Consider the following 57,671-nt stretch of genomic DNA (forward strand, 5'->3'; position numbering starts at 1 on the left):
GCGACGTCGTCAGCTGCGGCTCCCCGAGGTAATTCGTGAACGGCGGCAGCATCCCGCCCTCGTCCTCCACGATCGCGCGGTGCACGGCGGTCGTGCGGTTGCCGGTGTGGAAGCCGGCGGCGTACACCGAGGTCCCGTCCGGGCTGACCGCGAGCGCCCTCGGCGTGTCGGTGAAGAAGGAGAGGATCGTGAGGGGCGTGCCTCCGAGCGATGATTGGCTCGCGACGGCGCTCGCGTTGAACACCCACACGTCGGCGCGGCCGACCCCGGGCGTCGTCAGCTGCGGATCGAACGGCGCGTTCTGGCCGCGGTGAGCGGCGGTGATGAACGCGCGCGACCGCCCGGGACCGCCGAAGACGATGTCCCGCGGCTCGTCCCCGACGAGGAGCGTGCGCACGACCCGCGGCCGCAAGGGGAACGAGACGTCGACGACGCTGACGCTATCGGAGAGGTGATTGACGACCCATACCTCGCCGTCGTTGCGCGCGGCGACGGCGACGGGCTCCAGGCCGACGGTCACGGATGAAATGTGTGTCAGACCACCCGACGAGACGTAGAAGATCTCCAGACGGTTGTCCGGTGTATTGGCCGCGAAGAGCAGGTTTCGGCTTGGTGAGAGCGCGAGCGGTCGGACCTGACCGCTCTCGAAGAGGGTGTACGACGGAGCCGCCTCCGCGCTTGCTCCGACAGCGAGGCAAACGAGCGTGGCGGCGGTGAAGAGCAGGCGATTCTGGGAGCGCAGTGCACGATGTGGGCGCATACCGACCTCCTTGCCAGGGGGCTTTGGCAATAGGACTCCTCAGTGTAGAAGTGCACGGTTATCCTTGAGGAATCAAGAACTTCCTGATGCCGTTGGTGTGCTCCCTGTTGGGCAGCCAACAAGGGTGATGTCGTGATGCGGCCGTGTCGCTTTTGTCACGTATCTCGCCGAGATTTCGCCGCGATCTCGTCGTGTGTCTCGCCGCGTGTATGCGCGAATTGCCTACACGGTGGCCGCGTCAACGACTGTGGTGTGCGCCAGCGGAGGCGCTGGCGCGCCGCGAGAGCCGCTCGCTGCCAGGGCCGATAGAGACCGATAGGGAGAAGGAGAGCGGCGCCGCGCACGCCGCGCGCGTGGCGAGGAGGACGTCTCGCGTGGATCGAAGGGCCGTTGGATTCTTGTTGCTGGCAGGCGTCCCGGTGTTCATCGCCGCCGCGCGGAGCGCCTGGACCGCCGGCGTGGCTCGAGACTAGGATCGTTCCCCGTACACATCGAGCCTCGGGAGATCGCCATGTGCCGGAACATCAGGACGCTGTTCAACTTCGAGCCGCCTGCGACGGAGGAGGAGATCCGGGCGGCGTCGCTGCAGTTCGTGCGGAAGCTGAGCGGCTTCAACCGGCCGTCGCAGGCCAACGAAGCGGCGTTCGCGCAGGCCGTGGAGGACGTCGCGGCCGCGGCGCGCGTGCTGATGGCGTCGCTGTCCACGACCGCCGCGCCGCGGGACCGCGAGATCGAGGCGACCAAGGCGCGCGAGCGCTCGCGGCTGCGCTTCAGCCGCGGCTGAGGCGAGGGGCCGCCGCGCCGAGCTCGGGTGGCCCTCCGGCTATCGTGTCGTGCCGCGCGCCTTGCGCGCCGTGCTGCCGCGCCCCTTGGCCTCGCGGCGAGGGCCCGGCGCGGACGGCTCTCCTTGCCGTGATGGCGCCGCCTGCAGTGACTGCGGTGATTGCCCCGCCCTCGCCTCCCGGGCGCGCCGCTCCGGCAAGCACACAACGCGCGCGGCGATGGCCATGCCCTCGAGGAAGGCCTCGCGCGTCGCGGCGCCGTGCTTCAGGCCGCGCGCCGAGGAGACCAGGGTGTCCGCGAGCTGGCGCCCGGTGACCCCCGCGGGCTCGTAGGCGGCCGCGAGCCCGGAGGCGCGCAAGGCCTCGGCCACGGCCTCGACGAACCGCGCCTCGTGCTCGGCGACGAGGGGGCCGACGAGCTCGTTCGCGGCGGTCGAGAGATCCGCCGCGTCGGCCCCGAGCGCGCCGACGAACCGGCCGATCCACGCGTCGAACGCGGCCACGAGCCGCTCCTCCAGGGGGCGCTCCGCGTCGGCGAGCGCGGCCGCGGCCGCGGCGAGCGCGGTGTCGAGGAAGTGCCCCACGGACGCGCGGAAGAGCTCCTCCTTCGTGGCGAAGTGGAGGTAGAGGCCCTGCCGCGAGACGCCCGCCGCGCGCGCGACCTCGTCCATCGACGTCTTCCGGAAGCCGAAGCGCAGGAACACCACGAACGCCGCGTCCATCAGCTTGCGGCGGCGCAGATCCTCGGCGGGTCTGTCGGTGGAGCTCGGGCCGCCCTCGTTCACGATGGTCAATATTGACAATAATAGACCAAATTGTCAACAGGAACCTTGACGGTGCGCAGGTGGGCTGTCAGGTACGTCGGGTGCGCCAGCCCGCCTCCCCGGCCGATCCCGCGCTCTCTCCCTTCCGGGCCCGCCGGGGGGTGAAGATCGGCGTGGTCGCCGCGGCCGCCGCGCTCCTCGTCGTCGCGCAGCGCATGGGGCTGTTCGAGATCTTCGGCGAGCCCGCGCGCATCAAGCAGGCGCTCCTCTCGCTCGGGCCGTGGGGGTATGTCGCGTTCGTCCTGGCCTACGCCGCGCTCCAGCCGTTCGGCGTGCCGGGCACGGTGTTCATCCTGGCGGCGCCGCTCATCTGGCCCTGGCCGGTGGCGTTCGCGCTCTCGATGGCGGGCACCATGGCGGCGAGCGTCGTGGGCTTCTCGTTCGCGCGCTTCGTCGCCCGCGACTGGGTCGCCGCGCGTGTGCCGGCGCGCTTCCGCGCCTACGACGAGGCCCTGAAGCGGCGTGCGTTCCTGACGGTGTTCGTGCTCCGCCTTGTCCTCTGGATGCCGCCCATGCTCCACGTCTTCTTCGGCGTCTCCGGGGTGCGCTTCTGGACGCATTTCTGGGGCTCGCTGGCCGGGTACGCCCTGCCGCTCCTGGCGACTGCCTATTTCGGTCAACGGGTCTTCGACGCCCTGCGCGACGCGCCCCCGTCGGCGTGGGCCGGAATGGGGGCCGTCGCGGTGGCCGTCATGGTCCTTTTATGGCTCGCCAGGCGCGGCTCCAGGCGCGGCGTCGTCCCCTCCTGATCGATGCCTCCTTTGTCGGCATCTTAGAGAAAAAAAAATTGAACAGGGAGGCGGGGAGGCGGGGAGACGGGGAGATTCATGGGATTTTTACTCCCCGTCTCCCCGCCTCCCTGTGAATCTTCCCGAAAAGTTCGACGGGATGCTTCAGCGTCCCCTCATGAAGATGCTGGCGCCTGCGATGGGCGGAACGTGCGCGCCGCTTGCTCGCCGACAGCACCGCAGGATAGCGTCGGGGAATGGCGCGAATCCACCTGATCATCGGGCCCGTGGGCGCAGGGAAATCGACGTTCGCACAGCGGCTCTGCCGGGACCACGCCGCCCTCCGGTTGAACCTGGATGAATGGATGGCGCGGCTGTTCCGCCCCGATCGGCCCGAGACGGGGATCATGGAATGGTATCATGAACGCACCGCGCGCTGCATCGAGCAGATCTGGAGCCTGACGAGGGGCTCGATCGACGTGGGCACGAACGTCGTGCTGGAGATCGGCCTGATCCGCCGGCGCGACCGCGAGCGGCTGTACAAGCGGGTGGACACCGCGGGGTACGAGCTCACCGTCTACGTGCTCGACGCGCCCCGCGAGCTGCGCCGCGAGCGGGTCGAGCAGCGCAACCGCGAGAAGGGCGAGACGTTCTCCATGGTGGTTCCACCGGACATGTTCGAGCTGGCGAGCGACATGTGGGAGCCGCCCGAGGAGCCCGAGCGCATGGGGCGCGACATGCGGTTCATCGACACCACGGGCGGCTGATCCGAGCACGGGAGTCCCGGCCGCCGCCGAGCCGCTCCGCCCCGTGTCCGGCCTGGACGGCGACAGCGCCGCGCGGAGCTGCCGGGTCGGGATCGATGACCCGGAATCGACGTAATTTCCTCGCGTCACCGCGCCGCGGGGCCGCTGCCCAGGCCCTCGCGCGTTGAAAGCCCGCCGCCGGAGGCTATGCACGAGGCATGCGTGAGCGTCGCCCCAGCCAGACGGCATCCATCGTCGCCCTCATCCGGGCGCTCGCGGACCAGGGCCTGACCGATGTCCCGGGCTTCGAGGATCCGGTCGTCCACCGGCTGCTGTCGCGCCGGTGGAGCGCCGCGCTGGCGCTGTTCGCGCGCCGGCTCCGGCGCCTGGACCCCACGAAGCGCGCGCGCGCCCTCGCCCGGCTCTCCGCGGTCCCGCTGCGCGTGATGGCCATCGACATCGAGCTCGAGCGCGCGGTGGCGCTCGGGTGCCGCCAGGTCGCGAGCCTGGGGGCGGGGCTCGACACGCGCGCTTTCCGGATGAAGGCGCTCTCGGCGACCCGGTTCTTCGAGATCGATCACCCGGCGACGCAGGCCTTCAAGCGGCGCAAGGCGGCGGGGCTGCCGCCGCTCGTGGAGCAGCTGACCTACGTGCCCGTCAACTTCGAGCGCGACGCGCTCGCCGCGTGCCTCTCGGCGGCCGGCCATCGATCCGACGAGCCGACCGCGTGGGTCTGGGAGGGGGTGGTGATGTACCTGTCGGACGAGGCGCTGCGGTCGACGCTGCGGGCGCTCGCCGACGCCTCGGCGCCAGGCAGCGTCCTCCTCGTGTACTACATGGAACCCCCCGAACCGCGCCGGGCGCAGCGCATCGTCCGCCTGCTCACGTGGCTCTGGAGCGAGCCGCTCATCGGCCTGCGCCGGCGCGAGGTGATGCTCGCGGAGGTCGAGCGGGCCGGGTTCCGGGCGCTGCGCGACACGGGCGCAGCGGACTGGGCACGGCAGCTCGGAGCCCCGTTCGCGCCGTCCAACCCGGCCACGAACACCCGGCTCCTCGTCGCCGAGCGGCCCGGCCCGGGCGCTGCCCCGCCGCCCGCTCGCCCGCCGGCCTGACCCGGCGGGCGCCGCGCCTCAGCTCCACGTCGCGGAGCGCCGCGGGTGGCGGGTCTCGATGGCCTCGGCGTGCCCCCGCAGCCCGCGCGCGGCAGGGAGGTTGCCGTGCTCCTCGAAGACGTCGGCAAGGGAGAGCCCGAGCACGACGATCTGCTGGGGCTTCTCCAGCGCGCCGACGGTCGGGGCCACGGAGCCGAGCAGCTCGAACGCCCGCCGCCACGCCATCGCCGCGGCGTCCGGCATGTCGGCGTTGAGCGCCGCGTGGCCGGAGCAGCGGTGCATGTCCGCCGCGAACTCGTGGCTCCCGCGGCGGTCCGCGAGCTCGCCCGCGCGCGCGTACGCCTCCGACGCGTCCAGGAAGCGGCGCTGCTTGCTGTGCAGGCTGCCGAGCGAGGCGTAGGCCTCGGGCACGATCGCGAACAGGCCGCGCCGCTCCGCCTCCTTCAGCGCGGCGACGAACACCCGATGCCCCTCCTCGACAACGCCCGCCGCGATCAGCGAGCGCGCGCGCTGCATGGCGATGTGGACGGCCTCCTCGCCCAGCCCCCGGCTCGCCAGCATCTCCTCGGCTCGTTGCTGGAGCTGCGCGGCCTCGGCGTGCCGCCCCGCGTGAAAACACGTGTCCGCCTCGTGCAGGAGGCGCCGCGCGGGGAGGAGCTCCGGGGCGCGGAGGGGCGACTCGGCGGCGATGCGCAGCTCCAGATCGGCGGGCAGGCGCCGCCCGCGCGCCGAGAGATCGGTGATCACGCGCTCGAGATCGGCGATGGCCGCGCCGTCGGCCTCCGGCCACACGACGCGGGACGCGCCCTCGCCGAGGCGCGCGAGCAGATCGCCGACGCTCGAGTGGACAGGGTCGACGAGGACCCAGCGCACGAGCGCGAGGTCGGGGCAATGCGCGAGCCAGAAGAGGTCGCGGGCATAGGCGCGCGGGTCGTCGATGTGCTGCGGCGCCAGCACGACGACCGCGGTCCCGTCCGGGGCGCTGGCGGCGACGTGCGCCGCGAGGGCGCTGGCGAAGGCGTCGAGCGGCTCGCGCAGCGGGCCGTCCTCGGGCGTCGCGAGCGCCGCCGGGGCGCCGAGCTCGCGCGACAGCGAGCGCTCTCGGGCCGCCCAGCCGCGGCTGGGCCCGTAGACCGGATCTGCGAGGACCCAGACGGGACGGGGCGCCGGGCCTGCTTCACCGAGCGCTCGCAGCAGCGCCAGCGTGTGGCCGTGGACGTGTGCCGGCACGATCACGTGCAGCAGGCGGGCTCGCTCGCCCGTGAAGATGGCGCTGAGCGCGCTGGCGAAGTCGTGGGTCATGTCGCGGTTCCGGGCGGATTCTTGCTCCGATCGCCGCGGAGGCCAAGCGGAGGCGCCCACGTTGCGGTGCGGGGCCTCCCCTGCCCCTGCGCCGAGAGCGCCCGCCTCCTCCTGGGCGGGCGGCCATTGCGCGTTGCAGGACGCCACGGTCGAGGCGATGTGTCTCAGGGGCGCTATCCCCGGATCCGAGGGTGTGGTGACGAGGAGCACGCGCGGGCGCTCGGCGCGGTTTGGCCCGGGCATTGCTGACATGGTCGAGCGCGGAGGAGAGGATACCGTGAAAACAGGGATTCGATCGCTGCTCCTGGGCAGCATGGTCATCGGTTGCGTCGGTGTGATCGGTTGCGGAGGCAGCAAGCCTCAGCCGGAGGGACCGGCCGAGAGGGCGGGCGAGGCCGCGGACGACGCCGCGCGCGACGTCAAGGACGAGGCGAAGGACGCCGCGGAGTCGACGGGCGACGCGGCCGAGAAGGCGGGTGACAAGATCGAAGAGAAGACCGACTAGCGGCCCCGAGCGATCTCGGGCCGTTTGCGTGGCGAGGGGCGAGCCCGTGCGCTCGCCCCTCGCTGCGCGTCGAACGTGAGCAAGGCTGGCCGGAGCGTCTCGCGCGCGAGATCGCCCCGGCCGGCGATGAAACCCGAACAACCCCGGCCGCGCCGAGGCGCGGCGCACCATGGAGGCAGGAAGATGAAGGCGACGTCATTGCTCGAGAAGCAGCATCGCAAGGTGGAGTCCCTCTTCAAGCAGCTCGAGAGCGGCAGGTCGGATCCGGCGCTCGTGCTCGCCGAGCTCGCCAACGAGCTCGCCGCGCACATGGCGATCGAGCAGGAGACGTTCTATCCCGCGGTGCAGCAGATCAAGGAGGACGTGATCCTCGAGAGCTACGAGGAGCACGCCATCGCCGAGCTCGCGCTGAAGCGGCTGCTCTCGACCTCCCCGGAGGATCTCTCGTTCAAGGCGCGCGTGACGACGCTGAAGGAGCTCATCCAGCACCACGTCGAGGAGGAGGAAAAGGAGCTCTTCCCGGCGGTCGAGAAGGCCGTGGACGAGAAGCGCCTCAGCGAGCTCGGCAGGTCGATGAAGGCGGAGTTCGAGCAGCGGCTGGCCGAGGGCTACGAGACGCTCCTGCCGGCGGGCTACAAGAAGACGTCCGCGGACCAGGCGAGCCACGCGATCCACGAGAGCCACGCGAACGGCGTGGCCCGGGCCTGACGAGGCCCGCTCGAGGAGAGAGGTCGAGCGGCGGTCCGGCGGTGAGACATGAAAGACGCGATCGGCTGGGTCAGCTCTGGCATCCTCGTGCTGACCATCGGCAATCAGGTCTACAAGCAGTGGAGGAGCAAGACGAGCCAGGGCATCTCGAGGTGGCTCTTCGTCGGCCAGCTGGCCGCGTCGATCGGGTTCGTCATCTACAGCTGGATGCTCGAGAGCTGGGTCTTCGTGGCGACGAACTCGCTCATGGTCGCGAACGCGCTCGCCGGCGCGACGATCGTCTATCTCCAGCGGAGGCGCCGCGCGCCTCGGTCGGCGGAAGACGAGGCCAGGCCCCGGCGAGCGTTCAAGTTTTCACGGGCCGCCGGCCCGCGGGGGCGACATCTGAAGGTCGGTCGCAGCTCGCTGGCATGCGGTGTCCTGTCTCGCACGAGTGGAATTCGAAGCAAACGAACACACATTCGTGCGACAAGCGCGCTTCTCTCCGCACAGACACGCGTGAAGCCCGCCAATCGAGCCTGAACCGCTCAAGCATGCAAAAGTGAAGCAGGATCGGTCGATGTTGAGCATGCGTCGAATGCCCCATAGACTCGACGGATGCTTAACCCTCGGACTCCTTCATGCGCCGTCGCGCTCGCCGCGACGTTCATCGGTGCTGTGCTGTCGGGCTGCGTCGGTGAGGTGGGCGATGGGTCGCTCGATGGCGAAGGCGGCGGGCCGTCGAGCGGCGCCGGCGTCGTGATCCACCCGGGAGACTCCGGCAGCGGACCGAGCACCAGCAGCGGCGGCTCGACCGCGGCGGGCACCGGCGGCTCGTCCAGCGCGGCGACCGGGGGCGCCGGCGGCTCGTCGGCCCAGGGAACCGGCGGCTCGGCCACGGCAGGCGCAGGCGGCTCGTCGGCCGAGGGCGCCGGCGGCGCCAGCAGCTCGGCTGCGCAGGGCGCAGGCGGCGCTGGTGGCTCGGCCACGGCGGGCGCCGGCGGCTCGTCGGCCGAGGGCGCCGGCGGCTCCTCCGCGCAGGGCGCTGGGGGCTCGGCCACGGCCTCGACGACGGCCGGCACCGGAGGCTCGAGCGGCGAGGGCTCCGGGAGCGGCGCCGGCGGCTCGGGCGGCGCCACGGGCGCGGCGCAGCTGTGCGTCGATACGATCAACGAGCACCGCGCCACGCTCGGCTTGCCGCCCCTCGCGCGCTGGGTCGAGGCGGAGTCGTGCTCCGATGGAGAGGCCGAGTCCGATGGGAACACCGGCGAGTTTCACGGCGCGTTCGGCGCTTGCGACGAGAACGCCCAGAACGAGTGCCCCGGGTGGGGAGGCCCGCCGGACTCGATGATCGTCCCGTGTTTGCAGCTCATGTGGGACGAGGGGCCGGGCGAGGATTTCGAGAAGCACGGCCACTACATCAACATGAGCAGCACCCGCTACACGAAGGTGGCTTGCGGGTTCCACACCTTCCCGGACGGCAGCGTCTGGGCGGTGCAGAACTTCCGGTGACGGGCGCGGAGACGCTCACGGGCCGCCTGATCCATCGGAAGCCGCGCTCGCGCGGGCCTCGGCGGATTCACCTTCTCCCAGGGCCGCGGCGCCCTCCTCGAGCTTGCCGGTGAGCCGCACGCGCGTCGCGCGGTGCACCCACACGTCGAACGCCTCGATCATGCGCCGCTCGATGGCTGGGCCCTCGAGCAGCCCGAGCGCGCGCGCGACGGCCTCCAGCGTCGACAGGGCGCCCTCGTGCGGCGCGCGGCGCAGGCCATAGCGGCTCGGCGCGCCCTCGGGCAGCGTGACCGGCTCGGCGCCGCGCGCGTCGGCGTCCCGGTGGACCACACGGCGCGCCTGGTTCCAGTTGCCGTCAGGAACGAGCAGCACCACCGGCTCGCCGCCCGCGTCGTCGGGCGTGAGGGCGCGCGCCTCGGGCGACGGGAAGAGCACGAGCCGGCGGCCCTCCGGCAGCGGCGGGCGCGGCCGCGGCTCGATCTCGCCGCGCACGCGCACCTCCGCGCCCTCGAGCAGGCGCGCGACGAGCCGGCCCGTGTTCGTGCTCCTCGTGCGCTCGATCCGGTGGGTGAGCAGCACGACGCGCGTGCGCACGGGGAGCCGGGGCAGCGCGCCGCAGAGGCACATCGCCTGCGGCAAGCCGCAGCCGCGGCAGCGCGGTGTCCCGCGCGCGCGGATGGGGGGCAGATCGGGCGGCTGCAGCGGGAGAAACGTCATCGCGTCCGGGCCGGGCGTTCTCCCACGCGCAGGCCGTCCCGGTCAAACGGCCCCACTGGACAGAGGAATTTCAGGGGAAATAGCCCCAAGGAACCTGCGCCGGTCCGAGGGGAGCCGTCGACCTGGAAGGGAGCCGGAAGACGCGCAGCACCTCCGAGACGAACGCCCGTGGATCCTGCGTGATGTAGAAGTGATCGCCAGCCATCTCGCGCAGCTCGACCCGCCCTTCCAGCCAGTACTTCCACGCCTCCACTTCGTCCTGACGGGCCTCATCGTCGGCGGATCCGTGGAGCAAGAGGGTCGGCGTCCGGAGACGCTTGGTACAGCGGTCCAGCGCAAGGCGGTAGCTCTCCGAGGCGAGGAAATCGCCGCGCAGCATCGGCAGGAATACCTCTCTGAGCTGCGCGTCGGTGCGGAATTCCGCTGGACACCCTCCCAGGCGGATCAGCTCCTCGACAAACCCTTCGTCATCGAGCGGGCTGAGCATGCGACGTGGGATCAGATGGGGAGCGTGGCAAGCGGACAGGACGATGCCGGCTGGCGCCCGGCCCCACTGCTCGAGCAAGCGGCACGCTTCGAACGCGATCTGCGCCCCCACGCTGTGGCCAATCAGCAGCCACTGGCCGCTGGGCGGCTCCGCGCACAGCTCGTGCGCCAGCTCAGACGCGGAGTGCTGAACGCTCTGCATCCCGGACTCGTGTAGACGATGGTCACGCCCCGGGTAGGTCACGAGGGACACCGAGACGTCCCCATGTGACATTGCCTTCCAGCTGCGGAAGGCGCTGTGGCTCCCACCACCGAAGGGACAGACGATCAGGCGCGGGCTGGACGGGGCGGGAGCGCTCAAGAGGCAGCGCAAACTTCGGGTAGAGCTGTTCATGGGTTCTCGGGTCGGTGTTGATGTCTCGAGGAACGATCGGCATCTGAACCGAGGCAAAGCCCTCGACTACCTGGGCATGGCTGGCGAGGCGCCACAGACCTGATTCGCCAAGGCCCGCTTGTTGACCTTGCCCACGCTCGTCTGCGGAAAGCTCTCCAGGACCATCAAACGATCGGGCAGCTTGAACGCAGCCACCCCCAGACGGCCGAGATAGGCGTTCACCTCGGCGAGCGTGGGCGCCGCACCGCGCGCGATGATGCAGGCACAGGTGCGCTCCCCCATGGTGGCGTCCGGGACGCCGACGATGGCGACGTCACGGATCGCCGGGTGAGCCATGAGGTAGTTCTCGAGCTCCTCGACCGGGACCTTCTCCCCTCCCCGGTTGATCACGTCCTTGCTCCGGCCTTCCACCACCAGGTGCCCGCCGGGGAGCCGCCGCACCAGATCTCCGCTCCGATAGAAGCCGTCGGCGGTGAACGCCCGGCGATTGTACTCCTCCGCGCGATAATACCCGCGGATTGTGTAGGGACCACGGACCTGCAGCTCACCGACCTCGCCGTCCGCCACCTCGACATCCGAGGCGTCGACGATCCTCACCTCGTCGTCCTCGGCCATCGGCCGGCCTTGCGTGTCGATCACGGCGGACTCGGGGTCGTCGAGCCGCGTGAAGTTGAGCAGCCCTTCCGCCATGCCGTAGACCTGCTGCAGCCCGCAGCCGAGGACGGGTCGGACGCGCGCCGCCGTCTCGGCCTTGAGGCGAGCGCCTCCCGCCTGGATCCACCGCAAGCTGCTCAGATCGGCCTGCACCCACTCCGCCGCCTCGAGCCACAGCAGGACGAGCGGCGGGATGAGGGCGGTCACGGTGATCTTCTCCTGCTCGATCAGCCGAAACGCGGCCTCGGGGCTCGGGTCCTTGCAGAACACCACGGTGCCGCCGGCGTAGAGGGCGCCGAGGGCGCCTGGACACCCCAGGGCGAAGTTGTGCGCGATGGGGAGGCTCACCAGGTACCGGGTGCTCGCGTCCATGCCTGTCACATCGGCGCTGAGGCGGATGTTGCAAACATAGTCGTCGTGGGTGCGCGGGATCAGCTTGGGAGCGCCGGTCGTGCCGCCCGACAGCAAGAGCAGGGCGACGTCGCGCGCGTCCGGCCCGGCCATGATCTCCGGCGGCGCGTCCACCTCGGCGAGCGGCACGAACTCCTCTGCGTCGCCCACCACGAGGACATGCCGGAGGCTCGCCACCCGCTTGCCTACCGAACGGGCGAGCGACCGGTAATCGAAGCCGACATGCATGTCGGCGATCACATAGGCGACCGACTGGGAGAGCTCTGCCAGATGCACGATCTCCGTCTCTCGATGTGCCGGCAGCGCCAGCACCGGGATGGCCCCGATCCGGAACAGCGCGAAGCACAGGGGCAGAAACTCGGCGATGTTGGGCAGCTGGACCAGGACGCGCTGCTCCTGCGCAATGCCGAGCCGGCGCAGCCCGGCGGCCATGCGATCCGCGCGCTCGTCGAGCTCCTGGTACGTCCAGCGACGCGCTCCGTCGACGACGGCCACGCGCGCCGGCGTCGCTCGGGCCCGCGTGCGCAGCATCTCTCCCAGGCGCTCGCCTCGCCAGTACCCCGCTTCGCGATAACGATCCACGAATTCAGCGGGCCAATCGACACATCCACTCAACATGGAAGCTCCCTCGCTTTCACCGACGTTCGTCGGCGCTCACTGTCCTGCGCTTCGATGCGCGCGGCCCGGGTCAGCGTTCGGGCGGGCGGGCATCACGGCCGCGCCGTGCAGGAGGGTCGGGTCGAGATCGGCGGTCAGGCCAGCGATCTCGATGGCGCGGACCCCCGTCACCTCGGCGGGCTCGAGCGCGAACGTCGGGTCGTCACCGACGATCCGGCGCACCGCCTCTCGATGCTCGGCGCGGACCCCCATGCGCACCCGGCTGAGCCTCTTGGCCCCGTTCGGATGGCGGTTCTCTCTCGGATGTTGAGGCGGATCGTAGGGGGTCACGATGAACGGGAGGCGATCGTTGGCCGGATAGGCAAACTTGAAGCGGATCTCCTGGCCATCGGGCTTCGTCCGTCGCCACCCGATGGCTCTGCCGACGGGGATCCCTGCCTCCCGCAGCGCGGCGAGCTCACGGTCGAGAGCGTGCGTGTCCACCACGACCGCCACGTCGCAGAAGCCCTCACCGTGCTCGGACCAGCGGATCATCCGCCGGCCCGAGCCGCGCCCGGCCATCAGCTCGATCGGCCACTTGAACCACCGCGCGCTGCGCGGCGTCGTGAGCAGCTCGACGATGGGGCCTTCCGTGAACCAGATGTGCGCGTGCTGGGCCTTTCGCTCGGGTGTCGCGTAGTCCACCTTGAACCCGAGCTCTCTGTAGTCGCGCACGGCTTGATGAATGTCGCGCACCCATACCAAGACGTGGCTGCAAGAAGTCGCCATGTTCATTTCTCCCGAGCGCCAGGCGCTCGATCAACGCGCGCCGCTCCCGGCCGCATCGAAGGTGGCAGCGCGCGCCGCCGCACGCAGCTCGTCGAGGGGGAGCGGCTCCGGGGTCTCCGGACGGATGAGCTCGGGCATCCCGATCCGCTCCGTCAGATCACGCCACGCGAGCGACACGCCCAGGGCCCACTGGCCGCTGCGGACACGGCGAGCCGGGTCGGCGATGTCGCCGCACAGGTCGTGCAAGGCGACCACGACAGCATCGGGCCACGTCCGCGCGAACACGTCGTGATAGCTGCGCGTGTGCTGGTCGCCCAGGATCGACGTGCTCTCCACGGCGAGGCGGTCGGTGCCGGGTCCGCTCATGATCAGGCGCCCGGTCGCGTCGCGCGGCGAGTGCAAGCGCGGATTCCAGAGGACGGGACCGTGGGTGTCGGCCAGGGTCAGCACGCCGGCGTCGCATCCGAGCGAGATCCGGTGCATGAGCAGGGAGTGATTGTCGGGATCCTCGGGGTGGACCTGGTTCTGCACGCGGAGCGTCACGGGCACGCCGCCGAGGGTCGCGCTCAGGCTCTGAAACGGCTGGCCCGCGGCCGGCGACGGCCGGTCGCCTCGCGGCGCGCATTCGGAGAACGACCACGGGCGCAGGTCGCCTGCGGCGCGGCCGATCACGTCGAGCAGCGGATAGGCGACCTGGCTGTTGCAAGCGGCGTCGATGAACTGGATGCGCTGGCGCTTCCTGATGTACTCGGCCGCGGCAAGGAACTGCCGGATCGGGCGCACGTTCGGGTACAGCGTGTTGACCGCGTACGCGGCGCCCCCCCGCTTCGCGGCCTTCAGGCACGCGGTGATCTCCGCGGCGTGCACGGGATGCTCCTGCAGCACGTGGATCCCGCGCTCGAGCAGCGTCCTGGCCAGATCGGAGCCTGGGCCGCCGGTCGCCCCCGAGCGCACCACCACGCAGGCGATGTCGATGTCGCCGGGGATGTCCTCCACCCTTGTGTAGAGCGGCGCTCCGTAGCGCTCGGCGCACTTCCTGGAGAACTCGCTGCCGCGCCCGAGCACGCCGGCCAGCGTGAACGAGCCCTGCGCCGACGCGACCGCATCGAGGTAGATGCGCCCGAAGGCGGTGCCGGCGACGACGACGCGCTTCTTCTTGCCGCCGCCGGCGCTCACCAGGTCACCTGCATCGTCAGCGGGCCGCGGAAGAACGTCGCGGTCTTCCACTGGACGTCGGCGTGGAGGCGCAGATCCGGCAAGCGGGTCACGAGCGCTCTCAGCGCTTCCTGGAGCTCGACCCGGGCCAGCGACGCGCCGATGCAATAATGCATCCCACAGCCGAACGCGAAATGCGCCCGCGCGTCCCGATCGAAGTCGAGCCGGTGTGGATCGGAGAACTTGCGGGGGTCGTGGTTGGCCGCGCCGACCGACGCAAACACGGGCTCACCCGCGCGCACCAGCGTGTCGCCCACCTGGACGTCCTCGGTGGCGTAGTGCGGAAACATCGCGGCGGACGCGATCGGCACGAAACGGAGCAGCTCCTCGACCGCCTGCGCCACGAGGCCAGGATCCGACTTGAGGCGCGCGAGCTGCTCCTGATGGGTCAGGAGCGTGTAGATGAAGTTCGGGATCTGCGAGGAGGTGGCCTCGTACCCCGCGATCAGGATGGCGATGCAGAGCTGGACCATCTCGCGCTCGTTCAGGCGGTCGTCCACGTCGTGGGCCTCGATGAGCGCGCTCATCAGGTCGTCGCCCGGCTCGGCCCGGCGCAGGCGGATCAGCCCCATGATGTACTGGGATAGTTCGCCGAGGTTCCGCTGCGTCTGCTCCGCGGTCTGCGTGTTGGTCGAGAGCAGAGAGTCGTTCCACTCCTTGAACCTGGACTGATCCGCCACCGGAACACCCAGGAGCTCGCAGATCACGGACATCGGGATCGGCAGCGCGTAGTCCCGCACGAGATCCGCAGGGGGGCCTTTGGCCACCATCCTGTCGATCAGCTCGTTGGCGAGGTCGCGGACGTGCGGGCGCAGCTGCTCCACGCGCCGGTTGGTGAACGCCTGGGTGACCAGGTTGCGGATGCGGGTCAGCTCGGGCGGGTCCATCATGACGATCCCGCCGGCGATGCGCGGGAGCGCCCTCGGGGCGTCCGCGCGCTTCGTGGCCTCCTCGCGGCTGAACCGCCGGTCGGACAGCACGAAGCGGACGTCCTCGTAGCGGGTCGCGAGCCACGCCGGCTCGCCATAAGGCAGTTTGACCTTGAGCAGCCCCGGCGTTTGCTGAGCGCGCGAGTACGCAGAGGCGAGCGCGATGCCGTCGAAGAGATTGAAGGGATACGGGATGGGGGGATTCGTCGCGGTGGTCATTGCGTTCGTCCTTGTGATGCCGCCGTGGAAAGCGGGCGGGAATCGAAGCGCCGGCGGCGCGCGGCCCAGTCGCGCAGCCGCTCGCGGTCGAGGGCGCCGCCTGCGGCGAGCGGCAGCTCGTCCACGATCTCGATGCTGGCGAAGGCTCCCAGGCGCTCGCCGAGATGCTCGGAGAGGCGCTCCGAGGTCAGCAGCGCCCGATCCATCTTGGTCCGGGCCGCGAACACACGATGGCCGAGCCGCTCCAGCGGGTGGCCGTCCCGGGGCAGCCCGAGGACGCGCTGGAGGCCAGCGCCGTCCAGCGCCGCGTTCCACTGAGGCAGCGAGAGGAACGTCGACTCCGTCTCGGCCCTGCCGTCGCTGGCGTCGTCCAGCATGAAGGCCTGGGAGGCCATGACCCAGAACTCTTCGACCGTGGGCTCGGTCAGGACGAGCCAGCCGCCGGGGCCGAGCAGCTCGTTGAGCCAGCGGAGGGAGGCATCCGTGTTCCGCGCGGCGTTGAGCACGCCCCCTCCGATGATCACGTCGAACGAGTTCGGGACGAAGCCCTGCTCTCTCGGCGCGACGTTGATGTCGTAGAGGCCGAAGCGCACGCACCGGTGCCCGGCGAGCCGCGGGGCCGCCTGATCGAGGAAGTACCTGGAGACGTCGGTGTAGAGGTAGTCGACCTCGGCGCCCGAGAGCTCCGGTAAGAGCGACTCGGAGGTCGCCCCCGTGCCGGCGCCGACCTCGAGCAGCCGGATCGGCCGCTGCCCGGGCCATTCCCTGGCAATCCTGCTCACGAGGAGACCGACGGCGCGGTGCTGGTACCGGGCGGCGATGCTCTCGCGATACAAGGCCCTGGCGAGGTCGGTGCGCCCCTCCGGGAACAACAGGTGGACGGCCCGCACCGCGCCGGAGATCAGGTCGGGCAATCGGTCGGAATTGCGGACCGCGTAGTCGATCGTGCCGGCCGCGCCGACCGTGGCCAGCCATTCTCCCTTCAGCTCGTCCCATGCGCGCGCCAGCGCGGCGTCCGAGAAGTCGCAGACCGGGCCCACGGCGCTCAGCAGATCTCCGTCCCGGCGCAGCAGCTTCTGCTCCGTGAGCACCCTGAGCCAGCGACGGATGAGGGGCCGATGCGCGGCGGCGACACGCGCCCGCGCGAGCACCTCGTCCACGGTGTGGGCGGCGGCCGTGTCGGTAAAAAGGCCGCTGCGGCCCAGCGCGTTGAGCATCGACAGCAGCGCTGTCTGTCCCAGCCGCTCCACGGCCGCGATCGCCCTGTTCAGGTCGGTCCCGGCGAGCTCGGCGTCCAGCGCGGCGGTCGCCTTGGCGATCAGGCGCTGTCCGCTCGCGTCCTCGTCGGCGTCGTCGCTGGCACGCTTCGCGGGGACGGCAAAGACGGCCCAGCCGTCGCCGTCGGAGGGGATCACCGCCGCCGCCGCCACGCCCGGATGGCTCATCACGAGCTCCGCGATGCGCGCCGCTTCTTGCTCGGCTCTGCGCAGCTCGCGCTCCACGGGCACGAGCCCGGCTTCACCGGCGATCCTGTCCACGAGCTCTGCGCCGAAGACGCGCCGCACGGCCGCGGACGACTCGGCGGACAGCGCTCCACCGGCGCCTGCGCCGGCGTCGACCACGATGCGCCGCAGCGCCCCGAGGTCGGCGAGCGCGGCCGCCGGGTGGGCCAGGAGGCTGCGCAGCAGCGTCGCTGACACGATCGCGCAGTCCGGGGCCGCTCGCTCGAGGAACGAAAGGGCCTTGGCCGGGCTCGCGGCGCTCGCGTCCACCGCATGATGGTGGACGGCGGCGCCGGCGCTCCAGCTCGCGAACACCGCATCCCCGCCGAACCCGGCCAGCGGCGAGAGCACCGCCGTGCGCGCAGGCGAAGGGCCGATTGCGTCGCGCAGGGCAGCCACCGATTCGCAGAACACCGCTCTCGACCACACGAAGGATCCGCGAACCACGGAGAACGGCGCGTCGTCCACCAGGCGGGGCTCGCAGGCGCTCGCCCCGTCGAGCGCGGACAGGTCAGCGTCCGTGATCCTCAGGACATCGCCGCCGCCGCTCGCTGGCGGCTCGGCGGAGAACCGCGCGCCGAGCAGCATGGCAGCCAGCCGGACCGACAGGGCCTGAGGCCTGTCTCCGGCGCTCCAGCTCAGCGTGCGGCCCGCGACGGCCCCGCGCTGGCGCAGCGCCGTGACAGCGCGGTACGTCGAGTCGAGCACCTCTGCTCCGGTCCACTCGCGCCCGCTCGACACCAGCGCCGCTCGGCTCGCGAGGCGCTCGAGCCCATCGATGATCTGTCTCACGGTCATGGCACCTCCTCGGGTGGTCGTCAGCAGGCGGTGGCGAAGAACAGGTGCTGGCCTGCCACGGCCAGGGGTGATTCGAGCGAAGGAAGGACGAACCGCGGCACGAAGGCAGCGGCCAGGAGCTCCTCATTCCAGCCGGGCGCGTCGACGAACACCTGATCGGTCCCCGCGCGCCGGTCCTCGCTGCCGAGCGGCGGCGAGCCGGCCGCAGGAGACAGCAGGAACTGCATCGCCGTCAGGATCGCGCAGTTCTCTCGTGTGGAGTCCGTGAAGATGAGCCACCCGCCGGGGGCGAGCGCGCGGCGGATGCGGCGCAGCGTCCGACCCGTATGCGCGGCGTTGTGGAGGACATTGCCCGCGAGCACGACGTCCGCCGCGTGCGGCTCCACCCCCTGCGCCGTGAAATCGACGTTGATGTCGAGCACGGCAGTGCGCATCCCGCGATGGCGGCCGAACCGCTCCTGCGCCGCGGCCGTGAACGCGCGCGCGACGTCGGTGAACAGGTAGTCGACCGGCGCGCCGTCGAGGGCCCGCAGCGCGGCTGTCGTGGTGAGCCCGGCGCCTCCGCCGAGCTCGAGCACGCGCAGCGGCCGGTGCCGCAGCTCCGCGCAGCGGCGAACGAGGTGAGCGCCGGCGGCGCTCAGGTAAGCGGTGAAGACGTTGTCCTGGTAGGCGGCGAGGGTGGAGAGGTCCTGCCGCTCGCGAAACAAGAGCTGCTGAATCGAGAGCTCGTCGCGCACGAGCGCGTGCAGGCGGAGCAGAGCGGCCTGGTGGACTTCCGCCATCGCGGGCGGGAAGCCGAGCGCGGCATACGCGTCGGGCAGGTCGGCGGCCGCGCCGGCGTCCCGCAGGGCCCGCCGCCACACGTACTTATCCGCCACGTTGCCGAGCACACCGCGGTCGCACAGCGCGGCGAGCCACCGCCGGACGAGCCATGCGTGCCGCGGCGCCGCGCCCAGCGCGCCGACGATCTCCTCCGCGGTGCGCGCGTCGCCTCCCGGATGCACGGCGCCGCTCGCGAGGAGCAGCTCCCCCAGGGCCCGCAGGCTGATCGCCTCGAGTCGCTGCATCGCCCCCGGCAGGTGCGCCAGGGCATCCCTCCCCGGCGCGGGTTCCAGCAGCCGAGTGAGCCTCAGGCCCGCCTCGTGTGTCTCGTCTCCCGTCGGCACGCGGGGCGCCTCACCGCCGGCGTCGTCGGCGGCGGCCTCCACGGCCGCCGCGGCCAGATCCGCTGCGGGGACGACCTCCGCGTCGGCGCGCGCCGTCGCCGAGCCGAGCGCGGCGAGGATGTCGTGCCGGAGGCGGCACAGCGTGAGCTGAACCTGAGCCTCGCTGACGGCTGCGCCTGGGCTCTCAACGGCGTTGGCGAACGCCGTCAGCTCGCCGCGGGTCGCGCGCAGCCAGCTCACGGTCTCGCGCTCGGCCGGCGCGTCCGTCCCGCCGAGCAGCACGGCAGACCCCGTGGCGTGTGCGGTCCAGAGGACGTCGCCGTGAACCCCGGTCAACTTCAGCTCGCCGGCGTCGCTGCCCAGGGCGAGCTCGACGACGCTCTGCGCTTCTAACGACACCTCGTTGCGCACGCGCAGGACGATGGGAACACCCGCGAGGCTGCCTCCGAGCACGACAAGCCCGCTCCCGAGCGGCGCCGGCTCACGGATCTGCCAGGGGCGCAGGGCGCCGAGCGCGTCTCCCAGGAGGCGGAGCAGCGCCTGGATCGACGCTCTCGTGCACGTCGCCGCGACGTACCTGACCGGCGTGCGCGCGCGCAACACCTGCGCTGCGCCGAGGAACCGCCGGGATGCCGGCGTGGCAGAGGCGACCGCTGCCACCCGGAAGGCGGCTCGGCCAAGGCGCGCTTGCCGCAGGCACGCGGCGAGCTCATCGTGCTCGAGCGGCGCCTCCGCCAGCACGGCGCTGCCGCGCCCCAGGAGGTCGACGGCGCGCTCGGTCACCGGCACGCCGTGCCCGGCCGCCGATACCCAGCAGCTCACGCCGGCGCCGAGGGGAGCCTGATCCGGCCGGATCCAGAGCGCTATCCTGGCCTGATCGGCGAACCTCCGGGCGCCCTCGCTGTCGTCGGCGAGCTGGCCGATGAGGCGAAAGCGCCCGTTCAACCGCTGGAGCGCGGCCAGGTGCAGAGGACCGAACCCGGCGCCGCACAGCACGAGAGGGATCCCGGCGGTCACAGGGAGCCCTCCTCGGTAGCGCCGAGCGCGTCGATCGACGTATCCAGCAGATCGAGCGCGGTCACCGCGCCGCTCTCGCGAAGGCGACCGACCGTCGACAGGGGTTCGAGCGCCGCCGCTGCGAAGTGGCGCCCGGCGGGCACCTGGCCCTGGTCCACCGCCAGCGTGGTGAGCGCGGCCAGGGTCCCTGTGAGCTCGGCGTTGCGCCGCCCGCGCATAACCAGCGTGCGCGTGACCGGAGCGCCGTCCCGCAAGCCGTCGAGCTGCGCGACGAGGAGGACGTGAGGCTCCCGTCCAGCGAGGTCGAGCAAGCTGGCCCGGCATAACGCCGCGACCGCCTCGCGGCGTTCGAGGGTGCGGGCGCGATCGAAGGCCGTGAGGATGTGCTGGCCGGTAATGACAGTGTACCAGTCTCCTCGAGCGAGCCGGAGCGACGCCGCGAGCCGCTCCCCTTCGGTGTTGAGGTAAGGCATCAGGGTCGCCGGACCGGGGAAGAACGGGACTTCCACGTTGCGCGTCCGGGTCAGCACCCCGGAGCGACGCCCCTTTCGCCATGCCGCGAGCGGCTCGCTCACCCCGTCCGTGGCCGCCTGGAGGTAGTCGTCCGCGGCGACCTCGGTGAAGCGGTCCAGCACGCCGAAATAGCTGCGCATGCCGTGAACCTGGCTGAAAGCCCGCTGCGCCGCCCATCGCGGCAAGAGCGCGGTGAGGCCAGGCTGCAGCCCCGCCGAGAGCACGGCCACGCGCCCGCGGGTGCGGTACGCCTCGTCGTCCAGGAGCGCGTACAGCGCATCGTCGCCGGCGGCGTCCACGTAGTCGGCGCCGGCTCCCACGGCTGCGCTCGCCGCGCGGTCCGCGATGGCGTGTGATGGACCTGCGCAGTTGAGCACGATCCGACACCCACCGACGAAGCGACGCAACGACGCGTCGTCCCGAACATCGACCGCCTGGTGCTCGACCGCTCCCGCGGACAGCTCCTTCGCGAAGCGGCGGGCCGCTTCGGGGTTTCGCCCGCCGATCCGCAGCGGCCCGAGGCCGAGCGACTGGAGCCGCCGGGCCGCTTGCGCGCCGACGTCGCCATAACCTCCCAAGATGCCGATCGTCATCCCGCAGCCTCCACCAGCCGCCATCCGTGGGCGCGGCGGCGCTCGTTCCAGAACGCCGTGTACCGCCCGTTGCGCGCCAGGAGCTCCTGATGCGTTCCCGCCTCGACGATGCGGCCGCCGTCGAGCACGAGGATCTGATCGGCGGACACGATGGTCGGCAGCCGGTGCGCGATGACCAGCAGGGTCGACCGGTGCATCAGTGTCCGCATCGCGCTCTGGATGTAGCGCTCGTTCTCCGGGTCGAGCGCCGCCGTCGCTTCGTCCAGCAGCACGATAGGAGCGTTCTTGAGCACGGCTCGGGCGACCGACACCCGCTGGCGCTCCCCGCCAGACAGCGACGCTCCGCCCTCGCCGACCCGGGTCTTCAGGCCCTGCGGGAGGCGCTCGATGATCTCTTCCACGCCCGCCAGGCGGGCGGCCTCGCGCACCTCGGCGTCCGTGGCGTCCAGCCGGCCCACCCGGATGTTCGCCTCCAGCGTGTCATCGAACAGATAGACGTCCTGCATGACGAGCGACAGCTGCGTCATCAGGTCTTCCGTGGAGAGCTCGCGGACATCCACGCCGCCCACCCGCACCGAGCCCGCGTCGACATCGAAGAAGCGCGCGATCAGCCGTGTTATCGTGGTCTTCCCGGAGCCGGATGCCCCGATGATCGCCGTCATCGTCCTCGGCGCTATCCGGAAAGACACATCACGGAGCACGGGAGCGCCCGGCTGATAGCCGAACAGGGCATCGGAGAACTCGATCTCCCCCGGCGTCGCAACGGGCCTGGAGCGCTCCGGCTCGGGCAGCGGCGCCTCATCGAAGATGGCGGACAGCCGCTCCAGATCGTTGCCTGCCATCCGCAAGAGCCCGCTACGCCCCGCGGCCTCGGCCAGCGGCCCCACGAACCTGGCGGCCAACGCCAGCAGCGCGACGAGCTCGATCGGATCGATCGACCGATCGAGCGCGCGCACCACGCCGACCGCGATCAGCGCGGCGAACGCGAGCTGCACCGACAGACCGCCCGCGAGCAACCTGGGGAAGGTCTGACGCAGCATCGACCCGCCCGCGGCGCGCTGCCCATCGATCGCCTCCTCCAGCGGCGCATACCCCCCCGTGGCCCGACCGAAGGCGCGCAGCACCTGCTGGTTGCGCGCGAACTCGACGACCCGGTTGCTGGCGAGCGCCCCCGCGGCGTCGACCTGCTCCTCGGTGCGGCCGATCCACGCCGACGACCAGCGGTGCGTCAGGTAGATCAGCGGCGTGCAGGCGATGGCCGTCAACCCGAGCTGCCAGTCGAAGAACAGCATGGCGACGGCGATCGTCGCGGGCGTCAGGATGCCGCTCACCACCGGGGTCAGGAGGTGGGCAAACACGTTGGTGACCATCATGGTGCCGCCCGTCGCGCTCCGTGAGAGACGGCCGACCTTCTCCGAGGAGAACCAGCCGATCGGCAGGCGGGCGACGTGGTTGCCGAGCCGGTCGTGCAGCGTGGTCAGGACGACAAGCGCGAGCGCGAAGCCCTTCATCGTCTGCTGGTAACGGGCGACGCACGTCACCGCGACGACCGCGGCCAGGAGGAGCAGCCAGCGCAGCGCCTCGCCCAGGTCCCCGCCGAGCAGCGCCTTGAGGACCGGGACGAGGAACGCCATCGCCACCCCCTGAACGACGGAGTAGACGATGAGCCAGCCGAAATAGACGTGCAGCGCCCTTGCGTGCTGCGGTCCCAGGATCTTGGTCAGTTGCCGGATCATGAGGCTTCACCCACCGCTGCAGTGGCAGCCGCCATGTCGCTCTCGGCGTAAGCACGCCACATCCTGGCGTAGAGCCCGTCCGCGGCGAGCAGCGCGGAATGCGTGCCGCGCTCGCGCACGCGGCCCTCGTCGAGCACGACGATCTGATCGACGCCGGTGATCGTCGCCAGCCGGTGGGCGATGACGATCACGGTGCGCCCGCGCGCGACCGCGGACAGCGCGTCCTGGATCTGCGCTTCTGACTCCGGATCCGCGTGCGCCGTCGCCTCGTCCAGGATCAGCACCGCGGTGTCCGCGAGCAGCGTGCGCGCGATGGACAGCCGCTGCGCTTCGCCGCCCGACAGGATGGCGTCCTCGCCGATCACGGACCGATATCCCCTGGGAAGCGCGACGAGCCGATCGTGGATCTGCGCGGCGCGCGCGGCCGCGACGACGTCTTCGTCGCTGGCCTCGGGCCGGCCGAGGCGCAGGTTGTCGGCGACCGTTCCATGGACCAGCTGGACGTCCTGCAGAACGAAGCCGACGTTCCGGTACAGCACGTCCGGCGCGATGTTGCGGATATCGACGCCGCCGAGCAGGACAGCGCCGCCGGTCACGTCATAAAACCTGGGCACCAGCTTTGCCAGCGTGGACTTCCCCGCGCCCGAGGTCCCGACCAGCGCGGTCACCGTGCCAGGCGTGCAAGCGAAGCTCACGTCGGAGAGCACGCTCCTCGAGCCATCGTAGCTGAACGAGACGTGATCGAACTGCACCCCCGCCCCGCGCGGCGCCTCTGGCGTCGTCGTGATGGGCAATGACGGCTCGTCGAGCAGCGAGGCGACGCGCTCCGCCGCCGCCACGGCCTTGCGCTGGGCCGTGAGCCCCTGGTTCAGCGTGAGCACCGTCTGCGGGATGACCACGGCGACCAGGGTCTCGGCGAGCAGGTCGATGGGGCTCACCCAGCCCTCTCGGATGAACCAGGCGCCGACCGTCAGGCTCACCAGCATGATCACGGGCACCGAGAGGGCCATCGAGGTCAGCGCCTCGAGCCGGAGCAGCGGCCGCACCCAGCCGGCGTACCGGTCGCTGAAATCGCTGACGGCGCGCTGGTAGCTCTGGTGAGCGCGGCCCGTCTGGCCGAACGCCTTCACGACCGCGATGCCGTGTACGAACTCGACGATCGCGGCGCTCACCCTGGCGAAGCTCGCGTCGAGCTGCATCATCTTCTCGGCGAAGCCCCGCATCATCCATGCGTAAGCGACGATGTAGATGGGCAGGGTGGCGATCGCGAGCAGCGCCAGCCGAAAGTCCAGCCAGAACAGGTACAGGAGGCCGCCGAGCGGAAGGACGATCGCCGAGACGAGCTCGACATCGTGGTGCGCGACGAGGTGGTGCAGGTCCTCCAGGTCGTCCTGGACCGCTTTGCGGACCACCCCTGACGTCTTGTCGGAATACCACCCCAGCGGCACCTCGCCCAGCTTGCGCACCAGCGCGCGCCGCAGGATGGCCTGAAGCCGGTGGTCGGCCAGGTGAGTCACCCACAGCGCCGTTCCGGTGCATGTCCACCCGACGCCGAGGCCGACCACGATGATCAGCGCGACCCCGGCCACCTTCGCGCTGTCGATCGGGCCGGACGCGACGAGGATCCGCGCGAGCTCGGCGATACCGATGAACGGGACGAGCGTCGTCAGCGCCCCGACGCCGCCAAGGAAGATCCCGAGGCGCGTCAGCCCTGCTATCGGGCGGCGCAGCTCGCGGAGCGCCGCGTCCTTCTGCTGATTCTCTCGATTCTCTCTCATGTGTGGCGCAACGATACCGCGAGGTGCTCGGCCACGACATTCACATGCGGCGGCTCGATGACGCTGAAATGGTTGCCGGGCACGTCGATCAGCTTGAACTCGCCGAGGCAGACGCCTTCCCAGAACGGCGCCGTCAGGTGCCCGACGCCCGCGGTGATGCCGAAGGATTGCTCCTCGTCGCACCGCAAGAACGTCATATCGCCGACGTACGGCTCGGGATCGAACCGCGCGGCGCGCATGCTATGCCTGCAGGTCCGGAACAGCGCCGGGATGAGCTCGGGCCCGACGGGCACCCCGGCCTGGGCAGCCGCCACCTTCGCATAGCTGGCCAGGCGCTCGTCCTGACTGCGCGCGGACTGCCTGCGCACCGCAGCGGCGACCGATTCCAGCCCGGGGTCCCCGCCGAGCCTGGCCATTGCGCCGGCCGGAATCTTGCGGTCGTAGTCGACCATCAGCTTCTCGATGGCCCGGTACACGTCGGCGCTGTCGACGTCGTCGCCGAAGACGGCCTTCACCGGATCCAGGTTCAAATTCGGCGCGAAGATCGCCTCGAACGCGAGCTCTTCGTCGGTCTCGATGAACATCGGGATGCTGTCGACGAGCGCCAGGTCCACCGACATCCCGCGCTCGAGCAGCCGCCGGGCCACCTCGGTGGCGAGCAGCCCGCCGAGGCAGTAGCCGATGAGCTGAAACCGCGTGAAGCCTTCATCGATGAGCCGCTGCGCGTAATCGTCGGACACGCGCGCGACGAGCTCCTTCGGGGGGATCGCGAGGTACAGCTCGGGGTCGGCGACAGCGAAGCCCAGGACGGGCCCCAGGTTCTGGGCGGCGAGCGCCCGCCCCAGGTGCTGGAAGTAATCCATGGTGCCCAGCGCCGCGTGGAACATCACACGCGCCGGCCCGTCCCCGCCGCCGAACGAGAGGATCAACGAGTTGCTGCCCTCCCGGCGCTGCGCGACCTGCGCGGTCTTGCCGCCGCCGGAGGACGCCTCCGCGCCCGGCCCAGCGCCGCTCGGCGCGTGCGCGGCGCCGTCTTGCCTGCGCAGCGCGCGCGCGAGCGCGTCGACCGTCGGCTCATTGAGCATCTGCCGCAGGAGCGTGTCGTAGGCGAACGGCGCGGCTTCCGGCACCTCCTCGCGCAGTCGCCCTGCCACTCTGGCGAGGATCAGCGAGTCGGCGCCGCGGTCGTAGAAGTTCTCGCCCTTTCCGATCCGCGCGATGCCGAGCGCGCTCGCCCAGAGCGCACACAGCCGGCTCTCCAGCTCGTCCAGCGTGGCATCGGCCTCCTTCCCGGCGCCGTCGATGAACGCCGCGGGCCGCAGGGCGGCGAGCGCCTTGCGGTTGACCTTGCCGTTCGCCGTGAGCGGCAGCCGGTCGATGACCTGCAGATGAGCAGGCACCATGTGCGCCGGCAGCCGCTGCCCGAGGAAGCTCGTGAGCTCGTCGGTCCCGACCCGGGCCCGGTCGGTCTTGAAGCGCGCAGCGAACATGTGCATGCCATACGCCGCCATCGGATGGTCGTCGTCCGGCAGGCGGAGCACCAGCTCGCCGCCGCTCTTCGCTATCAGGCCTTGCCACTGCTCGGTGGACAGGAACTTGGTGGTGCCGCGTTCCCTGTCTGCGCCCGAGGGGTCCATCATGAAGCCCTGGGTGAGCAGGACGTGCGGGTGATCGGCGGTAGGCTCGGTGAACACGAGCCACCCCGATGGCCCGAGCAGCTCCACCGCGGCCGCCACCGCGGCTTCGACGTTGCGGGTGCTGTTCAGCATTCCGGCGCACAGCACGACGTCCGCGGAGTTCGGCAGCAAGCCCTGGGCGCGGTAGTCCTCGTTCAGGTCGAGCTGCCCGAATCGGACCCAGGGGCGCTCCCGGAACCGCTCGCGCGCGTCGGCCAGGAAGAAGGCTGTCAGGTCCGTGAACAGGTAGTCGACGTCATGGCCGTCGAGCATCGGGAGGACCACGCCGGTGGTGGCCCCCGTGCCGGCGCCGATCTCGAGCACCCGCAGGGGGGCGCCGTCCGTATGCGCGGCGGCGATCCGGTACAGGAGCGCCGCGACCGCGTGGTTGTTGTAACGCGCGATCGCGTCGTCGCGGTACACCGCGAGCGCCACGTCGTGCTTCCCTTGCGGGAACAGCAGCTCGAACGGGTTCTGCTGGTTCTCGAGCAAGGCGTGCAGCCGCTCCACGTGCGCCTTGTGGTACTCAACGAACTCGGGCGTACACAGCCCGGACGACGACGAAAGCTCCTCGAACCGCCGCCAGGCGTCGTGGACCGTTGTCGCGTCGGCGGCCCTGCGCTGCGCGTAACGGCGGCTCTCCTCGTGGTACGTGAGCCATCCCGCCTCGGTCAGGAGCCCCAGCCAGCGGCGAACGAGCCAGTGATGGCGGTCGTGGACGCGCGCCTCGCGCAGGATCTCCTCGGCCGAGTGCGTGTCGCGCGGACCGGCGAAGAGCCCGCGCTCGGAAAACGCGTTCATCATGGACGCGAACGAGGCGTCGCGCAGCGCTCGGGTCGCCTCGCTCACCTGGGCCGCGGTCACGCCGCTGACCTCCTTGTCGGCGAACTGCCGCGCCGCGGACACGAGGCGAGCCTGCGACGTGGCCAGATCCTCGTCCGCAGGCGCGCTGCGCCGCGCGAGCTCGACGAAGCCGAGCAGCGTGCGATCCGTGGGGTCCTTGCCGGCCACCACGGCCGCGGCGGCGCCGACCGCCGGATGCGCGAGCAGCGCGGCCTCGATCTCGCCGAGCTCGATCCGGTGCCCGCGGATCTTGACCTGGCTGTCCTCGCGTCCGAGGAACTCGATGGATCCGCCGGGGAGATAGCGCCCGAGATCTCCGGTCCTGTAGAGGCGCTGTCCATCGACGGGATGGTTGAAGAAGCGCGCTGCCGTGAGCTCCGGGTCGCCCAGGTACCCCGCCGCAAGGCCGTGCCCGGTGATGTACAGCTCTCCAGGGACCCACACAGGCGCGTCGTGGAGCGACTCGTCGAGGACGCGGAAGCCCTGGTTGGCGAGCGGCACCCCGTAGGGGATGCTCGTCCACGCCGGATCGACCCGCTCGATGCGATGGTAATTCGACCAGATGGCCGCCTCGGTCGCGCCCCCGAGCCCGATGAGCGTCAGGTCAGGAATGAACCGGCGGATCTGGTCGGGCAGCGTGACCGGGATCCAGTCGCCGGACAGCAGCGCCATGCGCAACGAGCGGATCGCGACCGGCTCTGTCTGCAGGTAGCTCGCCAGCATCTGAAGCTGCGCAGGCACGGAGTTCCACAGGGTCACCTCGTGCTTCACGAGGAGATCCGCCCAGTGGGAGGGATCGGCGCCGCGGTCGGGATCCGGGAGCACGAGCGTCCCGCCGAGGGCGAGGGTTCCGAAGATGTCGTACACGGACAGGTCGAAGCCGAGCTGCGCGAGGCCCAGCACCCGGTCCGATCCGGTCACCCCGAAGCGACGGTTGATGTCGTCGATCGTGTTCAGCGCCGCCCGGTGGGTGATCATGACCCCCTTCGGGTCACCCGTGGAGCCGGAGGTGTAGATCACGTACGCCAGCGCGTCGGGGTCGCCCATCGGCGCTTCGGGCAAGGTCTTCGCAGGCGCCTGCGTGTCCACGTCGATCACGCGCAGGCCGTCCGGCAGCTTGGCCGCCGCGGAGATCCACGACTGGGTCAGGACCTGTCGCACCGCCGCGTTCGACAGCACCTTCTCGATGCGCAGCCGCGGCTGCGTGGCGTCCAGCGGCAGATAGGTCCCGCCGGCGAGCAGCACGCCCAGCACCGCGACGACCTGCTCGATCCCCTTGTTCATGACGACGGCGACCCGATCGCCCGCGGTACAGCCGCCGTCTCGCAGCGCCTGCGCGACCGACGCCGCCCTCATCGCGAGGTCGCCGTACGTCAAGCTGCCCGCGTGGCCGATCACCGCCACCGCGCCGGGGTCGCGGGCGGCCTGCTCCAGGAACCCTCGGTGCAAGAGGGAGTCCGGCAGCGGACAGCTTGTCTGATTGACCCGCTCGCGCTCCTGCGCCTGCCATCCGGGCAACGCGATCGGCTCGACGGCCTCCCATGCCTCGGAGCGCTCCGCGAGATCCTCCAGCAGCCGCTGCAGCGCGCCGAACATGTCGTCGATGAGGCCGTCCGGGAAGATGCCCTGACGCACGTCCCAGTTGACCTCGAGCCCGTCGGCGTCATCCATGACCTGACAATCGAGGTAGACCTGCGGGGTCTGCGTGACGCCATGGCCGAAGCGCCGGCCGCTGCTGGGTCGTCGCCGCGTGCCGAGGCCGATGGCGCTGGTGAAGACGACCGGCATCAGCGCGGCTTCCCGCCCGCGCCGGCGGGTCATCTCGCGCAGCACCTCGACCCCCGTGAACAGCCGGTGATCGAGATCGGCGAACATCTGATCGCCGAGCCGCGCAGCCCATTCCTTGAAGCTGCGCCCGGACGCCGCCTGCACGTCCATGAGGCTGACCGACGTGAAGTCTCCGACGATCCGGTCGACGTGCGGGTGCAGCGGCAGGCGGTTGAGCAGCGTGAGGTTGAGGCTGAACCGCTGGCGGCGGCTCCAGCGCTGAAGCACCGCCGCATAGGCGCCCAGCACGGCGATCGAGGCCGTGAGCCCTCGCTCGCCGGCGCGCTGCCGGAGGCGCTCCCAGCGCTCGGCGGACAGGCGGCCGTGGTGGCGGCGGAAGCGCACGGGGCCGGCTTCCGCGGCCGATGGAAGCGTCGGAAGCTCGGGCGCGGGGGGCAGATCGTTGACGCGCGAGAGCCAGTACTGGCGGTCACGCTGGTAACGCCCGGTCTCGCGCAGCCGCCGCTCCGCGAGGATGTAATCGCGAAAGCGGAGGTCCAGCGGGCGCAGCTCGTCGCTGCGGCCGGCGAGGATGAGGTCGAGCTCCTCGAAGAAGATCCCGGCGCTCGCCCAGTCGGCGATCAGCGAGTCGAGCGAGAAGTGCACGACGTCGCCGCCGCTGGTGCGGGTATGCCGCAGCTCGAACAGCGGCCATACGGTGGTCTCGTACATCCGGTGGTCCATCTCGGCGCGGATGCCGCGTAGCGCGCGCTCCACCTCGGCGGCGGAGGCGCCGCGGAGGTCCGTCGACTGGATGGGGTACCGAGGTACCGTGGGCAGGACGCGCTGGTAGCCGTCCTGCTCGATGACGGCGCGCAGCATCTCGTGCCGCTCGATCAGCAGGTTCCAGGCGTCGGCGAGGCGCGCGGGGTCGAGCTCCGGATACGTCACCTCCAGGTACCCGTGGCAGGCGACACCGCCGTAACCGAAGGAGCTCTGGCGCCCCAGCAGGTAGGCCGTCTGCACGTCGGTGAGCGGGAACGGCTCATGACGCCCCTGCTCGTCCGCGGCGACGACCACCCCCTGGTTTGCTGCCAGAAAATCGATGATCTGCGCCTTGTGCGTGCGCAGCACCGTCATCTTGTCTTCCGTGAGCAAACCTTTGGGCGCACGGAACCGGAGCTGCCCCGATTCTGTCCACAGATCGACACCCAGCGTCTTCAGCTCTTCGATGATCCCGGCAACGGGCATGGACGTAAGCTCCTGTAGCTTGTTGACGACAAGCGTCACATCAGACGATGTACTCACCGGCGAAGCGCTCTCCCGCACGCCGGCTCCGGCGCGCCACCGCGGCGGAGGCCGCTAGAGCACGCCCTCCTCGATCTCCTGGCGGGCCTCGTGCTCGGCGGCGAGCGCCGCTGCGACCTCGCGCAGCGTCGGTCCGTTGAACAGGCGCCTCAGAGGCAACATGATGGCGTGGCGCTGATTCACGGCCTCGATGAAGCGCGTCGCGAGGAGGCTGTCGCCGCCCAGCTGGAAGAAGCTCTGATGGCGGCCGACGCTGGCGACGGCCAGGAGCTCGCTCCAGAGCGCCGCGACGGCATGCTCCCATTCGCCCTGCGGGGGCTCGACCTCCCGGGCGTCGGGTTCGGCTTCCGCCGAGATCATCCTGACGATCTCGGCATGATTGACCTTGCCGTTCGCGCTGAGCGGCAGCTGGGCCAGCACCACGATCCTCTCTGGCACCATGTGGATCGGCAGGCTCATGGTGACATGGTCGCGCAGCTGCTCCGCGCTGAGCTCCGCGGCGGCGTCCGGGCGGTGGCCATTCAGGCCGTCGACCGCCGCGCCTCGCGCTTCCTCCGCGGCAGCGGGGACCACCGCGGCGGCGAGGCGCCCGGAGGCCGCCACGGCCACCGCATTCCGCACGCCGGGGTGCGACCGCAGAGCGGCTTCCACCTCGCCGAGCTCGATGCGATGCCCACGGATCTTGACCTGCGTGTCGGTGCGGCCGAGGAACTCCAGCGCGCCGTCGGGCCAGTAACGCCCGACGTCGCCGGTGCGATACCACCGCGCGCCGTCTCCGACGAACTTGCGAGCCGTCAGATCCGGCGCGGCGCAGTAACCGCGCGCCACCCCGAGACCGCCGATCCACAGCTCGCCCGGCACCCAGTCCGGACAGTCGCGGCCGTGCGCGTCCACCACGCGGAAGAGCTGGTTGCGCAAGGGATAGCCATAGGGGATCGAACGCCACGACGGCTGGACCCCATCCACCTCGAAGAAGTTGGACCAGATCGAGGCCTCGGTGGCGCCGCCGAGCGCGATGAACCGACATCCCGGCCGCTGCGCGGCGAGCCGCCCGGGCAGATCCGTCCTGATCCAGTCGCCCGAGACGAGCGCCAGGCGGATGGCGCCCGGCGGCTCCGCCTCGCTGCCGACGATGAGCAGCATGTCGAGCAAGGTCGGAACGCTGTTCCAGATCGTCACCTCATGCCGACACACCAGCTCATGCCAGCGCCTCGCATCGCGCCGCGATTCCTCCTCGATCAAGACCAGCGAGCCGCCGGCGGACAGCAGACCGAAGATATCGTAGACGGACAGATCGAAATCCAGCGCAGACACGGCCAGGACGCGGTCTTCCGCGCCGACGCCGAAGCGTTGATTGATGTCCAGCACCGTGTTCAGCGCGGCGCGATGGGTGATTTCAACGCCCTTCGGCTCGCCGGTCGATCCGGAGGTGAAGATGATGTAAGCCAGCTGCTCGGCGTCGATCGCCGCCGGGCTCGGCGCGGGCGCGGACGCCATCGCCTGTCCGAACACACACGGACGAACGCCCTCCGGCCAGCACCTCGGCTCCGGGCCGGTGACGACGACGCGGACCCCTGCCTGGCCCAGCATCCTGTCGCGGCGCGCGTCGGGTTGATCCACCCCGACCGGCAGGTAGGCGGCTCCGGCCGCCAGCACGCCCAGCACCGCGGCGATCTGATCGGGCCCCTTGGGCAGGTTCACGGCGACGACATCGCCTGTCGCCACGCCTTGCTCGGCCAGCGCGGCCGAGAGGCGCAGCGCGCGCGACGCGAGCTCGCCGTAGCTCATCACCTCGGCCTCGCCCCAGCGCAATGCGATCCGCCGCGGCTGCTCGCGCGCCAGGTCGAAGAACGCGCGGTGCAGGCTCTGCCGTGGGCTCTCTCCGGCGGTCGCGTTGACGAGCGCGCGCACGCGCCGCTGCGGCTCGGGCAGGAGATCGGGCGCGGGCAGGTGCCATTCGGAGCTGCTCAGCCAGCTCAGCTCGCGCAGGTACGCGTCGAACATCGTGGCGATCAGGCCTTCCGGGAACAGGTCCTCGACAACGTCCCAGTTCAGGGCGATGCCGCCCTCGGCCTCGATCACCTGATGGTCGAGCCACACCTGCGGGGTCTGCGTCAGGCCCCACACCTGCTTCCTGAAAGGGCCGCTGGCCGGCGCGGCGGTGCCGCCGGGGACGCCGAGGGCGCTCGTGAACACCACCGGCATGGTCACGCTCGGCGCGCCGCTCAGCCTTCCCAGCTCGCGAACGAGCGAGATGCTCGAGACGTCGCGATGGTCGAGCGCGTCGCCCAGCTCCTGCTGGACGCGCCGGGCCCGCGTCACCCAGCTCTCGCCGGCGGCGGGCCGGTATCCGACCAGCGTGAGCGACGTGAAATCGCCCATGACCGTGTGGATGTCGGGATGCACCTCGCGGCGATCGAAGAGCGTCAGGTTGAGCGTGAGGTCGGGGCGGCTGCACCAGCGGCTGAGCACCTCGGCGAACGCCGTGAGCAGGACCGTGGACGGCGTGATGCCGTGCTCGCCTGCGCGCTCGACGATGCGGCGCCATCGGCTCGCGTCGACGCTGCCCTCGTGGCGCGTGAAGCGCGGGCGCCCCACCTCGGCCGGATCTCGGGCGAGCGGCAGCTGCGGCGCCGGCGGCAGCTCTGGCAGCTTCTTCGCCCAGTACGCCCGCGCGGCGGCGAGCGCCTCCGATCCCGGCGTGCACGTCAGCACGTAGTCGCGGAAGGACAGCCCGACCGGCGGCAAAGCAGCGTCGGGAGCCTCGTAGAGCGCGGTGAGCTCCGAGTAGAAGGTGAGGATGCTGAGCGCGTCGAGGATGAGGTTGTCGAGGCTGATGCCGAGGCGCGTCCTGTCGCCCGACCGCACCGCCCGCATGCCGAACAGCGGCCAGCGGGTCGGATCGAAGACCCAGTGTGAGCAGTCGCGCCGCAGCGCCTCGTACGCCTGAGCCGGGTCCTCGCCGGCGTCGACGACCTCTATCGTGAACCGCGGCACGTCCGCGAGGATGCGTTGCTGGCCCTGCTCATCGAAGACGGCGCGCAGCATCTCGTGCCGCCGCACCAGGACGTTGACGGCCGCCTCCAGCCGCGACACGTCGAGATCGACGACGTCGTACTCGCGGTAGAACTGGCAGGCGACGCCCCCGAGCGTGAAGCTCTCGTCTCGACCCAGCCAGTAGGCCCGCTGCACCTCGGTCGGCGGGAAGGGCTGATGGCGGTTCTCCGGATCGGCGACCAGGGCCGGCAGCGCCGGAGCGCCCGCGCCGAGCGACAACGTGGCAGCGAACTCGGCCAGCGTCGGACGGGCGAACAGATCGGCCAGCTTGACGCCGTCGAGTCCGACCTCGCGCAGCCGGCGCACCAGGCGTGTCGCCAGGAGGGAGTCGCCGCCCGCGGAGAAGAAGTTGTCCTCGCGGCCCACCTCCGGCACCTTGAGCAGCTCGGCCCAGACCCCGGCGACCCGGCGTTCCACCTCGCCGACCGGCGCGGTCACGGTCGCCTTGGCCTGAAGGGCCATGGTGTTCACCGCTCGCTGCAAGGCGTTGCGATCGATCTTGCCGTTGGGCGTGAGCGGCAAGCTCCTGCAGCGCCACAGGTGATCCGGCACCATCACGGCGGGGAGGCGGTTCACCAGGAACTCGCGCAGATCCGCGAGCTCCGGCGGCGGTTGCCGCAGATCGATGATCTCGCCTGCCTCAGGCACATCGATCCCCGGATCCTCCGAGGTGATGGCCACATAGAGCCCACGTTCACCCAGCACCGCGACGGCCTGGCTGACGCCGGGATAACCCCCGACCGCGGCCTCGATCTCGCCGAGCTCGATGCGGTGCCCGCGCAGCTTCACCTGGAAGTCGGCGCGCCCGAGGAACTCCACGCTGCCGTCGGCCCAGTAACGCGCGCGGTCGCCGGTGCGGTACCAGCGCGTCCCGTCCGCCTGGAGAAACTTGTTCGCCGTTTTCTCTCGGTCGCCACGGTAGCCGCGGGCCACGCCGGCGCCGCCGATCCACAGCTCGCCCGGGACGAAGTCCGGACAGTCGCGCCCCAGAGGATCGACGACGCGCAGCTGCACGTTGCCGAGGGGCTTGCCATACGGCACCGACTTCCAGTGCGGAGGCACCTCCGTGACCTCGCAGATCGTGGAGTGGATCGCGGTCTCGGTGGTGCCGCCCAGCGCGATGAAGCGGCAGCGCGGAGCGCGCTGCGCAAGGCGGCCCGGCAGATCGAGGGTCACCCAGTCACCGCCCAGGAGCACCGCGCGGAGCGCCAGCGGACCGGGACCGTCGCCGGCCGCAGCGAGCGTGATATCGAGCAGGGCAGGCACGCAGTTGAGGACGGTCACGCGATGGCTGCGCAGCAGCTCGACCCAGACCGCTGCGTCGCGACGCGCCCACTCCTCGACGCAGACAACGGCGCCGCCGGCCGACAGCGGCGCGAAGATGTCGTACACCGACAGATCGAACTCGAGCGCGGACAGCGCGAGCGTCCGGTCGGTCGCGCCCAGCGAAAGGCGCTGGTTCAGATCATCGATGGTGTTCATCGCCGCGGCGTGCGTGATCTCCACGCCTTTCGGCTCGCCCGTCGAACCGGAGGTGAACAGGATGTAGGCGAGATCCGAGTCCGCGCCGGCCAGCGGCTCCGCCAGCGGCGCCTGCCCCTCCGGGACGTCATCGAGCACGAGGGCGGCGCCGGCAGCGTCGAGGATGCGCTGACGGCGCAGCGCGGGTTGATCCACGCTGATCGGAAGGTACGTGGCGCCGGCGGCCAGCACGCCCAGCACGGCGACGATCTGGCTCGGCCCCTTGGGCAGCTGGATCGCCACCACGTCACCTGCGCTCACGCCGTGCTCCCGCAGGTAGCCCGCCACGCGCAGCGCGCGCTGCCGGAGCTCCCCGTACGAGATCCTGCCGCCTTCGCCCCACAAGAGAGCAGGCGCCTCCGGCTGTCGCTTCGCGAGCTCGAAGAAGCCGTCGTGCAGGCGCTTGCCCGAGACTGCTGTCCTGGTGGCGTTCGCGGCGACGCGCACCTTCAGCTGCTCTCCCGGGAGCAGCGCGGGCACAGGCTGCCGCCAGGCTTCCTCGTGCGCCAGCAGGCGCTCCAGCAGGCGGCCGTGCGCGTCGAACATCGCGTCCAGCACGCCCGGCGCAAACGCGTCTTCACGCGCATCCAGGTTGACAAGCAGGCCGCCGTCGAGCTCCGTGACCTGCGCGTCCAGCCACACCTGCGGCCCCTGGGAGATGATCCAGGACGCCCTCCCGAAGCGCTGCTTCACCACCTCCGGAAACAGCTCGCCCAGGCCGAGCGCGCTCGTGTACACGACAGGCGCCAGCACCTGCTCGCCTCGCTGCCGGGAAAGGTCGCGCAGCACCTCGACGCCCGAATACCCCACGTGCTCCGCGTCTGCATGGAACTGGGCCTGCAGGCGCTGCGCGCGTTCAGCGAAGGTGCCGGGGGCCGCGCCGTCCCAGGCCAGGAGCACCGAGGAGGTGAAGTCGCCCACCAGCATCCCGACGTCCGGGTGCAAGGGCTCGCGGTCGAACATCGGCAGGTTCATCAAGAACCGCGGCTCCGCGCTCCAGGCGGTCAGCGTCTCGGCGAAGACCGCTGCCATCGCCATGGCCGGCGTGAGGCCGTGGCGCGCCGCCAGAGACGCGAAGGCGCGCACCTGCTCCGGAGCGAGCCAGCGATGGCGCCGCACCACCGTCGTGGCGCCCACGTTCACGTGGTAGGGAGCGGCGGGCAGCTCCGGCGCAGCGGGAAGGTCGTTCAAGCGAGCTTGCCAGTACGCTCGGTCGGCGTTCCGCGACCGCTGGCCCTTGACGCTCGCGCGGCTGGCCTCGCGTTCCGCCAGGTAGCGCGGATAGCTCGTGTTGATCGGGGGCAGCGGCTGCGAGCCGGCATAGAGGTGCGCCAGGTCGGCCAGCAGCACCCGCAGGCTGAGCGCGTCGGCGGCCACCATGTCGAGGTTCACATGCAGGCGCGTGCCGCCCGCGCGGATCGCGTCCGGCAGGAGCGAGATCTGGAGTTCGAACACCTCGCCGGCAGCCAGATCCAGCGTCCGATGCGACAGCGTCCGGCGCAGCTCGGCGAGCGCCTCTTGCGCCGCCTCGGCCGACAGGGCACGCAGATCGTGAACTTTCAGCCCACGCCCGCGGCTGTCGGGCAGGATCTGCTGGCGGCCATCGCTCAGGATCTTCACGCGCAGCATGCCGTGCCGCCCGAGCAGCGCCCGTACGGCAGATTCCAGCCGCGCGGGGTCGACCCCCTCGCCATCGAACTCGTTGTAGAAGTGCGCGGCGACGCCGCCCAGCTGCTGGCCTTGCTCGCGGCCGACCCAGTACGCGTGCTGCATCAGCGCGAGCTCGAAGGGCGCTGCCTCGTCGATCGTGGCCGCGGCGGGCGAACGCTCGTCGCGTTCGCCCTTGGTACAGCTTCGCTCTCCTATCAGCGCCTTCCAGGCGGACACCCGCGGGTTCGCCGCGAGCTCGGCGAAGTCGATCTCGATGCCTTGCCGCCGCCACCTGCCGGCGAGGCGCATCATCGTGATCGAGTCCATCCCGAGCTCGATCAGGTTGCTGTCTTCACGGACGGTCTCGGCCACCACGCCGAGCACGCTCGCGACCGTCTCCCTCAGATCCGAAGAGGCGACTTCGTCGTGCATTCGCTGTGTCTGTTCGTGCATTGGCTGACTCGTGAGAAGGCAAGCTCAAGTCCGGAACACCATGTCCCCTGCGCCACACCGCCTAGCTGGCGAACTCCGACGGCACCAGGTGGCGCGCCACGCTCTGGAGCTTCTCGCAGGTCTCCTCCAGCTCTCGCTCGGGCGTCGACTCCGCGACGATCCCGGCGCCCGCGCGCAGCCAGACGCTGCTCCCCCGCTGGAAGATCGTCCGCAGCACGAGCGCCGCATCCATCGCTCCGTCGTGGTCCAGCGTCAGGACCGCGCCCGAGTAGAGGCCCCGGCTCTCCGCTTCGTGCCTCCGGATCCAGTCGACCGCCTCCCTCTTGGGGATCCCCGACGCGGTGATGGCGGGGAACAGCACCTGGAACGCCGTCCAGGCCGTGTTGCCCGTCTCGAGCATGCCCGAGAGCCGTGAGGCGAGGTGCTGAACGGTGCCGCGGCGGGATATCCCCATGAACTCGTTCACGGTCACGCTCCCCTGCTTGCAGACCCGGCTGAGCTCCTCGAACGCCAGCTTCACGGACATCGCGTGCTCCGCCAGCTCCTTCGAATTGCTGAGCAGCTCGGCCCGCAAGCGCGCGTTTTCATTGTCGTCCGAGACGAGCGCCCGGGTCCCGGCGAGCGGCTGCGTCATCACCTGCCCTCCGGCGGTCACCTCGAGCACGGTCTCCGGGCTGAACCCGGCGAACTTCAGATCGCGGCAGTTGACGACGAACGATCGGGCCGGGGTGTTCTGTCGCCGCCCGGCGACGTACGTCGCGATGAGATCGACGGGCGCGGCGACCGGGACGACGCGCGACGCGATGACCTTGTGGAGCTTGCGCGCCGCGATCTCGGTCGTCGCCGCGGCCACCAGCTCCTTGTACTTCGCCGCGCCGGTCGTCTCGAGCAGCCTCGCGGGGAGCACCTCCGGCGACGGGACGAGGGGGAGAACGGCGACGTCGGTCATCTCGCGCGCCTCGCGCCGGTTCGAGGAGGCGAGGACGTCCACCATCCTCTCGAGCTCGTCCGAGGTCAGCGCTCGAACCAGCGCCGTGCCGCGCTGGAGGCGGATCTCGACCTCCGGGATGGTCAGGTGAAGCAGGGGCTCTGTGCCGAGGTTCGCCTCGATGCCGTGCAGCAGGTACGCGAACTCGAACGAAGCCGTGCCGTACGCGCGCCAGCCACGGAGCGGGATCGACGCGAGCGCCGCCTCGACCGCGGCGAGGCAGTCCCCGCCGGGACAGCTCTGCTTTCCTGTCGCGTCGATGCGGTGCACGCCGTGTACGTCTGCAGTGAGCTCGAAGGCCGCGCCGAGGGCGACGCTCCACTCGCCGTCGCGCTCGTACACGAAGTACGTCGCGTGCGAGCCCGACCTGGCGAGCGCCGCCGCGAGGTCGATGGGGTCTGCGCCGATCGAGACGCGGCGCTCGAAGTAGTGCCGTTGATGAGACATGTTCATGCTCGCCCCGCACGTGAGTGATGCCGTCCCGGGCTGCCTGCGCCTCGATTTCTTCGAGGGGAGCGAAAGATGGCACATCCACCCTGTCGCTCCGCATCGCTTCTGTTGTTCTTACATAAAAGTTGCTTTTGCAACACAGGTCACCTCTGGTACGAGAGGCCGCAACCGAGATGTCAGTCGCAGGAGAAGCACGTGAGCTCTTCAGCCCGCGTCCCGCTCGCTACGCGCAGTGTTCCAGGCGCGAGCCACGGTCGCGCCCCCGCTTCGTGCTCGGGTGGCGAGCCTTCGAATCGGGAACAGGCGTCACGGTAAACACGTCGACCGAGCGGCAGATGGTCGAAGCGTTCCTCTTCGCGCGCCTTCCAGCATCGACCCGCGGGCCCTGCGAGGGTTCGCAGGCCTATGCGGTCGCACCCCATCCAGACGAGATTCTCGTCACGACATGACAATACGGCAGCGCCCGCCCCCCGCGATCTGCGGGTCGGAGCTCACGCCGACCTGTCATGGACAGCTATCGCAAATGTACCCCTCCCGGCTCGCGACGCCATGCCCGTGGAGCGTGGCCTCGCGAGCGCCGATAGGCACGACGCTGAGTCGCCTACATATTGAAGCTGCGTACTCCATGCATATACATACCAATTGCATCAGCGTCAAGCGGGGCGGACGGCGAATTCGTGCGGCGGACACGATCGCTCCCCGGAGGCGCCTTCGCGCATAATTTGAGCGGATCTGGAGGGATTCGACCTCTCAGATCACAATCGAAAGTCTAACGAAATAGGTCGACGATGCGCTCGTCAGGCGCCTCCCTACTCAGCGCTCGCCAGCGCAGCCAACGAGTCCTCCATGCCGCAGCGAAACATGTTCGTTGCACAGCCCTCATCCTCGTGACGCCCGAGGATGTGCAGGCGCGGCGAGGGCTCGCGCCATCAATGGGGGCCTGCCTTCCACGCGTTGTCCCGCGGCGAGCGTTCGAATGACGGCCACGCGTCGAAGACGACGAACTGGACATCGCTCTCCAATCTTGCCGGCACGCGGGTCACGCGCGCCGGCGTCTCCTCGTCGTGGAAGCGTTGAACGATCTCGAACGAGCTGGAGACGGGCCGCCAGCCCCCCCCCTCCCACCGCGAGCGCTCGCCGCGAACCTCCAGCGCGCCGCCGTCGGCGATCGCGACCGTCACATCCGAGGCCGAAGGGGGACCCAGGAGGCGGTCGGCCATGATCGGGCCTGCTGCTCGCGCGAGCGCGCCTCGGACCGGTTCTCCGGAGCGCACCATGTCGGCGACCCGCGTCGCTGCGCGCAGCGCCTCGGCGTCTCCGATGGCCTGCGCCCATGCGAGGGTCTCCAGCGGAGCGTACGCCATGACCCAGCTGGCCGCGCCGTCATCGGCCAGACCCGACACGGGCGCGTCGAGGGCGCCGAGCGCATCCGCGACGTCATCGCTGCGGCGATCCAGGAGCGCGAGCCAGGCGTCACCGCCATCGGACCGCCGCACGCATTCGAGCCCGATCCACCCCGCGACGCCGTTGATGAGCCACCGCGCCCCCGGCTCCGCGCGCAGATCGGCGCGGTCCGCGAGCGAGCGCGCGGCGAGCGCCTCGGCCACCGCAGCCCGCCGCTTCAGGCGTCCGGCGCCGGACGCGGCCACGTCCCAGCCGTCCCCTTCCGGCAGCCACAGGACCGCGCCGTGCGCCCGGATCTCGCCGAGGTCGCGCGGCGCCTGCACGACCGTCGTCACCTCCGGGACGGCCCCGAGCCGCGCGTGAACACACTCGCCCATCGCCTGGACGTCCTCCAGTACCTCGCGCGCCGTACCGGAGCGCGACGGGCCATGCCACGCCGTGAGGCCCTCCTGCCGCAGCTGTCTCGGCTCCGCCCCCCTGGGCAGCCACGCCACGGCGAAGTCGAGGCCTTGTGTCGTGCTCCCCTCGACAGGCGTGCTCACGCCTTGCTCGGAGAACGACACCGACCAGCGCCACCGTCCCGCCGGCGCCACGGCGAGGGCGGGCACCAGCGCATTCCTGTCGAGCGCGCCGGGGCGCTCCGCGAGCCCCAGCTCGCGGCGTGTGGACGGAGATCGCAGCGCTCGCTCTCCGTCGTGCCCGAGCCGCGGGACGAGATCGGCCGCGCGCGCCCACACGCCGGAGCCGTCCAGCCACGGCGCCTCCCCCTCTGCGAACCAGCGGGGCGACGCGATCGTGATCTCGAGCTCGACGTCGCACCCGCTCTGCGCGCAGCTGCCCAGATCGACCATGAAGTGCTCGTTCGCCGTGACGACCTCACGAGGGGAGCCGTCGACCTGGGCGCTGTCGATGTCCATCCCGGTGCGCAGGCTCCCGTGCAGCTTCGCCGCGCTGGCCCGCACTCCCCGCAGCGTCCAGCGGACGTGGGCGGTGCGCGCGGACGGCGCGATCTTCGCCTCGACCTCGCCGCCCTCCACGGAGAACGCCGACGCTTCCGGCCAGAAACGGGCTTCCCAGGCCGCGTCGCCGGCGTTCTCCTCGCTCTTCGATGCGAAGCCGCTCTGCACAACGATCTGCTCGTGCAAGATCGTCGATGAGCAAGCGATCACAAAGAGGCTGAGGGCCGCCAGGGCTCCCGCGCCCTGGGCGAGCTGCCGCGCTGCCCCGCGCCATCGATCGATCATCCTCAGGGCCGTGCCGCGCGGGTAGGCGAGCCACGCCAGGGCCACGGCGAGGCCGACGCAGCCGAGCTTCAGGATGCCCATCTCGAGCACCGGCACGAGCCACGGAGACCACCCCGAAAGCTCGGAGAGGGCGACATGCACCGGGATCCCCAGCTGCGCGGGTGGATACGAGACGATGTCGATCTCGTGATTCACGAGCGCGATGAACGCAGCCAGCATCGATGCGGCGTACCCCGTACCGGGCGAACGCACGAGCGCGTGGACGAGGAACGTGATCGCGCCGAGCTCCAGCAGGGCGGGCGCGGCGACGAGCGCGTTCACGAGCAGCGCATTCCACGGCTCGAAGCTCGAAGGGTGGGTGAGACCTGTCACGATCCACGCCGAGAGCGTCGGCGCCAGGGCCATGACCGTCGTCAACAGGAGGGCGGCGACGGCGCGGCCAACCACGCGTGTGCCGAGCGGCGCCAGCGTCGCGTCGATCATCTCGTCGAACCCGGATTGCTGATCTCGACGAGCGAGCGCTCCCACGAACCCCGCCACGGCGAACACGGAGAACACGTAACAAAGGCGGATGAGGAACGGCGCGAGCAGCGCAGGCCGTGGGACCAGCGGCCCCTCGGCGTGCCCGATCACATGGTAGAAGGCGCCTGCCACGTTCATGAGGGTCCAGAGCGCGACCGCGGTACGGAACGCCCACCCTCGGGTCGTCAGCGAGAGGTGCCAGCGCGCCTCGGACAGCGTCGCGCGGAGCCAGGATGGCGCCGTGATCGGCGGCAGCGCCGCGACGGCGGGCACGCCGGGCGCGGCGGCACGAAAGGTCGCCTCGCCGCTCGGCGACGGCTTGCCGGTCCGCCCGAGCACGAGCGCCTCGCGCCCGTGCCGCACGAGCGCGAACGCCAGGATGGCGAGGGGGACCAGGGTCCAGAGGAGCCGATTGACGAGGAGCGGCGCGGTCATGGCCAGCTGCGCCGTCGCCTTTTCGTGCGGCGTCCAGCGCTTCGTCTGCGCCTCCGCCTCCCCGAAGCCGCTCACGTCGACCACGGTCGCGATGTCCGTGTGCAGGTCACCGCCCCGCAGGACGATCATGGCCACCATCCAGATCAAGATGACCACCGCCGCCACGGCGAACGGCCCGGCCGTGCTCCGGGTCCGGAGCGCCGCGGTCAGGTAGAGCGCCCCGAGGCCGATGGCCGACGGCACCACGAAGAGCGCCCACGACGACGCGATCGCCAGGATCGGCGTGGGCCCGACCGCCTCTTCGGGGAACACCCCGAGCGCGGCGAGCCCGGGGACGAGCAGAAACCCGAGCGAGCTCGCCGAGCCCAGGATGCAAGCGAGCCCGACCGCGCCGATGTAGCGCGAGATCAGCAGCCCGCGAAGCGACACGGGCGCGGAGAGCACCAGCTCGTGGAGCCCCGCCGCGCGATCCCGCGTGACGACCTGCGCGAAGATCCACGCCCACGCGAAGATGAGCCAGAACGATTGCCCGGAGGTCATCAGGAAGACCACATGCGGGCTGTTGCGCGCGACGTCTGCCCCGCCCATGTCGCGCAGGTACTCCGCGCTCGAGAGCATGATGAACAGATAGCCGACGAGGCCGACGAACATGAGCGGGACGAGCGAGGTACGCAGCCCCGCCCGCAGCTCGTGCCACGCCTCGACGACATAGGTGCGCGCGGAGCTCATGCGGCCTCCGCCTGTCGCGACTCGGCCAGCAGGTAATGATAGGCATCGTCGAGCTTGGGCGCGTGAGCGACGAAGCCGTCGCCGGGCGACACATCGCGCACCACGACGGCGCGGGTGCCGCTCGGCGTGGGCGAGACGTTCAGCGCGTCGTCGGGGATCGGCTCGCCCCGCGCGTACGTCCGGGTCCAGAGGCGGCCCGCGAGCGGCGCGGTCAGCTCGGCCGGCGCTCCCTCGGCGACCACGCGCCCCCGGTTGACGATCGACAGCCGCCCGCAGAGGTTCTCCACGTCGTCCACGATGTGCGTCGAGAGCAACACGACGGCCTCCGCGGCGACCTCCGCGAGCACGCGATGAAAGTGGTTGCGCTCGGCCGGATCGAGGCCCGCGGTCGGCTCGTCCACGATGAGGAGCTGCGGAGATCCCACGAGCGCGAGCGCGATGCCGAACCGCCGCAGCATGCCCCCGGAGTACGTCGCTACCTCGCGGTGGCCGACGTCGCTCAGGTTGACGCGCGCGAGCAGCGTCGAGATCTCCGCGTCGCGCTCGCGCCGGTCCGTGCGCCCCTTCAGCCATGCGAATCGCTCGAGCAGCGACCGCCCCGTCACCCCCGGGTACGCGCCGATCTGCTGCGGGAGGTACCCGAGGCGGCGGCGGAGGCGGTCAGGAGACGCAATGACGTCGATCCCGTTGAACGTGATCGTCCCCGCGTCCGGCGTCTGGAGCGTGGCGAGGGTGCGCATCAGCGTGCTCTTGCCCGCGCCGTTTGGACCGAGGAGCCCGTAGAGCCCCGGTCCGACGTTCAGGTGGACGCCGTTCAGCGCTCGAACGCCGTTGGCGTACGTCTTCGTCAACCCCTTCACGATCAGCCCGTTCGAGTTGGACATGGGATCCCTCCGCATCTTGTTCAGCGCACGCGCAAGACGCTCCACGTGACGCCAGGCATCGTCAGCGCGCGCGCGGGCGCGCCGTCTCCGGTCGTCCGCACCAGCGTGGTCGACTCGAAGCCTGTCGTTGACTCGTTCTCGTAGGCTTGTTCGTCCACCTCGAATACCTTGATGCCGCCGGCGAGCGGCTGGCGATCGAGGCGCTCGGCCGATCCTGGATCGTCGAGCTGGATGCGCCACGTCTGCCAGTCCTGCGCCGCGTACGCCTCCAGATGGGTGGCGTCGGCGCCGGGCGAGAAGCTGCCGGTGTCCAGCACGCGCACGTACGCCACGCCGTCGGAGCCAGGGACCAGGCCGCCGGTCGGTCCGCCGGTCACGTCGTTGAGCGCCACGACGTCGGTGTCGAGCTCGTCCTGGCCCGCGGCCATGCGCGCCATGCACGGCGCAGGAGCTCTCGCCGGGTCGGCCATGAAGACCGAGGCGACATAGGGATCGGACGAAAAATAGATGTCTCCGCCCGGCGCCTTCACCGTGTTGAGGAGGCCTCCGCAAGGGGCGGCCTTCACCTCGAACGAGCCGTCGGCCGGATCGAAGAAGAGGATCTTCGACTCGCTGGCCACGCGATCGTACGCCGCGCTCACGCCGTACAGCGGAGCGACGAGCCGGCCGCCGTGCTCACGAAAATTGGGCTCCCCGACGAACGTGTAGTCCGCGGCGTCGATCTGCGCGTCCGACACGTCGATGCGCCGGGTGATCTCCATGGCGGCGAGATCGAGCTCGAGCGCCTGCCCCGAGACGAGGTCGAAGAGGAACCCTCGGTCCGGGCCGTCGAACACCATCTTCTCCGCGAGGAGGACGGAGACCCCGGCTCCGCCGAGCCCGAGCCGAGCGTCGAGCTCCGGTTTGCCGGCGACCACCCTGTATTTCGAGACGGTGAGATCTTCGGAGCTCACGAGATAGAACACCTCGGTTCGCGGGACTCCCCAGATAGAGCCTCTCCCGGGGAGCTCGAGGGCCTCGTCCAGGCGGACGGCCCCTCCGCTCAGGTCGTCGACCACCCAGACGAACACGGAGCTGTTCGTGAAGTCGGTGTCCTCGATGCGGCTGACGAGGGCATAGCGGGGACCGCCGTCGTCCGGCGCCTCGACGCCGCTCTCCCCGGGGTCGCTGCCGCAACCAGCCATGAGCGGCAGGGACAAGAGGCACGCCATCGCGACTGGCCATCGCGCGCGCCCCTTCACGTTCACGCATCGCTCCGTGAGCCGCCGCAGCCGCGGCCCTTGCTCGCCGCGCCGGGCGCTCGAGCGTGCGGCGGCCTCGACCTCGAGGAGCCTGGCAGTACCTGAAGAGTTCATCTCTCGCTTCCTTTCTCGCGTCGGGCTTCGCTAGGGCGCGCCTGTGGATCGCGAATGTCGCGTGAACCTCACGCGGATGGGCGGCGACGTCGCCGTGATGAGCCGGCCTCCCTCGTCGGCGGCGGGCAGGAATCGCTGCCTGCGGGCGCACGCGAGCGACATCTGGCCGAATCCGTATCCCGGGTCCGAGAGGAGCTCCGCCGAGGCGACGGTGCCATCCGAACGAACGACCGTGCGAATGACCACCGTTTGCTCGTCCACCGAGAGCGCGTCCGCTTCGCGCGGCCAGGGGCAATTCCATTCCCGCGCGGGCTGCCCGACGGGCCTCGCGCGCGAGGGGCCTCCCTGCCGGCGCTCCGGAGGAGCGCTCGGGTCCACACGCGCGGCGTTCACCGCCTGCGCGCTCGTCCCCGCAGAGGAGGTGACACCGCCGGCATACCGCTCTCCGCGTCCAACGGCGATGTCGAACCCGGTGAAATCGAGCGGCGCAGCCGCGTTTTCCGCCAGGGCGACCTGCCCTGCCTGCGCGGGCGGTGGAGGCGCGGAGGGCGCGTCAGGCGCCCGAGGAGCGGCAGGAGCGGCCGCGCGCGCGGGGGAGCGCTCGGCGGCCCTGGGCGCCGGAGCTTCCGCTTGTGGCGAGGGGCTCGGTGGCGACGGCGGTGGGGCCAGATCGACCACGTGCTCGACCTGCAGCGGCGGGCGAGCCTCGCTGCGGCTCGCCGCCGTGTCGTCCGGTCCCAGGCGGAGCGCGATGATCCCGACCGTGCCCTGCATGACGGCCGCCGGCATGAGCGCGAGCACGAGCGCTCGGGCCGAATGTTCCTTGACGGCTCCCAGGACGATCCCGGCCGTGCTGTCGGCCGCGAATGCGCGGGCCCGTCCCCTCGCGCGCCGGGGCTGGACGTGGGCGCGCGCCGCGTCGAGGACGATGCCGGCGACGCTCTCGGGGTGGAATTCCGATTTAATCATTGGTGGCCCGTCCTCTCCGCCGCATGGGCCTCGGCCTCCGGGCGGACGGCGCCGAAGGCGACACGCGCGATCCCCGCGGCTTTCAGCGTGTCGAGCACCGTCATCACGCGGCCGTGCGAGGCGGCGCGGTCGGCCTGGATCACGGCCCGGAGCTGCGGATCGCGCGACAGGGCCGCCCGCGCGCGCTCGCGGAGCGCCGCATCGTCGATCGCGGCCCCGTCGACCTGCACGGGCCCCTCCGCGGGCAGCACCACGCTCAGCACCGCCTGGACCTCTTCGCTCTGCGACGCGTGCGGCAGATCCAGCGGGACGGCGGGGGCGACGACGATCTTCGCGGTGACGATGAAGATGATCAAGAGGACCAGCGTGATGTCGACGAGCGGCGTCACGTTGATCCCTTCGATGATCCCGCCGCGGCGGGATCTCGCGCTCTGTCCGGCGCTCGCCATGACTAGGCCGCCTCCGGGCGGGACGCCTCGCCGTTCATCGGCTCGTCGATCGAAGCTCCGCCATGGGCCGCGCGCGCGGGCTCGACACGAGAGGACGGATACGCGGCCTCTCCGGTCGCCAGGTAGGCGAGCACAAGGTTCGAGAGCGTCTCGGCGTCGTCGAGCATCGCGGCGATCCGGCGCTGCAGGTAGTTGTAAGCGGCCACCGCCGGCAGCGCGACGCCGATGCCCACGGCCGTCGCCACGAGCGCCTCCGCGATCGCCGCCATGACCGCGGCGGAGGCGACCTGGCTCGCAGCCCCGCCGCCCGCCGCCCCCGTGGCCTGACCGAGCTGCTCGAACGCCAGGATCACGCCGATGACGGTGCCAAAGAGCCCGACGAAGGGCGCGTTGTTGCCGAGGGTCCCGAGGTACGCGAGCCGAGCCTCGAGCGCCTTCCGCTCGGCGGCCATCGCGCTCTGCATCCCCCTGTCCGCCGCTGCCGACCCGCGCTGCGCGAGCCTCAGGCCCGCGCGGGCGACGATCGCCCCGACCGACCGCATCGGCCGGAGCGCGTCGAGCGCGGCGGCGACCGAGCCGTTCGACAGGTGGGCGTCGAGCTCGGCGGCGAGCGCGCGCACGTCGTCGTCCTTCGAGCGGAAGTAGAGCCAGCGCTCGATCGCGATGGCGATGCTGCCCGCCGAGAGCGCGAACAGGAGCCACAGGACCCAGGACGCGCCGGACTGAACGAGCAGGTTCTTGACGGCTACAACGGTGTACATCTCATCTCCTCGGGTTCGTGTGCTCCGCGAGCCGCAGGGCCTGTTGGTTCGTCGCGTGGCCGTTCATCCCATCACCTGCCTCTCGAGCTCAGAGCTCCGCCGTGGTCTTGACGTAGAAGCTCCTTCCCGGGCGCGGCGTGCCGAAGAAGTCGAACACACCCTCATCCGTGAGGTTCTGCATCTCGAGCGTCGTGCTCAGGCTCGCGCTGCCGCGCCGGACGACGTACCCGAGCCCGGCCGAGTGCACGAGCTGCGAGGGGATCACCTGCTTGGACTCACGCCGTCCGAGGCTCTCCCAGGTGCGGAAGTACTCGTGTACGTAGCGGCTGTTCCACGTGAGCGCGACCTCGTCCTCCGCGGCGAAGACGCGGCGAAACAGGAGGCGCGCTGTGCCGTTGGCGAAGAGGTACGGGCGGTTCGGGATGCGATCTCCCTCGAAGGCGCCGAACGCCCCCTCGCTCGAGGTGTTGCGGAGATCGAGGTAGGTGACGTTGCCGTCGAGCGCGAGGTGCTCCCCGGGCGAGGTCCATCCGGCGGAGCCTTCGACGCCGAGCGACCGCGCGCCGTGGACGTTCTCGTAGCTCTGGTCCCGATCGTTGCCGAGGAGCACGATCAGCCGGTCCGCCGCGCGCAGGAAGCCATTGCCCGTCGCGCGAAAGGCGCCCGCCGGCGTCTCGCGGGCGTCGAGGGTGAACCCGAGGTTGGCGTTGTGGCTGATCTCGGGATCGAGCCCGAGGTTGGCCGCGATGAACGTGTTGTCGCCGAAGACCTCGTCGGGACTGGGCAGCCGCGTCGCCCACTCGTAGGACGCCTTCCCGTAGAGCCAGGGCGTGACCCTGTACCGGAGCGCGTCGCCGATACCGAAGCGGTGGGTGCTCCCGTCGCGGTCGCGCGCAAGATCACCGGCGACCGAGCCCTCGCTCGCGACGCGCTGCACGTACTGCTTGACGAACAGGAGATTATCGAGCCGGTCCTCGAGCAGGTCGAGGTCGTACTCGAGGCCGTTCACCAGCGCGAGCACGCTGCGCCGATCGGCGAGCGGATCGGGGCTATCTGGATCGCCTTGCCGGCGCTCATCCCCCGTCCGTGTCACGTAGGTGGGCGCGACGGCCAGGCGGACGGCGTGCGACGGCCGGATGCGCCATTCCACGTTGAGGCGCGCGAAGGCGGAATGGTCCCGGAAGACCTGGTCGTGTGGGACAGCGTCCGTCTCGCCAGGCTCGCTCTCGCTGTCCTCGGGGTCGCAGCGTCCCATCCAGTCGTAGTCGCAGGTCGCGACGTCGAGGAAGCGCCCTCGGACGTACGCATAGCCGCCCACCGCGTCGAGCGACACGCCGCGCCCCAGCGGCTGTTCATAACGAAGGTTCACGCCTGCCGACGTCTCTCCGTACGTCACGCCGCCGTACGGGACCCTCATGACGAGCCTGTGCTGGTACTCCTTGTCGTAGTCGGTCATGAAGGCGCGCAGGCGCAAGCGCCGCGCCCACGGCCGATCGACGACCCCGAGCTCCACGTGGCCTCCCGCGCTGCGGTACGCGTCGTGAAAGCGGTAGACGCGCGCGGGCGAGAAGCGCCCGCGCTCGTCCTCGACCTCGAGTTCGACCGGGTAGTCGTTCTTCGCGTAATCGAAGAAGCCGCTCGCGCGGGCGAACAAGCCGCTCGGCCTGTGCAGGTGGCTGCCGGCGAGCGCCGCTCGGTGGGTGTCGAACGAGCCCACCTCGTAGGACGCGCCGGCGCGCGACGCGCAGAGGTCCTGATCGGTGATCAGGTCGACTGCCCCGCCGAGGGCGTCGGCGCCGAGGCGCACCGGGACCACGCCGCTGTAGATCTCGACGCGCTCGACGAGGCCTACCGGCACATTGGAGACGCCGAAGGGATAGCCGGCCAGATCGAGCGGCACGCCGTCGAGGAAGAACCGCACCTGATCGCCCGTCAGCCCGTTCAGCGAGAAGCGCGTGGCCGAGCCGAGGCCTCCCTCGCGGCGCACGCCGACCCCCTGCGTGCGCGCGAGCACCTCGCCCATGTCCGAGGACTCCCGCTTTATGCGGTCCGTCTCGACGACCGTCACGGCCTCGGCCGACTGCCGGCGCCGCTCGGCTTCCGACGGCCCGCGCACGGTCACCTCGATCGGGGCCTCCTCGCCGGATGGCACGAGCCGCAAGGCGATCTCGGCGACCTGCGCTCCGGCGATCTCGGTCTCGACCTCGGCCCGGCCGACGCCGCTCGCCTCGGCGATCACGACGCAGGGCCCGGGCGCGAGGCCCTCGAGCTGGAAGCGGCCCTCGCCGTCGGTGCGCGTTCGCTCGGCCCTGCCATCCTGGTGCCGCACGAGCACCTCGGCGCCGGCGACGCCGTGGGAGCTCGCGCCGGGCAAGAGCACGCGCCCGCGGAGCGCGCCGCTCGCAGGCGCCTTCGGGAGGTGAAACTCGTAGGCGTAGAGGATCCGGGAGGCGACCGGGGTATCCCCCCGTCGCGCAGGCGAAAACAGGAAGCGCTGCGCTGCGGCCTGCGCCGCCTCGTCGAAGCCGTGCCCCGCGGCTTGCGCCACGTCCGCCGCCGACACCCGCCCGTCCGCCTCGATGCTGAGCCTCAGCACGACGGTCCCCTCCCGGCCTTGCGCGAGAGCGGCCGCCGGGTAATCGGCCTCGACGAACGAGGTGAGGACCGGCGGGTGATTCTCCGGCGCCTGTCGGGGTTCATCCGCGGCGCCCGGAGGCGCTTCGCCGTCCGGCGCGGCGTCCCGGGCCGGCTCCGCCGGCGAGACCGCGCCGGCGTCCTGCGCGTGCGCGGCCCCGCCCGCGAGAAGCGCTCCGGCCGCGACAAAAGCGGCGGCGCCGGCGCTCCTTCGCGCCCGGGACGGGCGCGCTGGGCCTCGACGCACGGGAGCCTCGGTGTTCATGCGGCGACATGTATAGCAACCCGAAATCTGTTGCAACAGTTTTGCATGTGCACCCAGGATGCCGTGCATGGCCGCGCGCGCGGCGATCCGCGCGGGTTCTCTGGGCGGGCAAGGGAGAAGGGGACATCGCGCGTCGGGAGAGCGCCGCGCGCGGGGGTCGGCCGGTGCGTGCTGCTGCCTGGCGGTCACCGGGTGATCGCCGCGGGCCGGCGGGAGATCTCGGAGGCCGGGCCGGGCTCAGCCGGCGGGCGCTTCCCTCAGCGCGGCGCTCGTCTCCACGTCGCGCCCGTCGAGCCTGCGAAACTCTCGATTCACCATGACGAGCACGAGGAGGAACATCGCGACGTCGATCGCCGTGGTCCCCCAGTAGACCCCGCTCACCCCGACGAGCCTCGGGAGGAGCCACATCAAGGGGATGAAGAGCACCACCTGCCTCAGGAGGGCGACCACGCTCGCGAGCTTCGCCCTCTCCAGGCAGGGGAACAGCACCAGCGCGTTGAAGACATACGGCAGGAGGGGCAGCACGGCGATGTAGATCCGGAAATCGAGCAGCTGCTGCGCGGTGAACTCGGACCCCGGCAGCAGGAAGCCGAGGACCGCGCTCGGGGCGAGCATCATCGCGAGCCAGAACGGAAGGACGAACGCGACCCCGGCGAGCCCGAAGAGGCTGAATGCCCGCTTCACCCTGACGTAGCGCTGCGCCCCGTAGTTGATCCCTTCCACCGGCTGCAAGGCGCGCATCAGCCCGAGCATCGGGGTCAGCATGAACAGGAAGAGGCGGTTGCAGGCGGCGTAGAAGGCGACGTCGCTCTCCGTGCCCTGGCCCGAGACCGCGTTGTAGACGACGACGTTCTGGGCGATGCCCATGATGGTCAAGATCATGCCCGGCATGCCCAGGGAGACGATCTGCTTCCGGATCGCCGGATCGACGCGGATCGTGCGCCAGGCCGTGTCGAACGAGGCGCGCCCCCTCGCGAAATACAGGAGCCCCACGACCGAGTACACGAGCATCGCCGCGTTGGTGGCCCACGCCGCGCCTTGCACGCCCCAGCCGAACGTGTGGATGAACAGCGGCTTCAGGAGGACATCCACCAGCAGGCCGAGGGAGATCATCCACGCCGCCGTCTTCATCTTGCCTTCGCCGCGCACCGTCATGTTCACGGCCAGGCCGTGAACCCAGAACACCGAGCCGAGCGCCGTCACCTTGAAGTACTCGGTGCCGTACGCGAGGATCTCCCCGGTGCCGCCCATCATGCGCACCAGCGGCTCAGCGAACACGTAGGCGAGCACGGTGTAAGGCAAGCTGAGGAGCAGCGACAGCCCGTTCACGCTGCCCAGCAGGCTGTGGAGCTTGCTCTTGTCGCCGGCGCCCAGGTAGATGCTGAGCGCCGTGCCCGCGCCCGTCCCGACCAGGCTGCCGAGGCCGAGCGTCATCTGGGACAAGGGGTAGGCGATGCCGACGCCGGCCAGGGCGCTCTTGTTCATCAGCTGGCCCACGAACACGGCGTCCAGGAAGGCGTTGAGCCCGTAGAGCACCATGGCCAGCACCGCCGGCCACGAGAGCTCCCACATCACTCTCGTCAGCTTCCCCTCGAGGATGAACTGCTTCTGCGTGTCTCTATCGTTCATGGCACAGATCTCCGTCGATTCGTCTCATCGACTCCACACGGCTGAAACCGCGCCGCCCTCCACGCGCGCGACGACAACGCAGCTGGAAGAAATCTGTTTTCATGACGTCCCCACATCGAGAGCGCAGACGTGAGCGTCCGCAGGCGCCAGGGTGCCCGCGAAGCCACCTCCTCGGACGAACGCGATCCGACAGGCAGCCCCAGGGCACACCGCGCCCCTGCTCCTCCCTCTCCAGCGTGCTTGCTCCCTACCTAGCATACGCGCTGGCGCAGATGCAATTGATTTTTATTTTCATCGCACGATGCGACCTGCGGGAGCAGCATTTCGACCGCGATCTGGAGGGATTTTCTGCCGATCGGCCGCGGAGCGCGCGGCGGTCTGCCCCCGTTGCCCGAGGGCGATCGCGGGGCCCCGGCGTCACGCCGCGCGACGATCCTCGGCCCCGGGTGCGCGCCGTAGTACATAGCCACGAGCACATCCCTGGAAGGAGCGCGCGATGGCAAAGCTCATGGTCTTCGAGATGTTCTCCAAGTCGGATATCGAGGCGCTGCTCGACGCCGGCGTCATCGTCAACCTCGCGTTCGACGCGTCGCACCCGAAGCGGGAGAAGACGGTCCACCTCGAGCTGCTCATCGACGCCACCCAGGAGGCGATCCTGCGGCTCAGGAGCCGCCACAACGAGACGTACATCAAGCTGAAGGGCGCGCTGATGCAGGGCGAGGGCACCTACAAGCTCGAGTGCCACACCTTCGATCAGGACATCGTCGACAGCTCGCCGAAGTCCTATGAGATCCGTCAGAACCGCGCGATCGTGCGGTACGGCGACGCCGGCACCGTCATCCAGGACATCGGCTGGTGGTGAGCGCCGACGCGGGGTGGCCGGCCGGCGCCGCAATCGGTGGCCGCCTCCGTCTCAAGGAAGCGAATGCCGCTTCAGCGTGGCCCACCCGATCTCGGGGCTCCCCCAGGTCATGCCGCCGCCCTCCGTGGTGCACAGCGTCACCTCTGCGCCGTTTGCGCAGCTCGAGTACGTCGAGCAACCGTCGCTGCCCGCCGCGCTCGGTGATCCCGTGCATCGGTTCAGCTCGGCCCACCTCTCGAAGGTTCCCACGGCGCCGAGGAAGGTGATGTTCGCGCCGTTCGGCGCCTGCTGGGCCCCGCCCTCGTAAGGCACCAGCAAGTCCGCGGTACCCCGGAACGAGATCTCGGTCACCGGCCGCGACGGCTGGCAGGGCTGCTCCGACGCGGCCAGAAGGTCGAACGCGCTGGGAGCGACCGCGGCAAAGACGTCCGCGGCGTTGCAGGCCAGGTGGTAGGCCATCCCGCCGCCGTTCGCGACGCCGACGGCATAGACCCGCTTGACGTCGACACACGCCTCCTTCTGGACCTTCTGGACCACGGCACGCGCGAACCCCACGTCGTCGACGTCGCGCGACGTCGTGCAACACGGACCGATGTTCCACGCGCCGTCGATGCCCTGCGGCCACGCGACGATGAATCCCTCGGCCTCGGCGAGCTCGCGGTACCCCGAGGCCTCGGCCTCCTCCGCCGGGGTCCCGCCCAGCGTATGGTAATCGAGCACCAGCGGCATGGCGCTCGCGCCCGTGTAGCTCGCGGGGAGGCGAACGACGTAGCTTCGGGTGGTGTCCCCGACCGTCACCGTGCGGTCGTTGTCGCCGGGCGAAAGCGTGGTCGCCGGGCAGGCGGTCGCCGTCTCGCCATCGCCGGGCGTCCGGCAGAAGCCGCCCTGGCAGCGGAACGGCGCGCCGAGCGGCTCGCAGTCGGCGTCGCCGCTGCAGGAGATATCGCAGAACGCAGCGCTCTCGGCCGCGTCGCAGGCCGCCTCGGTAGGCCGCTCCGCCACGGCCACGCACTCGGCGCCGGAGACGAGCGCCGTACACTCGCGGGCGACCGAGCAGGCGCGCGTGCAGACGCCGCAGATGCAGGAGAGACCGTCCGCGCAGCTGGCATCACAGCTCCTGAGAAAGTTGGTCTCGCTCCCGGTCTGAGGCCCGATGTCCCTGCAGGCCGAGCCGAGGAGCGCCCCGCCCGTCATGCTCGCGATGAGGCACGCCGTCACGACCACCCTAGATCTCATCGCCGCCCCCGCTGTCCTGCTGGATCAAGCACTGTCCGATGTACAGAACGACCTGCGTGTACCTGTCCGGCCTCTCGTGCGCCGCGTTGAAGGCCTCGACCTGCTCGCGCAGCTCGACCAGCTGGGCACGCAGGCGCCCCAGCGTCTCGTAAGCCCGCTGCTCGTGCGGATGACCGGGCCACAGGTCGAGGGTATAGGTGCTCCCCCCGACGCGGTCGCCGAGGCCGGGCGCGGAGCGATCCTCGCGCAGCCGGCACAGGATGGTCTTCACCATCGCCTGGAAGTGATCGAAGATCGCCGCCTCCCACCCCACAGGCGAGCCCAGCAGCACGTAGAGGCTCCCGGCGCTGTACGTCGCGCCCGCGCCCTCCCCGGTCCGCTCGACGCGCGCCGATTCCACGAGGCGCCCCAGGGCGGCGTCGAGCTCCGCGCGCTCGATGTGCGTCCGCTGCAGCAGCTCGTCGCGCGCGAGCGGGCCTTCCCGATAGATGATCGCCCAGACGAGCTCGTCCACGCCTTCGCCGGAGCGGAGCGCGCGCAGCGCGCCCAGCTCGTCGTCGGACACCGCGCGATACACCACCTGAGCCCCCTGCCCCGCCTGGAAGATCAAGCGGCTCTCGCAGAGGTCGAAGAGCACCCCGCGGAGCAGGACGTCGTCCTCGCCGGCGAACGCCCTCAAGATCTCGGCCCGCGGCGTGATGCCCCGGCGGCGGATGTGGTCCAGCACGGCTTCCCACAGCGAACGGCCGCGCTCGACCGAGCTCTCCGTGATCCGCCGGACGCGGCGCTGATAGGTCCGGAGCCCCATGCCGAACATGTCGGCGCCCACCTTGCGGCTGACTCCCTGCCGCTCGAGCTCGGTGACCAGGTCCTGGAACACCTGGTCTGCGAGCTGGGCCAGAGGGGCACGCCAGCCGCCCGAGGTCGCCAGCTGGGCGATGAGGACGGTGGTCTGACGAACGATGGCATGAATCAGCTCTACCGTCATAAATTGATAAGTATCGACGAGAAGCCTCGTTGCGCGCCACAGAGTAACGCCACACAGGCCAGCGGGGGGAGTGACAAATCCGACACCCCCCGGGCGTGGGGAGGGCGACGAGCCGCGGACTCATCGAGCCGCTCGACCTCGGGTCTCCCTCAACCCACGCACCGTCAGCACCAGCTCCTCCAGCGTGTCGACGATGCGGTCGGCGCCCGCAGCCTCCAGCTCCGCGCGCGACCCATAGCCCCACGTCACCCCGATCGCCACGAGGCCGTGCGCCTTGGCGCCGAGGACATCGTGTTCGCGGTCGCCGATCATGCAGGCGTCGGCGGGGGTGAGCGACTCGCGCTCCAGGGCGTGCGCGATGAGCTCGGCCTTGGTCGAGCGCTCGCCGGACAGCTCGGCGCCGTAGACGCGGGGCACGTGCGAGCGAAGGCCGAAGTGGTCGACGATGCGCTCGGCATAGACGGCCGCCTTGCTGGTGACGAGGCAGAGGCCGTGGCCCGCCTGGCAGAGCTGCGCGAGCGCCTCTGGCACACCGGCATACACACTGTTCTCGAACAGGCCGAGCGTGCCGAAGCGCTCGCGATAGACGCGCACGGCCTCCTCGATACGGACGCTGTCGCGCGTCGCCAGGATCTCGGCGAACGCCTCGCGCAGCGGCGGACCGATGAAGCGGCGCACCTCGGCGAGGCCGATCGAGCCGTGCCCGAGCACATGGGCCGCGTGCACGAAGCAGGCGGCGATGCCAGGGGCCGGATCCGTCAAGGTGCCGTCGAGATCGAGAAACAACGTACGCATGGCGGCGCACGTAGGGCACCGAAGGGGGCGACGGCAAGGGTCGCGAACTGGCACAGACGCCAGGTCAGACCGAACGGAACTTTTCGGTGACGCTCCCCTCGGAGAGTGGGCATCGTGATGGCTCTCCAAGTCGACGAGCGGGGATGACAAATCTGTCCAAGGGGGGTGACGGCGATCTCGCCGTCTATTCACGCGGGTCGCAGCGGCAATAGAACAAGGAGGGTCGGACGCGAGCCGAGAGTCTCCGCAGGTCCTGACCAGCGCCCCCTAACAGAAGGTGACGACGATGAATTATCCTGTTCTTTCCTCCCGATTGGTGGTCCGTTGCGCTCTTGGGATGGCCGTGCTCAGCCTCGGAGCTTGCGCTTCCGAAGTTGACCCGAACGACGGTTCGGAGTCGGAGAGCACAGCAACCGGAGGGACGACGGGCACCGGCGCTTCCACGACCGGAAGCTCGGCGAGCGGGGGCCCAGCTGCTGGAAGCTCCAGCTCTGCCGGAGCGACAACGGGGACGACCGGCGCGGGAGGAGCCCCGAGCGGCAGTACCAGCGGCGCTTCCGGCACCGGCGGAGGCGGCACCGGCGGCGCAGACCCGAGCGGACCGGCGTCGGTGAGCAGCACGAGCGCGGGCGGCGATCCCGGGACGGGCGGCGGGGATGACGGCCTGCCTCCGACAGGCGAGAACTCGGTTGCGTACACCGGCTGCTCGATGGCCAACAACATCGGCACTGGCTACAAGCGCGTCGGCGGCAAGGTCATGTGGAACGCGGACAACTATCAAACGGGCGCCATGGTGGTCCAGAACTGGACCAACCCGAACAGCTCTTCCTGGCAGCTCTTCGACCGGAAGATGCAGTCGATCGGCGGGAAAGACGTCGTCAAAGCCATCATGGTCCAGATCTGCATCCTGTCGCAGCGGGCGACCGACAAGGAGCTCCGTGACATGGTCAACGCGGCGCGCCAGCACGTCAACCCGGGCACGCATATCTACATCGTGGGCCAGCCGGTCTACAATGCAGGGCACGATTGCTTCATCGCAGGAGCGGGCGGCGCCGATTGGACGGACATGAAGGCACAGGAGCTGGCCAAGGACGCGACCATCAACGAGAACATGAGCTACCTCGGGAAGTTCATCCTCAACAACGACGCGGGCGAGGTCAGCGACGGCTGCCACGCCAGCAGCCCGAAGGGCGAGAACGTGCTGGGAGAGCAGGCGAAGGCGTTCTTCGGGGGCTGATCGGAGCACAGGCCCAGCGAGACCGAGCTGCGATGTCGACGGGCGCGCGCCATGCGTGGTGGCGCGCGCTCCGGAGGAGAGCAGGAGCTGACCATCGTGAGTGACCTATGATTTCGCTTGCCCCTCCTTGCCACACCGTCTGCATCGCATTCTTCGGGCTGCTGCTCTCGGCAGGTTGCACCTGCGGAAACGAGGAGAGGATCGCGGCGGACGAGACGCTCGCCGGGGATCGAAGCAGCGGCCACGCGGGCGCCTGGGCTGGAACGGCGCCAAGTTGCGCCGGGCTGCCGGCGACCTGCGGGCCATCGGAGAACGAGGACTGCTGCGAGAGCTTGCTGGTCCCCGGCGGAACGTTCGCTCGAAGCTACGACGGCGTGGACTATCTGGACCGGAGCTACCCGGCGACGGTGAGCGACTTCTACCCCGACAGGTACGAGATCACCGTGGGCCGGTTCCGGGCGTTCATGAACGCAGGCATGGGCACGCAGGCCAGCCCGCCTGGGGATGGCGCGGGCGCACATCCAAAGATCCCAGGGTCTGGCTGGAGCTCAGCGTGGAACACCAAGCTGCCCTCGAACACGGCCGCCCTCAAAAACGCCCTGAATTGCTTCGTCCATCAGAGCTGGACAGACGCGGCGGGGAGCAACGAACACAAGCCGATCAACTGCCTGGACTGGTACACGGCGTTCGCGTTCTGTGCGTGGGACGGGGGGCGGCTGGCGACGGAGGCGGAGTGGAACTACGCGGCCTCCGGGGGCAGCGAGCACAGGTACTATCCGTGGTCGAAGCCAGCGACCTCCACGACGATCGATGACAGCTACGCGGTTTACTGCGGCGGCACATGCAGCCTGCGGAACGTCGGCTCGACGTCGCCAAGAGGCGACGGGAAGTGGGGGCAGTCCGACCTCGGCGGGAACGCGTGGGAATGGACGCTGGACTGGGATCCGGTCCAGTACCCGATGCCATGTCATGACTGCGCCGCCGTCACAGCGGGCTCCTACCGGGCCTTCCGGAGCGGCAGCAACGACGACCTCGCCCCGACCCTGCGGTCAGCCACCCGCCACGTCTACTACCCCGAGCACCGAGGC

39 protein-coding genes (2 of these 39 cut by a window edge) are annotated in these 57,671 nt (G+C 70.6%); 11 read left to right on the top strand and 28 right to left on the bottom strand.

Translation table 11 applies throughout. The annotated features are described in order from the left end of the window. Window positions 1-760: the 5' end (the start) of a hypothetical protein gene (locus WME82_RS40000; protein ID WP_438039598.1), read on the bottom strand. Its footprint begins 2,015 nt before the window's first position; 760 of the gene's 2,775 nt are visible here — the first part of the coding sequence; the start codon lies at window positions 758-760; its stop codon lies beyond the left edge, outside the window. A 511-nt stretch (window positions 761-1,271) separates the two neighbouring features. On the opposite strand from WME82_RS40000, the gene WME82_RS40005 reads away from it, so the two are divergent. Further along, the gene (locus WME82_RS40005; protein WP_012240078.1) at window positions 1,272-1,544 is read left to right on the top strand and encodes a DUF2277 domain-containing protein; all 273 of its coding nucleotides are present in this window, start codon (window positions 1,272-1,274) and stop codon (window positions 1,542-1,544) included. A 39-nt stretch (window positions 1,545-1,583) separates the two neighbouring features. On the opposite strand, the gene WME82_RS40010 is transcribed toward WME82_RS40005, so the two are convergent. Continuing rightward, on the bottom strand, window positions 1,584-2,327 hold the full coding sequence (locus WME82_RS40010) for a TetR/AcrR family transcriptional regulator (protein WP_438039599.1): 744 nt from the start codon (window positions 2,325-2,327) through the stop codon (window positions 1,584-1,586). 80 nt (window positions 2,328-2,407) lie between these two features. Between WME82_RS40010 and WME82_RS40015 the strand changes: the two genes are divergently transcribed. From WME82_RS40015 to WME82_RS40025, 3 genes are all read left to right on the top strand, one after another. Next, entirely contained in the window at window positions 2,408-3,115 is a 708-nt protein-coding gene (locus WME82_RS40015) for a TVP38/TMEM64 family protein (RefSeq protein WP_438039600.1), read from the top strand. A gap of 236 nt (window positions 3,116-3,351) precedes the next feature. Beyond that, the gene (locus WME82_RS40020) at window positions 3,352-3,861 is read left to right on the top strand and encodes an AAA family ATPase (RefSeq protein WP_438039601.1); all 510 of its coding nucleotides are present in this window, start codon (window positions 3,352-3,354) and stop codon (window positions 3,859-3,861) included. Window positions 3,862-4,058: 197 nt separating this feature from the next. Then, window positions 4,059-4,952, top strand: a complete 894-nt coding sequence (locus WME82_RS40025; protein ID WP_438039602.1) for a class I SAM-dependent methyltransferase — start codon at window positions 4,059-4,061, stop codon at window positions 4,950-4,952. An 18-nt stretch (window positions 4,953-4,970) separates the two neighbouring features. Here WME82_RS40025 and WME82_RS40030 read toward each other — a convergent pair whose 3' ends face one another. Further along, complete coding sequence (locus WME82_RS40030) at window positions 4,971-6,254, bottom strand: hypothetical protein (protein ID WP_438039603.1); 1,284 nt, start codon at window positions 6,252-6,254, stop codon at window positions 4,971-4,973. A 277-nt stretch (window positions 6,255-6,531) separates the two neighbouring features. Here WME82_RS40030 and WME82_RS40035 point away from each other — a divergent pair, with 277 nt between their 5' ends. From WME82_RS40035 to WME82_RS40050, 4 genes are all read left to right on the top strand, one after another. After that, entirely contained in the window at window positions 6,532-6,759 is a 228-nt protein-coding gene (locus WME82_RS40035; RefSeq protein ID WP_438039604.1) for a hypothetical protein, read from the top strand. Between the two features lie 183 nt (window positions 6,760-6,942). After that, window positions 6,943-7,467, top strand: coding sequence for a hemerythrin domain-containing protein (locus WME82_RS40040; RefSeq protein ID WP_437741803.1), 525 nt, complete (start codon window positions 6,943-6,945; stop codon window positions 7,465-7,467). A gap of 48 nt (window positions 7,468-7,515) precedes the next feature. Further along, the gene (locus WME82_RS40045) at window positions 7,516-7,989 is read left to right on the top strand and encodes a hypothetical protein (RefSeq protein ID WP_438039605.1); all 474 of its coding nucleotides are present in this window, start codon (window positions 7,516-7,518) and stop codon (window positions 7,987-7,989) included. Between the two features lie 75 nt (window positions 7,990-8,064). Beyond that, window positions 8,065-8,958, top strand: a complete 894-nt coding sequence (locus WME82_RS40050; RefSeq protein ID WP_437741805.1) for a CAP domain-containing protein — start codon at window positions 8,065-8,067, stop codon at window positions 8,956-8,958. A gap of 15 nt (window positions 8,959-8,973) precedes the next feature. Here WME82_RS40050 and WME82_RS40055 read toward each other — a convergent pair whose 3' ends face one another. The 22 genes from WME82_RS40055 to WME82_RS40160 form a co-directional block, all read right to left on the bottom strand. Further along, window positions 8,974-9,675 carry a tRNA-uridine aminocarboxypropyltransferase gene (locus tag WME82_RS40055; protein WP_438039606.1) on the bottom strand — a complete coding sequence of 234 codons (702 nt, stop codon included), beginning with the start codon at window positions 9,673-9,675 and terminating at the stop codon, window positions 8,974-8,976. A gap of 70 nt (window positions 9,676-9,745) precedes the next feature. Then, on the bottom strand, window positions 9,746-10,555 hold the full coding sequence (locus tag WME82_RS40060; protein WP_438039607.1) for a thioesterase II family protein: 810 nt from the start codon (window positions 10,553-10,555) through the stop codon (window positions 9,746-9,748). Between the two features lie 66 nt (window positions 10,556-10,621). Then, window positions 10,622-12,238 (bottom strand): (2,3-dihydroxybenzoyl)adenylate synthase, encoded by a 1,617-nt coding sequence (locus WME82_RS40065; protein ID WP_438039608.1) that lies wholly within the window; start codon window positions 12,236-12,238, stop codon window positions 10,622-10,624. A 36-nt stretch (window positions 12,239-12,274) separates the two neighbouring features. Beyond that, window positions 12,275-13,006: a VOC family protein gene (locus tag WME82_RS40070; RefSeq protein ID WP_438039609.1), complete on the bottom strand. Its 732-nt coding sequence runs from the start codon at window positions 13,004-13,006 to the stop codon at window positions 12,275-12,277. Window positions 13,007-13,036: 30 nt separating this feature from the next. Then, window positions 13,037-14,182: a Gfo/Idh/MocA family oxidoreductase gene (locus WME82_RS40075; protein ID WP_438039610.1), complete on the bottom strand. Its 1,146-nt coding sequence runs from the start codon at window positions 14,180-14,182 to the stop codon at window positions 13,037-13,039. Beyond that, a complete protein-coding gene (locus WME82_RS40080; RefSeq protein WP_438039611.1) occupies window positions 14,179-15,369 on the bottom strand; it encodes a cytochrome P450 in 1,191 nt (396 codons plus the stop codon). The genes WME82_RS40075 and WME82_RS40080 overlap by 4 nt, the downstream gene beginning before the upstream one ends. Next, window positions 15,366-17,669 carry a methyltransferase gene (locus WME82_RS40085; RefSeq protein ID WP_438039612.1) on the bottom strand — a complete coding sequence of 768 codons (2,304 nt, stop codon included), beginning with the start codon at window positions 17,667-17,669 and terminating at the stop codon, window positions 15,366-15,368. Before WME82_RS40085 ends, WME82_RS40080 begins: the two co-directional genes overlap by 4 nt. 20 nt (window positions 17,670-17,689) lie before the next feature. Then, window positions 17,690-19,852 (bottom strand): methyltransferase, encoded by a 2,163-nt coding sequence (locus WME82_RS40090; RefSeq protein ID WP_438039613.1) that lies wholly within the window; start codon window positions 19,850-19,852, stop codon window positions 17,690-17,692. Further along, window positions 19,849-20,958 (bottom strand): saccharopine dehydrogenase NADP-binding domain-containing protein, encoded by a 1,110-nt coding sequence (locus tag WME82_RS40095; protein WP_438039614.1) that lies wholly within the window; start codon window positions 20,956-20,958, stop codon window positions 19,849-19,851. Before WME82_RS40095 ends, WME82_RS40090 begins: the two co-directional genes overlap by 4 nt. Further along, the gene (locus tag WME82_RS40100) at window positions 20,955-22,694 is read right to left on the bottom strand and encodes an ABC transporter ATP-binding protein (RefSeq protein WP_438039615.1); all 1,740 of its coding nucleotides are present in this window, start codon (window positions 22,692-22,694) and stop codon (window positions 20,955-20,957) included. The genes WME82_RS40095 and WME82_RS40100 overlap by 4 nt, the downstream gene beginning before the upstream one ends. Next, entirely contained in the window at window positions 22,691-24,472 is a 1,782-nt protein-coding gene (locus tag WME82_RS40105) for an ABC transporter ATP-binding protein (RefSeq protein ID WP_438039616.1), read from the bottom strand. Before WME82_RS40105 ends, WME82_RS40100 begins: the two co-directional genes overlap by 4 nt. Next, the gene (locus WME82_RS40110) at window positions 24,469-30,009 is read right to left on the bottom strand and encodes an amino acid adenylation domain-containing protein (RefSeq protein WP_438039617.1); all 5,541 of its coding nucleotides are present in this window, start codon (window positions 30,007-30,009) and stop codon (window positions 24,469-24,471) included. The genes WME82_RS40105 and WME82_RS40110 overlap by 4 nt, the downstream gene beginning before the upstream one ends. A 111-nt stretch (window positions 30,010-30,120) precedes the next feature. Continuing rightward, window positions 30,121-36,726 carry an amino acid adenylation domain-containing protein gene (locus WME82_RS40115; RefSeq protein WP_438039618.1) on the bottom strand — a complete coding sequence of 2,202 codons (6,606 nt, stop codon included), beginning with the start codon at window positions 36,724-36,726 and terminating at the stop codon, window positions 30,121-30,123. Between the two features lie 82 nt (window positions 36,727-36,808). Next, on the bottom strand, window positions 36,809-38,182 hold the full coding sequence (locus WME82_RS40120; RefSeq protein WP_438039619.1) for a salicylate synthase: 1,374 nt from the start codon (window positions 38,180-38,182) through the stop codon (window positions 36,809-36,811). Window positions 38,183-39,114: 932 nt separating this feature from the next. Further along, the gene (locus WME82_RS40125) at window positions 39,115-42,519 is read right to left on the bottom strand and encodes an ABC transporter permease (RefSeq protein WP_438039620.1); all 3,405 of its coding nucleotides are present in this window, start codon (window positions 42,517-42,519) and stop codon (window positions 39,115-39,117) included. After that, on the bottom strand, window positions 42,516-43,403 hold the full coding sequence (locus WME82_RS40130; RefSeq protein ID WP_272102574.1) for an ABC transporter ATP-binding protein: 888 nt from the start codon (window positions 43,401-43,403) through the stop codon (window positions 42,516-42,518). Before WME82_RS40130 ends, WME82_RS40125 begins: the two co-directional genes overlap by 4 nt. A 20-nt stretch (window positions 43,404-43,423) precedes the next feature. Continuing rightward, window positions 43,424-44,758: a hypothetical protein gene (locus WME82_RS40135; RefSeq protein WP_438039621.1), complete on the bottom strand. Its 1,335-nt coding sequence runs from the start codon at window positions 44,756-44,758 to the stop codon at window positions 43,424-43,426. Between the two features lie 30 nt (window positions 44,759-44,788). Then, window positions 44,789-45,727 carry a ferric siderophore ABC transporter substrate-binding protein gene (locus WME82_RS40140; RefSeq protein ID WP_438039622.1) on the bottom strand — a complete coding sequence of 313 codons (939 nt, stop codon included), beginning with the start codon at window positions 45,725-45,727 and terminating at the stop codon, window positions 44,789-44,791. Beyond that, on the bottom strand, window positions 45,724-46,176 hold the full coding sequence (locus tag WME82_RS40145; RefSeq protein ID WP_437913193.1) for an ExbD/TolR family protein: 453 nt from the start codon (window positions 46,174-46,176) through the stop codon (window positions 45,724-45,726). The genes WME82_RS40140 and WME82_RS40145 overlap by 4 nt, the downstream gene beginning before the upstream one ends. 2 nt (window positions 46,177-46,178) lie before the next feature. Then, the gene (locus tag WME82_RS40150) at window positions 46,179-46,937 is read right to left on the bottom strand and encodes a MotA/TolQ/ExbB proton channel family protein (protein ID WP_438039623.1); all 759 of its coding nucleotides are present in this window, start codon (window positions 46,935-46,937) and stop codon (window positions 46,179-46,181) included. An 88-nt stretch (window positions 46,938-47,025) separates the two neighbouring features. After that, window positions 47,026-49,836 carry a TonB-dependent siderophore myxochelin receptor MxcH gene (gene mxcH, locus WME82_RS40155; RefSeq protein ID WP_438039624.1) on the bottom strand — a complete coding sequence of 937 codons (2,811 nt, stop codon included), beginning with the start codon at window positions 49,834-49,836 and terminating at the stop codon, window positions 47,026-47,028. Window positions 49,837-50,073: 237 nt separating this feature from the next. Further along, the gene (locus WME82_RS40160) at window positions 50,074-51,465 is read right to left on the bottom strand and encodes an MATE family efflux transporter (RefSeq protein ID WP_438039625.1); all 1,392 of its coding nucleotides are present in this window, start codon (window positions 51,463-51,465) and stop codon (window positions 50,074-50,076) included. Between the two features lie 496 nt (window positions 51,466-51,961). On the opposite strand from WME82_RS40160, the gene WME82_RS40165 reads away from it, so the two are divergent. Then, window positions 51,962-52,327, top strand: a complete 366-nt coding sequence (locus WME82_RS40165; RefSeq protein ID WP_437741826.1) for a hypothetical protein — start codon at window positions 51,962-51,964, stop codon at window positions 52,325-52,327. Between the two features lie 51 nt (window positions 52,328-52,378). Here WME82_RS40165 and WME82_RS40170 read toward each other — a convergent pair whose 3' ends face one another. The 3 genes from WME82_RS40170 to WME82_RS40180 all read right to left on the bottom strand — a co-directional run bounded on the left by WME82_RS40170 (window position 52,379) and on the right by WME82_RS40180 (window position 55,346). Next, the gene (locus tag WME82_RS40170; RefSeq protein WP_438039626.1) at window positions 52,379-53,563 is read right to left on the bottom strand and encodes an alpha/beta hydrolase family esterase; all 1,185 of its coding nucleotides are present in this window, start codon (window positions 53,561-53,563) and stop codon (window positions 52,379-52,381) included. Then, window positions 53,553-54,551, bottom strand: coding sequence for a hypothetical protein (locus WME82_RS40175; RefSeq protein WP_437526370.1), 999 nt, complete (start codon window positions 54,549-54,551; stop codon window positions 53,553-53,555). The genes WME82_RS40170 and WME82_RS40175 overlap by 11 nt, the downstream gene beginning before the upstream one ends. 120 nt (window positions 54,552-54,671) lie before the next feature. Beyond that, window positions 54,672-55,346, bottom strand: coding sequence for an HAD hydrolase-like protein (locus WME82_RS40180; RefSeq protein ID WP_438039627.1), 675 nt, complete (start codon window positions 55,344-55,346; stop codon window positions 54,672-54,674). Window positions 55,347-55,956: 610 nt separating this feature from the next. On the opposite strand from WME82_RS40180, the gene WME82_RS40185 reads away from it, so the two are divergent. Beyond that, a complete protein-coding gene (locus tag WME82_RS40185) occupies window positions 55,957-56,583 on the top strand; it encodes a hypothetical protein (RefSeq protein ID WP_438039628.1) in 627 nt (208 codons plus the stop codon). A gap of 107 nt (window positions 56,584-56,690) precedes the next feature. After that, on the top strand, window positions 56,691-57,671 hold the 5' portion of the coding sequence (locus WME82_RS40190; protein WP_438039629.1) for a formylglycine-generating enzyme family protein. 33 nt of this gene lie beyond the right edge of the window; 981 of the gene's 1,014 nt are visible here — the first part of the coding sequence; the start codon lies at window positions 56,691-56,693; the stop codon falls past the right edge of the window.

It is taken from the genome of Sorangium sp. So ce128 (assembly GCF_051525245.1).
Classification (GTDB): Bacteria; Myxococcota_A; Polyangia; order Polyangiales; family Polyangiaceae; genus Sorangium; species Sorangium cellulosum_B.

Coding starts and splice junctions, on each gene's coding strand:
- WME82_RS40120 (WP_438039619.1), bottom strand. CDS start 38,182: ATGTCTCATCAACGGCACTACTTCGAGCGCCGCGTCTCGATCGGCGCA.
- WME82_RS40105 (WP_438039616.1), bottom strand. CDS start 24,472: ATGAGAGAGAATCGAGAGAATCAGCAGAAGGACGCGGCGCTCCGCGAG.
- WME82_RS40110 (WP_438039617.1), bottom strand. CDS start 30,009: ATGCCCGTTGCCGGGATCATCGAAGAGCTGAAGACGCTGGGTGTCGAT.
- WME82_RS40135 (WP_438039621.1), bottom strand. CDS start 44,758: ATGAACTCTTCAGGTACTGCCAGGCTCCTCGAGGTCGAGGCCGCCGCA.
- WME82_RS40040 (WP_437741803.1), top strand. CDS start 6,943: ATGAAGGCGACGTCATTGCTCGAGAAGCAGCATCGCAAGGTGGAGTCC.
- WME82_RS40070 (WP_438039609.1), bottom strand. CDS start 13,006: ATGGCGACTTCTTGCAGCCACGTCTTGGTATGGGTGCGCGACATTCAT.
- WME82_RS40115 (WP_438039618.1), bottom strand. CDS start 36,726: ATGCACGACGAAGTCGCCTCTTCGGATCTGAGGGAGACGGTCGCGAGC.
- WME82_RS40030 (WP_438039603.1), bottom strand. CDS start 6,254: ATGACCCACGACTTCGCCAGCGCGCTCAGCGCCATCTTCACGGGCGAG.
- WME82_RS40170 (WP_438039626.1), bottom strand. CDS start 53,563: ATGAGATCTAGGGTGGTCGTGACGGCGTGCCTCATCGCGAGCATGACG.
- WME82_RS40055 (WP_438039606.1), bottom strand. CDS start 9,675: ATGACGTTTCTCCCGCTGCAGCCGCCCGATCTGCCCCCCATCCGCGCG.
- WME82_RS40180 (WP_438039627.1), bottom strand. CDS start 55,346: ATGCGTACGTTGTTTCTCGATCTCGACGGCACCTTGACGGATCCGGCC.
- WME82_RS40145 (WP_437913193.1), bottom strand. CDS start 46,176: ATGGCGAGCGCCGGACAGAGCGCGAGATCCCGCCGCGGCGGGATCATC.
- WME82_RS40005 (WP_012240078.1), top strand. CDS start 1,272: ATGTGCCGGAACATCAGGACGCTGTTCAACTTCGAGCCGCCTGCGACG.
- WME82_RS40045 (WP_438039605.1), top strand. CDS start 7,516: ATGAAAGACGCGATCGGCTGGGTCAGCTCTGGCATCCTCGTGCTGACC.
- WME82_RS40160 (WP_438039625.1), bottom strand. CDS start 51,465: ATGAACGATAGAGACACGCAGAAGCAGTTCATCCTCGAGGGGAAGCTG.
- WME82_RS40175 (WP_437526370.1), bottom strand. CDS start 54,551: ATGACGGTAGAGCTGATTCATGCCATCGTTCGTCAGACCACCGTCCTC.
- WME82_RS40100 (WP_438039615.1), bottom strand. CDS start 22,694: ATGATCCGGCAACTGACCAAGATCCTGGGACCGCAGCACGCAAGGGCG.
- WME82_RS40025 (WP_438039602.1), top strand. CDS start 4,059: ATGCGTGAGCGTCGCCCCAGCCAGACGGCATCCATCGTCGCCCTCATC.
- WME82_RS40020 (WP_438039601.1), top strand. CDS start 3,352: ATGGCGCGAATCCACCTGATCATCGGGCCCGTGGGCGCAGGGAAATCG.
- mxcH (WP_438039624.1), bottom strand. CDS start 49,836: ATGAACACCGAGGCTCCCGTGCGTCGAGGCCCAGCGCGCCCGTCCCGG.
- WME82_RS40085 (WP_438039612.1), bottom strand. CDS start 17,669: ATGACCGTGAGACAGATCATCGATGGGCTCGAGCGCCTCGCGAGCCGA.
- WME82_RS40060 (WP_438039607.1), bottom strand. CDS start 10,555: ATGAACAGCTCTACCCGAAGTTTGCGCTGCCTCTTGAGCGCTCCCGCC.
- WME82_RS40130 (WP_272102574.1), bottom strand. CDS start 43,403: ATGTCCAACTCGAACGGGCTGATCGTGAAGGGGTTGACGAAGACGTAC.
- WME82_RS40080 (WP_438039611.1), bottom strand. CDS start 15,369: ATGACCACCGCGACGAATCCCCCCATCCCGTATCCCTTCAATCTCTTC.
- WME82_RS40065 (WP_438039608.1), bottom strand. CDS start 12,238: ATGTTGAGTGGATGTGTCGATTGGCCCGCTGAATTCGTGGATCGTTAT.
- WME82_RS40140 (WP_438039622.1), bottom strand. CDS start 45,727: ATGATTAAATCGGAATTCCACCCCGAGAGCGTCGCCGGCATCGTCCTC.
- WME82_RS40125 (WP_438039620.1), bottom strand. CDS start 42,519: ATGAGCTCCGCGCGCACCTATGTCGTCGAGGCGTGGCACGAGCTGCGG.
- WME82_RS40050 (WP_437741805.1), top strand. CDS start 8,065: ATGCTTAACCCTCGGACTCCTTCATGCGCCGTCGCGCTCGCCGCGACG.
- WME82_RS40150 (WP_438039623.1), bottom strand. CDS start 46,937: ATGTACACCGTTGTAGCCGTCAAGAACCTGCTCGTTCAGTCCGGCGCG.
- WME82_RS40165 (WP_437741826.1), top strand. CDS start 51,962: ATGGCAAAGCTCATGGTCTTCGAGATGTTCTCCAAGTCGGATATCGAG.
- WME82_RS40095 (WP_438039614.1), bottom strand. CDS start 20,958: ATGACGATCGGCATCTTGGGAGGTTATGGCGACGTCGGCGCGCAAGCG.